The sequence below is a fragment of the Lutibacter sp. A64 genome (genome assembly GCF_022429565.1).
Taxonomy (GTDB): domain Bacteria; phylum Bacteroidota; class Bacteroidia; order Flavobacteriales; family Flavobacteriaceae; genus Lutibacter.
On record NZ_CP092487.1, the window covers coordinates 715,001 to 772,671 of the forward strand.

A 57,671-nucleotide genomic window follows, 5' to 3' on the forward strand; every position below is an offset into this window, starting at 1 on the left:
TTCTGGTTTTACTGCTGGTTTTGGTTTAAAAATGAATAAACTAAAATTTAATTATGCATTTACAAAATACCACCCAGCTTCTAACGTTAGTACATTTAGTCTTCTTATAAATTTAAATTAAATAAAATTGAATAAAATTACTATAGCCATTGATGGTTTTTCTTCTACGGGTAAAAGTACTATTGCTAAACAATTAGCTAAAATTTTAGCTTATAGTTATGTAGATTCAGGTGCGATGTATAGGGCTGTTACCTTGTATGCGATGCATCATAATTATATTTCTGAATCTGAATTTAAACCAGAATTACTTATTAATGATTTAAATAAGATTAATTTAAAATTCATATTTAATGAGTCTGTTGGTTATGGAGAAATGTATTTGAATGGAAAAAACGTTGAGCATGAAATTAGAACTTTAGAAGTTTCTAAATTGGTTAGTAAAGTTGCAGAAATTTCTGAAGTACGAAAAAAACTTGTAGAACAACAACAATTAATGGGAAAAGATAAAGGAGTTATAATGGATGGAAGAGATATTGGAACTGTTGTTTTTCCTAATGCCGAATTAAAGTTATTTATGAATGCTTCAGCAGAAAAAAGAGCTATTAGACGCTATAATGAGCTAATTAAACGAGGAGATAGTGTTTCATTTGAAGAAATACTTAAAAATGTTGAATATAGAGATCATATTGATTCTACACGCGAAGATTCACCATTAATTAAGGCTACAAATGCTATTGAAATTGATAATTCTAATTTAACGTTAGAAGAGCAGTTTGATAAAATTTATTTAATTGTTCAAGAAAAACTAAAAAGTCTTTAAGGTATATTTAAATATTTATGAGTTTGTAAAGAAATTTTCCATTTAGGATATTTCATAACAAAATCTACTATTAAAGGCATCATTTTTTCTCTTTTACTCCATTCAGGTTGTAAATAGAGCTCGCAAGTGTTCTTAACTTTTGCAGCTTGTTCTTCAGCAAATTTAAAATCGTGATTGTTAGAAACAATAACTTTTAACTCATGAGCTTCTTTATAAATGCCTTCTAGAGGAAGTTTTGTTTTTTTAGGAGATAAACAAATCCAATCCCAATTTCCAGATAATGGATACGCTCCAGAAGTTTCTATATGTGTTTTAATGCTTAGCGATTGTAATTTTGAGGTAATATAGTCTAAACTCCACATAAGTGGTTCTCCACCAGTAACAACAACTGTATTTGCGTGTTTTTTAGCATTTTCAATAATAGAGTCAGTACTTGTTGGTGGGTGTAAACTTGCATTCCAACTCTCTTTAACATCGCACCAATGACAGCCAACATCGCAACCACCAATTCTTATAAAGTAAGCGGCTTTTCCTGTATGAAAACCTTCACCTTGAATTGTATAAAATTGTTCCATTAAAGGTAACATTTTACCGGAATTTATTTGTTGTTGTATTTCTTCATTTATCATGCTGCAAATATAGACATAAACACGAACAATAAATAAATAGAATATAATTTCTATTGAAATTTTTAATTTGAGTTTTAAATCTTATTTTTATCGAAATTTTTAAGATGGATAGAAAAGAAGCTTTTTTTAATCATATTACAGAAGGATATGCTACCAAAGGAGATTATATTACGTTTGGTTCAGCAATACTAGATGGTGAAACAATTAAAGATGCCTTTGTAAAAGTACCATTAAAAACATTAAATAGACACGGACTTATTGCCGGAGCAACCGGAACAGGTAAAACAAAGTCGTTACAAGTAATGGCTGAAAATTTATCAGAAAAAGGAATTCCTGTACTTTTAATGGATATTAAAGGAGATTTAAGTGGGTTGGCAATGCCAAGTCCTGGGCATAAAAAAATTGATGAAAGACATGCTGCTATTGGATTGCCTTTTGAGTCTAAAAGATTTCCTGTAGAAATATTATCAATTTCAGAACAAGATGGTGTTAAATTAAGAGCAACCATTTCAGAGTTTGGGCCTGTTTTATTATCGAGAATTTTGGATTTAACAGAAACTCAAAGTGGAATTGTTTCAATTATTTTTAAATATTGTGACGATAATAAGTTACCTTTATTAGATTTAAAAGATTTTAAAAAAATATTGCAATATGTTACTGCTGAAGGTAAAGAAGAAATTCAGGCTGAATATGGTAGAATTTCAACAGCAAGTACAGGAGCAATTTTAAGAAAAATTGTTGAAATTGAGCAGCAAGGAGGTGATTTGTTTTTTGGTGAACGTTCTTTTGATGTAAAAGATTTAGTAAGAACAGATACTGAAGGGAATGGAATGATTTCAATATTGCGTTTAACAGATATACAAGATAAACCAAAATTGTTTTCTACTTTTATGCTGCAATTATTAGCTGAAGTATATTCTACATTTCCAGAGCAAGGAGATAGTGGAAAACCTGAATTGGTAATATTTATAGACGAAGCCCATTTAATTTTTAAAGAAGCTTCAAAAGCATTATTATCTCAAATAGAAAGTATTGTAAAATTAATACGTTCTAAAGGTATTGGTTTGTTTTTTGTTACACAAAATCCAAAAGATGTACCAGAAGAAGTTTTGGCACAGTTAGGTTTAAAAGTTCAGCATGCATTAAGAGCATTTACAGCTAAAGATAGAAAAGCTATTAAATTAGCTTCAGAAAATTATCCGGATTCTGATTATTATGATGTTGATGAAACTTTAACCCAATTAGGTATTGGAGAAGCTTTTGTTTCTGTTTTAAATGAAAAAGGAATCCCTACTCCGCTAGCAGCTACATTAATGCGTGCCCCAATGAGTAGAATGGATGTATTAACTGATGCTGAATTGAAACAATTAATAGATACTTCAAGGCTATATTATAAGTATAATGAGACAATTGATAGAGAAAGTGCTTATGAAATTTTAAATGAGAAAATTGAAGCTATTAATAAGAAAGAAGCTGTTGAAGAACAAAAGAAAAAAGCATCTAAATTATCAAAATCAACAAGTAAAAGTACACGAATGAACCCTATATTAAAAGTAGTTACAAGTGCTACTTTTATAAGAGGAGTTTTAGGAATATTAAAACGCGTTATATAATCTAACCCATTAGAGAATTTAACGTTATATAAATTATATAAAATTGTAATTAAATTATGTCATTGTTAAAAAATTGTTTTATAGTATTAATTTCATTAGTATTTATTCAATGTGGGAAAAAAAATGAGTTTCTAATTGAAAAAGGAAATGTAGGTTCTTTAAATAGGCAAACTACTATTTTAGAATTAAGGACAATTTTTGAGAATGATTCTATTGCTTCTAATTCTCCGGAAGAAATTGAATCTTCAGATGATAAAATATTTTCACTTGATAAAGAAGAATATGTTATTTTTTCAAAAGAAGGGAAAAAAATATTAGAAATTGTTCCATCCAATCAAAATGATTCTTTATCAAAAATAAGAAGTATTCAAATTTTTGATCCAAGATATTTAACGGAAAAAGGAATTTCATTAAAATCTACATTTAAAGATATAAATGAAAATTATATAATAGATAAAGTTGAAACCACTTTAACATCTGCAACATTATTTATAGATGAATTGAATGCAACTATTTCAATTGATAAAAAAGAATTGGGATTAAGTACTTTTAGTAGAGAAGAAGTTTCTATTGATCAAATTCCAGATATTGCAAAAATTAAATACTTTACTATTTGGTTTAATTAGGCTAAATAATAGGTTTTATTCATTTTAGCAACTGTACAATTCCAATTTAAATCTGTTTTTAATTTTACTTTTAAAGCTTGACTTTGGTGTGGTTCACCATGATTTATAAAAGTTAAATTTGGAGCTGTTTTAAAATGTTTTAACCAATCTAATAATTCAGATTGATCTGCATGACCAGAAAATGCATTTATTTTTAATATTTCAGCATTTATTTTATAGTATTTACCAAAAAATTTAATTTCAGAGTCACCAGATAATAGCGCTTTTCCTCTGGTTCCTTCGGCTTGAAATCCTACAATTAAAATACTATTTTTTTTATCTTCAATATATTTATCTAAATAATGTAAAACTCTTCCACCAGTAAGCATTCCACTACCAGCTAATACAATTTTAGGTGCATTATCATTTACTACAGCTTTTGAAGCACTAACATCACTAATTAATTGAACCGTTTGTAACATACTTTTTATATCACTTTCGGTTAAATTATGAATGTTTTTATGTTTAAAATAAACTTCAGTAGCGTTAACTCCCATTGGGCTATCTAAATAAATTGGAATGTTTGGTAGTTTTTTTTCACGTTTTAAAATACTTAATAAGTATATAATTTCTTGAGCTCTTTCAACAGAAAATGTTGGAATTATTAAAATTCCTTTTTTTGAATATGTATGTTCTATATATTTAAGAAGATTATCTATAATTGAAACTTTTTTATGTATTCTATTTCCATAAGTAGATTCAACAACTAAATAGTCTGCTTTTTCAATATATTCAAATTGTGGTAATATAATGGGAGATTTTCTTCCTAAATCACCTGAAAAAGCAATTATTTTTTTATTTACTTTTATTAAAATAATAGCACTTCCTAAAATATGCCCGCTATTTAGAAATTTAAATTGAATTTCATCATCAAGGTTATGCCACTTATTTAATTCGAAAGTTTTAAGGTGTGAAATAGTAGCTTTTGCATCTTCTATATCATATAAAGGTTTGGCAGGTTTATGTTTTGTATAATTGTATTTATTTTGCCGTTTAGCATCTTCTTCTTGAATTTTTCCACTATCTAATAAAATTATTTTGGTTAAATCTTTAGTTGCTTCAGTACAATAAATAGCACCTTTATAACCATTTTTTATTAAAACTGGTAAATATCCAGAATGGTCTAAATGTGCATGCGTAAGAAAAACAATGTCTAATTCATTTAAATCTACGGGGAATTTATCCCAGTTTTTAAGACGTAATTCTTTTAAACCTTGAAATAAACCACAATCAATTAATATTTTTTTGTAATTAATTTCTAGTAAAATTTTTGATCCAGTAACTGTTTCAGCTCCTCCTAAAAATGTAATTTTCATTTTTTTAGATTTAAAAATTTATACTATAAATAGCTATGAAATCGCTCTTACTAATTTACAATTTTTATTGTAATTTTTGTATTTTTAATCGATAATAAAATAAAAAATAGTGTGCTATATTAGCAAAAAACTAAAAATGTTAAATAAAATTTATTTAAATGAAAAAATATAACATACAAAAAGCGCCTTTTATAGTACCAACAACAGACGGTAAATTAATTGAAGAACATTTTGGCCTAGCTAGTATTGTTTCAGAATTAAGTATTGCCAGAATGATTGCTCCAGCAAAATGGAGTGAGCCTTTTCAAACTCCCAAATTTGATGAATATACCTATATTATTAAAGGAAAAAAACAATTTAATATAGATGGAGAGGTGCTTGTTTTAGAAGCTGGTCAATCTATTAAAATTTTAAAAGGAACAAGAGTTCAATATTCAAATCCTTTTGATGAAGCTTGTGAATATATTGCAGTTTGTCTACCAGCATTTTCAATGGACTTGGTAAACCGAGAGCAATAAAAAAAGGTTTCAAATATTTGAAACCTTTTTAAGATTGTAATTAGTTAGTTTTTACGCTTACACGCTAATAATGTATTTTTCATTAGCATTGCAATTGTCATTGGACCAACACCACCTGGAACAGGTGTTATAAAAGCAGATTTAGGACTAACGCTTTCAAAATGAACATCGCCAGCTAAACGGTAACCGCGTTTTTTTGAAGCATCTTTAACACGTGTAATACCAACATCAATAATTGTAACACCGTCTTTAACCATATCGCCAGTTAAAAATTCTGGAATACCCAAAGCAGCAACAATTATATCAGCTTGAAGGCAAAGTTCTTTTAGGTTTTTTGTTCTACTGTGAGCAACAGTAACTGTAGCATTTCCAGCTGGTCTTTTTTGACTCATTAATATACTCATTGGACGACCTACAATGTGGCTTCTACCAATAACTACCACATGTTTCCCAGAAGTTTCTACTTTATAACGTTCTAATAATTCTAATATACCAAAAGGAGTTGCAGGTAAAAATGAAGGTAAATCTAAAGTCATTTTACCAACATTTGTTGGATGAAAACCATCAACATCTTTATCTGGATTTACAGCCATTAAAACTTTTTGTTCATCAATATGTTTTGGCAATGGTAATTGTACTATAAAACCATCAATATCATCGTTATTGTTAAGAGCGTCAATTTCTTGTAATAATGTTGCTTCAGAAGTTTTTTCAGGTAAATCAATTAAAGTAGAATTAAAGCCAACAAGTTCACAAGCCTTTACTTTGGCATTTACATACGTCATACTAGCACCGTCTGTTCCTACTAAAATAGCTGCTAAATGAGGTGTTTTTTGACCTTTAGCTTTTAATTCTTTTACAGATTCAGCTATTTCAATTTTTAAATCTGCAGATGTTTTTTTTCCATCGAGTAAAATCATTATGTACTTTTTAAAATATTTATAAAAAAAGGCAAACATTTTATGTTCACCTTAGCAATTATTTCCCCATTCCTTTCATCATTTGCATCATTTGTCTGCCGCCGCCACCTTGCATCATTTTCATCATTTTACTCATTTGAGTAAATTGTTTTAGCAATTGATTTACTTCTTGTATACTAGTTCCAGAGCCTTTTGCAATACGTTTTTTTCTTGAAGCATTTATAGTTTTTGGTTCTGTTCTTTCACCAGGTGTCATAGAGTGAATAATAGCTTCAATTCCTTTAAAAGCATCATCATCAATATCTACATCTTTCATCATTTTTCCAGCACCAGGTATCATTCCCATCAAATCTTTCATGTTACCCATTTTCTTGATTTGCTGAATTTGTTTCAAGAAGTCATCAAAACCAAACTGATCTTTGGCAATTTTCTTTTGAATTTTTCTTGCTTCTTCTTCATCGTATTGTTCTTGGGCGCGTTCTACTAAAGAAACAACATCTCCCATTCCCAAAATTCTATCTGCCATACGATCTGGATAGAAAACATCAATGGCTTCCATTTTTTCACCAGTACCAATAAATTTAATAGGTTTATTAACAACAGTTTTTATAGATAAAGCAGCCCCACCACGTGTATCACCATCTAATTTTGTAAGAACAACACCTTCAAAATTTAAAATATCATTAAAAGCTTTTGCAGTATTTACGGCATCTTGCCCAGTCATAGAATCTACCACAAATAAAGTTTCTTGTGGATTTACAGCTTTATGAATGTTAGAAATTTCAGTCATCATAGCTTCATCAACAGCTAAACGACCAGCGGTATCTATAATTACAACATTTTTACCAGTTTCTTTTGCATGTTTAAGTGCATTTAAAGAAATTTCAACAGGGTTTTGATTACCAACTTCGGCATAAACTTCAACTCCAATTTGTTCTCCAACAACTTGTAATTGATTTATAGCGGCTGGTCTGTAAACATCACACCCAACTAATAAAACATTTTTAGTTTTTTTAGTTTTTAAGTAATTTGCCAATTTTCCAGAGAAAGTAGTTTTACCAGAACCTTGTAAACCAGACATTAGAATAACGGTTGGTGTACCTGAAAGGTTAATTCCTACAGTTTCTCCACCCATTAATTCAGTTAACTCATCTTTAACAAGTTTAACCATTAATTGCCCTGGGTTTAAAGATGTTAGTACATCTTGTCCTAAAGCTTTTTCTTTAACAGTATTTGTAAAGTTTTTGGCTATTTTAAAGTTAACATCTGCATCTAAAAGTGCTCTTCTTACTTCTTTTAAAGTTTCGGCAACATTTACTTCTGTAATTTTTCCATGACCTTTTAGTACATGAAGGGCTTTATCTAATTTATCACTTAAATTATTAAACATATTCTTGCATCAATTTTTTAGAATTGCAAAGATAACAAAAATCAATAAAAATCAATTTTTATAAAGCTCATTTTATGTTTTGTAAAGGATATTATTAAATTCTAGTAATCATATTAATTTTAAGATCTTTTTAAATTAAAACTGAATACTATAATTGTTTGGACAACTAAATGTAAAAAGTAGTTTTAAACATTAAATTTAAAGTAAAAGGTAACAATAATCACGTAAACGAAATAGTAATATTAATTACGTTCTGTTTTAAAAAAAAGTTAAAAATTTGTACAAACATAATAATATAAAATGAAAAAAATAATAGTAATTGGAGGCTTGTCAGCTGGACCGTCAGCAGCTGCGAAAGCAAGAAGAGAAGATGAGACTGCAGAGATAGTTTTATTTGAAAAAGGAGCAAATATTAGTTATGCTACTTGTGGAATGCCTTATGCTTTTTCTGGTGTTATTGAAGATAGAAGTAATTTAATTGTAGTTGAACCAGAATTACTAAGAACTCGTTTTAATATTGATGTTCGTTTAAATGAAGAAATTGTAAAAATAGATACTACTAATAAAGTTGTGTATTCAAAAAAAGGAGATTATAGTTACGATACCTTGGTTTTTGCTACGGGTGCAAAATCTATTGTACCTCCAATAAAAAATATTGAAAAAGCTACTAATTGGTCTACTTGTAGAAGTATGATTGATTTTGATAAAATTACCAAAGAAGGTTTAGCTTCAGACTCAAAACATATTACTGTAGTTGGAGCTGGATTAATTGGTATTGAAGTTGCTGAAAACTTGAAAGATGCTGGAAAAGAAGTTACATTAATTGAAGGTGACAATCAAGTTTTAAATATGTGGCAACAAAAATTCGGGAATTTTGCTGAAACAGTTTTAAAAGAAAAAGGAATTGAGGTGTTAACGTCTAGTTTGGTTTCAGAATTTAAATTAGATGAAAATTGGAAAATTGATGAAATTAAAATGAAAGACGGTAACACCGTTAAAACAGATTTTGTTATTTTAAGTGTTGGTATTAAGCCAAATACAGATTTATTGCTTGAAAACGGAGCCGAACATATTGGCAACGGAGCTTTAAAAGTAAATGAACGTATGGAAACATCTATAAAAGATGTTTTTGCTGCAGGTGATAATGTTGCAATCAAAAATTTGCAAACTGGTAATTATGATTATTTCCCATTAGGAACGCACTCTAACAAAGCGGGTAGAGCAGCAGGTGCAAATGCGGTTGGACAAGATATTCAATTTAAAGGAGCGTATAAAACGGCTATAGTAAAAGTGTTTGATTATACATTAGCTCGTACGGGGATGAATCCAAAAGCTTTACAAGCACTAAAAATACCTTTTAAAACTGTACTTACAATTGCTGGTGCAACTCCGGGGTATTATCCAAATCAAAAAGATTTAATTACAGAAATTTATTATAATTCAGAAACCGAAGAAATCTTAGGAGCAGAATTATTTGGCGAAGTTGGAGTAGATAAGCGTGTAGATGTTTTAAGTACTGCAATTTATGCAAAATTAAAAATTACAGATTTAGCACAGTTAGATTTAGCGTATGCTCCACCGTTTTCTCCAGCAAAAGATCCAGTTGTAGTTACTTGTTTTGTTACAGAAAATATTTTGAACAATAAAAGTACACAAGTTTCTGTTGAAGAATTAAGCAATTTTTTAAGTGAGGATAAATTAAAAGAATATACGTTAATAGATGTTAGGACGGTTGAAGAATACGAAAATGGAACTATTCCAAACGCATTAAATTTTCCTTTAGATGAAATTAGAAATAATATTGGAAAAATAAAAATATTAAATAAACCAATCATTATTTTTTGTCAAAGAGGATTAAGAGGTTATTTAGCTGAGCTTATTCTAAATCACAATAATATTAAAAACATTGTTAATGTTGCTGGTGGATTTAAACTTTGGAAAATGTATAGTGATAAAATTGAAATTCCTAAAAATATTTTGTCAGAATTGAACTAAAATAACTTTCTATATATTTAAAAAAGCTGTTTGAAAGGTCTAAACCTTAATCAAACAGCTTTTTTTAGTGTATTTTTTAAGACTTATTTATCCGCCTTTACAAATTTTATTGAAGAAGTATTTACGCAATAACGTTGCCCGGTAGTTTCTTTAGGACCATCATCAAAAACATGACCAATATGTCCGTCGCAAGCAGCACAAATAATTTCAGTTCTTATCATACCATGGCTTGTATCTTTAATAGAGACAATAGTTCCATCAATAGCATCATCAAAAGAAGGCCAACCACAATGCGATTCGTATTTACTGTTAGATTCAAAAAGTTGTAAATTACAAGCTGCGCAATGGTAGGTTCCTTTTTCAAAGTGTGAAGTTAAACCCTCTTCACTTGGTCTATCTGTACCTTTTTCTCGTAACACATAATACTCTTGAGGTGTTAGTTCTTTTTTCCATTGTTCTTCAGTTTTTTTAATTTTCTTAATCATAATTTTTTCTTTTTTTTCTTGAGAATAATTAGTAGTAATACAACAAGTTACTGTAACTAAAAATAACAATAGTTTTTTCATTTTAAGTATTTCTTTTTATAAATTTTAGAATAGTGTCTATAACAAAATCATCTTTTAATATACGGGTATGTCCTAATCTTTTTGTTATTAAAAGTTCACCTTGTTCTGTATTTCGACGAATATTATGTGCACAACTTACAGGAACTTCTCTATCTTCTTCATCGTGTATTATTAAAGTAGGAATTTTAACCTCTTTTGCGGCTAAACTTGCAGAATAATTATCAACATCTTCACCAAATTTTTTTAAAAAATAGCCTTTCATTTTAGGGACTATTTTTTGCTTCAGTTCTATTTTACTTACAAATACATTAAAAATATCTGTAATAATATCACCAGCACCAATAATTATTGCTTTTTTAACAGTTAAACCTTGTTTAATATTATTTAAAACGGTCATTCCACCTAAAGAATGCCCTATGGCATATTCAAAAGGGCCATATTTTTTTTCAATATAATTTGAAGCAGTAATAAATTCGGTCATCATAGTTGATTTACCTTCAGATTCTCCATGTGCAGGAGCATCAAAACTGATAGTCATAAAGCCATTTTCCAATAATTTATCAGCAATTTTATACATTTGAGTACCTCTACCAGACCAACCGTGTACCAATAAAACTTTTCTTTTTGAATAGCCGTAAGTGTACACCATTATTTTTTTATTTAATTCAGGAATTAAAATCATTTTCTTTTTTGCACTTTTAGCCATAGTTTGCTCACGCTCTGGTGTTTTATACGTTATTGGTGTTGTAAATAGCTTTATAGCATACTTAGTAGCAAGTGAAGGAGCAATAGATTGCAATATTTTTCCAGGTATTATTACAGACCTTGGAATTTTTGGAATATTTTTTGCTTTAGTTGGAGTATTAGGTTTATTTTGCTTCATGAATGTTTCAAATTTGTTGGTAAAGATAGAATTTGTTACTTTAAGCAAAAAATAACAATTAAAAAAGATGAAAAATGAAAAAAATTATTTCCTTAACCTTAGTATTACTTTTTGTAATAAGTTGTAGTACAGTTCCTATAACTGGAAGAAAGCGTGTTAATTTTGTTAGCGATGCTGAAATATTGCCTTCAAGTTTTGCTCAATATGAAGGTTTTTTACAAGAAAATAAAATTTCTACTGATTTAGCATTGACAAATGAAGTACAATCTGTAGGAGCTAGAATATCAAAAGCTGTAGATAAATTTATGAGAGCTAATAATATGGTTAGCGAAGCTGATAGCTACCGTTGGGAATTTAATTTAATAGAAGACGAAACGGTAAATGCTTGGTGTATGCCAGGAGGAAAAGTGGTATTTTATACAGGAATTATACCAATTTGTGCTAATACAGATGGAATTGCGGCAGTTATGGGGCACGAAGTGGCTCATGCTTTTGCAAAACACGGACAAGAACGTATGACTAGTGCTTACGGGCAACAATTAGGAGGCATTGCAGTAGCGATTGGAACTAATAATAAAGATCCAAAAACACAACAATTGTGGAATACAATTTATGGTGTTGGCTCACAAGTAGGAATGCTAGCTTATAGTAGAACGCATGAAACTGAAGCCGATAAGTTAGGAATGGTATTTATGATTATGGCTGGATACAATCCTGAAGAAGCAATTAATGTATGGATTAGAATGAGTGAACGCGCTGAGAGTGGTAGTGCACCTCCAGAATTTTTAAGTACGCACCCGTCTAACGAATCTAGAATTGCAAATTTGAGAGCTTATTTACCAACTGCTGTAGAGTTGGCAAAACAGTACAGTATAGATTAATTTGTTAATAATTAATTGAAATAAATATTTATAGTATATTGTAAGCCGTTTCTAATCTAGGAGCGGTTTTTTTATTAAAAATAATATATGTTACAAAAAGGTGATAAAAAGCTTATAAATGCTTGGGCGTTTTACGATTGGGCAAATTCGGTATATTCTTTAGTAATTAGTACTGCTGTTTTTCCAATTTATTACAGTAGTTTAACAGAGTCTTTTGCAAATGTTGAAAGAGAAATTACTTTTTTAGGCACACAATGGAATCCAACTACCTTGTACGATTATACATTAGCTTTTTCATTTTTAATTGTAGCATTTATTTCACCAATTTTATCTGGTATTGCCGATTATACAGGCAATAAATTAAAATTTTTAAAAGCATTTTGTTTATTAGGATCACTATCTGTTATGAGCTTGTTCTTTTTTAAAGATGAAGCAAGTTTATGGGTAGGTATTGTATTTACAATATTAGCAAGTATTGGTTTTTGGGGAAGTATTGTTTTTTATAATGCTTATTTACCTGAAGTTGCACATCCCGAACAGCAAGATGATGTAAGTGCAAAAGGATTTATTTTTGGATATTCAGGCTCTATTTTATTATTGTTATTAAGTTTGGTAATGATTAATAAACCTGAATTATTTGGATTGCCAAACGCAGGTTTTGCATCTCGATTAACTTTTTTAATAGTTGGTGTTTGGTGGTTTGGTTTTGCTCAAATAACCTATGCTAAACTTCCAAATAATGTGTATAATAGAAAGCCTAAAAAAGATTTTATTTGGAAAGGTTTACACGAATTAAAAGTAGTAGCTAAGGAGTTAAAACAACATCCAGAATTAAAATTGTTTTTAAGCTCATTTTTTATGTATAGTGTAGGTGTACAAACAATTATTTTAATGGCTGGTATTTTTGGTAGCAAAGAATTAGGATTACCTACCTTAGATCTAATTGCAGTTATTCTAGTGGTACAAATTGTTGGTATTGTTGGCGCTTTTGTGTTTTCTAGATTATCAGACAAAATTGGGAATATTTCAACTTTAAAAGTCACTGTTTTAATATGGACAATTGTTTGTTTTATTGCTTTTTTGTTAGATAAATCTCAAGAAAATATTAATTTATATTTTTATGGATTAGGAGCTCTTATCGGATTAGTAATGGGAGCTATACAATCTTTATCAAGATCAACATATTCTAAATTATTACCAGATACAACAGACCATGCAACTTATTTTAGTTTTTACGATGTTACTGAGAAAATAGCCATTGTTTTTGGTATGCTTATATTTGGGTTATTGGTTTCTTTAACAGGTTCAATGCAATGGAGCGTACTGTTTTTAGCAGTTTTCTTTTTAATTTCGTTTGTTTTACTTTTCTTTATAAGAAAAACAAAATATGTTCAATAAATAGCTGTTGTTTATATAATTAAGCCATTATTTATTAAAAATAAGGTGTAAGTATTAGTAGTTACATCTATTTGTAACACTTGTTCAGGTATCATTAATATATTATTGTATATGAAATTTTATCAAAAAAATATAAATTTAAAACCATTTAAAAGAGGGTTTCATTTAATTACTTCCGATATTATAAAAGCATTTCCAGAGTTGAAACAAATTTCAATAGGACAATTACAAGTTTTTATTAAACACACTTCTGCAAGTTTAACTATAAATGAAAATGCGGATCCAACCGTTAGAACTGATTTTGAAAGTCATTTTAATAAAATGGTTCCAGAAAATATGCCTTATTACATTCATACGTATGAAGGAGCTGATGATATGCCAGCACATATAAAAAATTCTTTATTAGGTTGTTCAATTCAGATTCCGATAACCAATGGAAAGTTGAATTTAGGTATTTGGCAAGGAATTTATTTGTGTGAACATAGAGATAATGGCGGAAGCAGAAACTTGGTTTTAACAGCTTTTGGAAACCAATAGTTTTAATGCGTTGTTATTGGGTTTATATCCGATATTCATTGTTTTAGTGTATTAAAATCAATATATCTTAAAAGGAACTCTATTAAGTTTTGGACTGGCTATTTGTATTGCATTAGCCTATAGTTATATGTTGAAAATTGTTTGAAAAGTTGCCTAATCTTCTATATTTAAATATTTTTTAGCTCTTGAAATTGCCATAGTTATATTGGTAACAATATATTTTCTTTCAATAACCGAATAGATATCATTTTTTCTAAAATCAGCTCTTAATTCAGGGCTAATACCTGATAATATTATTAAAATATCTTCTTCTTTAAAAGTTTTAATAATTTCTTTTAAACTTTGAAAACCTGTAGCATCAATCATAGGAACATAGCGCATTCTCAAAATAATAACTTTGTAATCCTTGTTAAAGGCAGTAATTGTTTCTTGAAATTGCCTTGCGGCACCAAAAAATAAAGGACCATTTATTTCGTAAAGCAGTACCTCTTTAGGTAAGTCAGATAATTCTTCATCAAAAAGATGTTCACCTGTTCTATTTTCAGAAGTAATATTTTTAATATGAATAGATTCACTCATTCTTTTCATAAACATAAGACTAGCAAGTACAATTCCAATTTCAATAGCTATAATTAAATCAAAAATAACAGTTAAAAAGAACGTGGTTAGTAAAATAATAACATCCGTTTTATTTCCTTTTAAAATGGATTTAAATTGTCTCCATTCGCTCATATGATAAGCTACAACAATTAAAATACCTGCTAAACACGACATTGGAATTAGTTTTGCATAAGGAGCAAATAATAACATAATTGCGAGCAATGCTAAAGCATGTACAATACCTGCAATTGGAGTTCTACCACCATTTTTTACGTTAGTAGCAGTTCTGGCAATAGCACCAGTTGCTGGAATTCCACCAAAAAGAGCTCCAAAAGCATTTGCAGCTCCCTGAGCTATTAATTCCATATTTGAACGATGTTTACCACCAATCATAGAGTCTGAAACTACAGCTGAAAGTAACGATTCTATACTTCCTAAAATGGCAATTGCAAATGCCGGTTGTATAAGGGCTTTTATAATTTCAAAATCTACTTTTGGAATTGAAGGCATACTTATGCTACTTGGAATTTCACCATAATTACTTTCAATAGTTGCAACAGGAATATTAAAATATTGTACTACAAGTGTGGCAAGTAAAATAGCTATAATAGAACCCGGTATTTTAGGTATTAATTTTTGAAAATAGAGTGTAATTAAAATAGTTACTGTAGCTATTACAATTGCATACCAATTAATATTGTTAAAATTATTAAAATAAGCGATCCATTTATCTATAAAATCAGCCGGAACATTTGAAATATTAAGTCCTAAAAAATCATTTATTTGAGATGAAAAAATAATAAGTGCAATTCCACTTGTAAAACCCACAATGAGTGAGTAAGGAATAAATTTTAAGTAATTTCCTAATTTAGCAAAGCCCATTATAATAATAATAAAACCTGCCATAAAAGTTGCAATTGTAAGTCCGTTTACACCATATTCTTGAACAATACCATAAACAATTACAATAAAAGCACCAGTTGGCCCGCCTATTTGAACCCTACTACCTCCAAAAATTGAAATTATAAGTCCGGCAATAACTGCTGTTATTATACCTTTTTCTGGAGAAACACCTGAAGCTATTGCAAATGCAATTGCTAAAGGAAGTGCTACAATACCAACAATTAAACCTGATAGAATGTCTTTTATTAAAGTCTCTTTAGATATTCCTTGTTTTAAAAGTGAAAACAATTTTGGAATAAAATCTTTTTGCATTTCGATAAATAATTAAAATGCAAATTTAATAATTTTACACAGCTAATAGTATAAAATTAGCAATACTTTTTTTAAATGAGCGATTTCTTTTATGTTTTCTTTAATTTTTTTTTGAACATAAATTATATTAATAAATAATAAAATTATTGTTTTAAAAGGTGCTAATCTGCTAATATTCAATACAGATTATAGGTTGTTAGTTTTTATTTTTTAAAAATATTTTTATTGAATAGTGTATAAATCAATAGAATATTTGTCTAATTATTATTTAATCTGGTTATAAATAGTTAATTAAGTGTTAATAATTGAATTTTAACAAATGAATTATCAATGGTTTTAAAGCGTATTTTTGACATTTAATTTTAATTAACCATAAATAGTATTCAACAATGAAAAAATTAACCTTTCTTTTTGCAATTTTAGTAACAACAATTGTTACTTCACAAAACTTTCAACTGCATAACGATTTTGAAAGAGGACACCTTACTACTACTTTTGAACTTTTTAAAATGGACAAATATGGTAATACTTTTACGTTTGTAGATTTTGATTACGATTCTGCAACAGGTACAAGTAATGCATATTATGAAATTGCCCGTGTGCTTAAAACTGAAAAAATGCCAGTTGGTTTACATGTTGAATACAATGCGGGACATACAAATAGTTTTACAATTCCAGAAGCTTGGATTTTTGGGGCTAATTATAGTAAAGGAAATGCTAAGTGGGGATTTTCTACATACGCAGGTTATAAAGCATTTACTGGAGCTGATGGAGAAGGGAATTTTCAGGTAACAGGAACTTGGTATTGGAATGTAATAGCTGATAGATTAACATTTACAGGATTTGCAGATTTATGGACAGAAAATGGTTTGTCTGATAATACTGTGTTTTTAGCAGAACCACAATTATGGTATCATTTAAATAAAACATTTTCTGTAGGAGGGGAATTAGAGATTTCATCAAATTTTGCTGGTGGGAGTGATGCAATAAAAGGAAGACCAACTTTAGCTATTAAATGGAATATATAAACTATAATTATGTTAGATAAATTTTTTAAAATAACAGAAAATAAATCAACTTTAAAAACAGAAATTATTGCTGGAATTACCACGTTTATGACAATGGTATATATTTTGGCTGTAAATCCTGGAATTTTAAGTGAAGCAGGAATGGATAAAGATGCAGTTTTTACTGCAACCGCATTGTCTGCAGTTATTGCAACTTTAGTAATGGCTTTGGTTGCTAAATTACCTTTTGCCTTAGCGCCAGGTATGGGATTAAATGCGTTTTTTGCATTTACAGTAGTACTTGGAATGGGCTATTCTTGGGAGTTTGCCTTAACAGCAGTATTTTTAGAAGGTATTATTTTTATAATATTAACCGTATTTAACATTCGAGAGTTAATAGTTAATTCTATTCCTTTAAATTTAAAACATGCAGTTTCAGTTGGTATTGGGTTATTTATTGCTTTTATAGGTTTAAAAGGTACAGGTTTAGTAGTTGATAATCCAGCAACTTTAGTAAGTTTAGGAGATATGAAAAATCCTGCTGTTTTAGTAGGTATGGCTGGTGTTTTAATTATTGGTGTTTTATTAACTAGAAAAATAAAAGGAGCTATTTTAATTGGAATTTTAGCTTCAACTATTTTAGGTTTATTTGTTGGCGTTACTGTAATTCCAGAAAACTTTACATTTGTTAGTTTGCCTCCATCTATTGAGCCAATATTTTTCAAATTTGATTTTTCACAAATATTTACAATAGATATGTTAATTGTATTATTTACATTCTTGTTTGTAGATATGTTTGATACTGTTGGAACGTTAATAGGTGTGTCTTCAAAATCTGGAATGTTAGATAAAGACGGAAATGTACCAAGAGTTAAACAAGCATTATTTGCAGACTCCATAGGTACTTTTATAGGAGCAATTTTAGGAACTTCAACAGTAACTACTTATGTGGAAAGTGCAGCAGGTGTTGCTGAAGGAGGAAAAACAGGAATGACTGCTTTAACAGTTGCAGGTATGTTTGCTCTTTCATTGTTTTTTGCACCATTGTTTATGATAATTCCAGACGCAGCAACGGCTCCAGCTTTAATAATTGTAGGGTTGTTTATGATTTCTCCAATAATGAAAATTGATTTAAAAGATTTTACAGAAGCAATTCCAGCATTTTTTACAATTATAATGATGCCTTTAACATATAGTATTGCTGAAGGTATAGTATTTGGGATGTTGTCTTATGTTTTATTAAAATTACTTACAGGAAAATATAAAGAAATAACACCTATTATGATTGTTATAGCTGTGCTATTTATTGTCAAGTTTTTTGTTTAAGGAAATATAATTATACAAAAAAAGCTGTTTAAAAATCTTTGAAAAATCGTCATTCTAGACTTGTTTCAGAATCTTTTTCTGATGATTTTTTAATTTTTAAACAGCTTTTTAATTTTTAGAAATTAAAAATAATTAACTATTTTTTTCAATTGAAAGGTGGTAAATACCTCTAATATCTTTTAATATTTTGTCGAAATCTATTTCTAAATCTACTAATTTACCCGAATGAATATCCCAAACCCAACCGTGAACAGCAACACGATTTTCTAGAATAGCTTTTTGTACATCAGAAGTTTTTAAAACATTTACACATTGTTCTTGAACATTTAATTCAACCAGTCTATTGTATTTTTTTGTTTCATCTGTAATTAAATCTAATTCGGTATGGTGTAGTCTATAAACATCTCTAATGTTTCTTAACCAAGGATTTAAAATACCTAAATCTTCAGATTGCATAGCTGCTTTAACACCTCCACAAGAATAATGCCCACAAACTACAACGTGTTTTACTTTTAAATGGCTAACGGCATAATTTATTACAGACATTGCGCTTAAGTCTGTATTAGGAACCATATTTGCAATATTTCTATGTACAAAAACTTCTCCTGGGCGCATTCCCATTAGATCTTCTGCGGTTACTCTGCTATCTGAACAGCCGATATATAATATTTCAGGACTTTGACCTTTTGCTAAATTTGTAAAATAATCTTCATCATTTTTAAGTCTTTTAGCAATCCATTTTTTGTTGTTCGAAAAAATTTTTGAGATATCCAATATTAAAAGTTTTAATTAATTATTGTTTTTTACTAGCCTAAAATTCATTTTAAATTTTGTGCAATATAGAGTTATTGTTTTAAATTATTAGATTTTTTTTGTATGTCTTCTTCATTAACTACCCAGGTTCCAACTCTTTCATTATTTTTATAATTCCCTGAAGAAATTATTTTTCCGTTACCAGCGTAGTATATTGCAGGTCCATTTAGGTTTCCATTTATATAATTTAAATCCTCTAGCAATACACCATTATCTGCATAGCGTTTTATATTTCCATTTAATTTACCTGAAGTATAATTTAGAAGTTCAGATATTTTTCCTGTTCTATAATAGCTTTTATAGCTGCCTTCTAACTCATTATTTTTGTAGTTTTCTTCAATCATTAAGGTTTTTCCATTTGGATAATAATACAACCAAGTTCCAATTCTTTTTTTACCATCCATAGTGCCAGTGCTTTTTAAAATTCCTTTAACGGTATAAAAATTAACGGTAGCGAGTGAACTGTTTGGTTTAAATGTTTTAATAATTGTAGGTTGTGTAGCATTTGTAATATCATAATATTTAAATACGCCAACTTCTTTTCCGGCTTTAAAAGTACCTTGGTATCTGATGTTGTTATTAGGATAATATTTTTTCCAAATACCATCTCTTTTTCCGTTTAAATCGAATTTATTTATTTTTTCTTGCGCATTAGTAGAAACGTTATAAAGAAAAAATAAGCAGGTTATTAAAACGTAATAAACTTTAACTCTCATTATTTTATTCAGCTTTAAGTGTATTTACCCAATCTAAAAGTATTTTATATTGATCTGCAGAAACTACAGCATCTTTATGCATCCATAAATAACTATTTAAAGGCATTTTTTTAGATTTTAATTCCTTTTTTAAATCTTTAATAATGTGCTCTTTTTGATGTTTGTTATAGGTAGCCCATTCAGAAAAATTTAAATGTTTTTTACCATCATTAACATGTGATGCTAAATACCAAGAAATTGGAGCAATTTCACTATACCAAGGATAATTTGTATTGTTTGAATGGCAATCGGCACACGATATTTTAATTATTTCTTGAACATCTTCTGGAACTGTAAGTACAGTAGTAATATCATTTATTACTTCATTAGAAATATTTTTTTTAGGTCTTATAAATTGAATTACAACTACAACTACAAGAATTATTAAAAGTGTTTTTTTCATTTTTTTTCATTTAAAAAATAAAGGTATTGTTTTCTTTTCATAAATTTAGCACAAAACTAAATTATGGCAATTTCAAATTTTTGGTTTTACACAATAATGATTGTTGTGATACTACATATAATCGTAGGATTTGTGTATTTATTGTATAAGTTATCTCCTAAAAAGAAAGATAAAGAATCTGAAAAGTAACTAATTATATGTGAGTTTAAAATTTATAAATAATTTAATTTGACAAAAAACTTTTTATTACAACAGTTAAATAATTTAGGACCTGCTTTAAGAGTAAATAGGTTGCAAGTAAGTAATTTAGTTTTAGAAAATCCTGAATTACTTAAATTCTTAATAGAAATTGTTTTTGAAGTAGATAATAAGTTATCGGTTAAAGCAGCTTGGGTTTTAGAATATGTGCTTACCGAAAAATTAGATTGGATAGCTCCGTATTTAGAAGAATTTACATTAAATATTGGAAAACTTTATTTTGGAAGCGCTGTGCGCCCAGCAGCTAAAATATGTGGGTTTATAGCAAAAGCTTATACATCTAAAAATAATTCAATTGTTAAAGAAACTCTAACAAAAAAACAGATTGATAGAATTATTGAGGCCGGTTTCGATTGGATGATTAGCCAACATAAAGTTGCGGTAAAAGCTTACACTATGACGACTTTGTTTTTACTAGGAAAAAACTACGATTGGGTACACCCAGAACTACAATTAATATTACAGCAAAATATAACTAAAGAAAGTGCAGCATATAAAGCTAGAGGAAAGATTACTTTAGGCTTGATAAACAAGCAATAAAATTTCAAAATGTAGCTTTATTTCATTAATTTTGCATTTTTCAACACAAAACTAAAAGATGGCATTAACAAGTTTAAACGCAATATCTCCAATAGATGGAAGATATAGAAGTAAAGTAGCAAATTTAGCACCTTTTTTTTCGGAAGAAGCGCTGATAAAATATAGAGTTAAAGTAGAAATTGAGTATTTTATAGCATTGTGCGAAATTCCTTTGCCACAATTAGCTGATTTTAATAGTGAACTTTTTGAACAATTAAGAAGTATTTATATAGATTTTACTTCAGAAGATGCACAAAAAATAAAAGATATTGAAAGTATTACAAATCACGATGTAAAAGCTGTTGAATATTTTATTAAGGAAAAATTTGATGCGTTAAATCTTCACAAATATAAAGAGTTTATACATTTTGGATTAACATCGCAAGATATTAATAATACAGCTACTCCATTATCAATTAATGATGCATTTGATATAGTTTACTACCCAGAACTTGCAATTCTTTTAGAAAAACTAAGACAATTAGCAGTAGCTTGGGAAGATGTACCAATGTTAGCACGTACACACGGTCAACCAGCTTCACCTACACGTTTAGGAAAGGAAATACTAGTATTTGTAGAACGTATAGAGCAACAAATAAAGCAATTACAAAATGTACCTTATGCAGCTAAATTTGGTGGAGCAACAGGTAATTTTAACGCACATAAAGTTGCTTATCCAACAATAGATTGGAAAGCATTTGGTACTCATTTTGTTGAAAAAGTTTTGGGGTTACACCATTCTTTTCCAACTACACAAATAGAACATTACGATCATTTAGCTGGTATTTTTGATGCTCAAAAGCGTATAAATACTATTTTAATTGATTTTAATAGAGATATTTGGACATACATTTCTATGGATTATTTTAAGCAAAAAATTAAAAAAGGAGAAGTAGGTTCATCGGCAATGCCTCATAAAGTAAACCCTATAGATTTTGAAAATTCTGAAGGTAACTTAGGAATTGCAAATGCACTTTTTGAACATTTATCTGCAAAACTTCCAATTTCTCGTTTACAACGTGATTTAACAGACTCTACAGTTTTAAGAAATGTAGGAGTTCCATTTGCTCATACAATTATTGCCTTCACTTCTACGTTAAAAGGATTGAACAAGTTATTAATTAATAAAGAAAAATTTGCGCAAGATTTAGAAAATCATTGGGCTGTTGTTGCAGAAGCAATTCAAACAATATTAAGAAGAGAAGCATACCAAAATCCGTATGAAGCTTTAAAAGGTTTAACAAGAACAAATGAAAAAATTACACAAAAATCTATGGCAGATTTTATTGATGGTTTAGATGTTTCTAATGAAATTAAAACTGAATTAAAAGCTATAACACCAAGTAATTATACAGGTATATAAATACATTTTAATGAAAAAAATTGCACTATTAATATTTTTAACAGCTATAATTAGCTGTAATACTGAACCTTTAAAAGCAGACCGTTTTAAATCTGGAACTTTTGAAATTCCAGCGGGAAAAGGGTATGAAAAAACAATTATTATAAGGCAAGATTCTTTACAAATTGAAAAATATGAAGATAGAGTAGACACCTTATCAATTTCTTGGAAAAACAATTTTAATTATACCTTAAAAATGTTGCATCCAAAAACAGCAATAGATGAAGATCCAATTCATGTAAAAATAACAAATGTTGAAGATGATTCGTACGAGTTTGAAGCTGTTATTGGGTATTCTAATTATGTTCAAAAAGGAGAGATTTTTAAAATATTAGAATAAATCATGGAAATATTTTTACAAGCAGATGCATGGATAGCTCTGCTGACTTTAACTTTTTTAGAAATTATTTTAGGTATTGATAATATTATTTTTATATCAATAACAGCAGGTAAATTACCAAAAGATAAAATTAAAAAAGCAACCAGGTTAGGACTTTTATTAGCGCTTATATTTAGAATATTTTTACTGTTAGGTGTTTCTTATCTTATTTCTATGAAAGCACCTTTCTTTACGTTCGATTTAAATTGGCTAAAAGGAGGTATAACAGGGCAAAGTGTAATTTTAATATTAGGAGGTATATTTTTACTGTATAAAAGTACAAAAGAAATTCACCATAAAGTAGAAGGCGTTGAAGACAAAGTAGAAGAAAAGACCGTAAAAAGTGTTGTTAAAAGCTCTTTTGGAAGTGTTATTTTTCAAATTGTTATGATTGATATGGTTTTCTCTTTCGACTCTGTTTTAACCGCTGTGGGTATGACTAATGGTGTACCTGGAGCATTAATAATAATGATTGCAGCTGTAGTAATTTCAATATTGATAATGATGATTTTTGCAACACCAGTTGGTGAATTTGTAAATAAAAACCCAACAATACAAATGTTAGCATTGTCATTTTTAATTTTAATAGGGTTTATGTTAATTACAGAAGGAGCTCATTTATCGCATTTAGAAGTTTTTAATAAACCAGTTGGTGCCATACCAAAAGGATACTTATATTTTGCAATTGCATTTTCATTAGGTGTTGAAGCCCTAAATATGAAAGTTCGAAAAAAATAATTAAATTTTACCATTAATTAACAAACTCCAATTTAATTAAGCGATTTTTGTTATTACTTTTACATAAATTTTTAGAGTGTATTTGCTAATTTATTGATTTTATTAAAACAAATAATAGCAATTAAACGTTAAAATATAATAATATAAACACATGAAAGATTTAAAAACAACTAATATTTTATTGCTTTTATTGGTAATACCTATGGTATTTTACATTTTAAAAACAATGTCTTTCATTTTTATACCATTAATTTTTTCAATGTTTATAGCATTGTTGTTTTTACCTTTAATGCGATGGTTGTCTAAACGTAAAATACATAATTTTATAAGTATTTTTATAGTGTTATTAATATTTGTAGGTGTCTTTAAAATAGGAGGAGAGCTTATAAAAATAACAAGTAGAGAGATTTTAGCTACAGATAGTATGTTTTTTGAAAAAGCTGCTACAAAAATAAATCTTTTAGCAAAATCTTTTGAGGACTTTTTAGGAATTAACTATTTTGATGATGGAAACCTTATAAGCCATTTTATAAATAGTGATACTATTTCTAATAATTTTGGCTCTACTTTTGATTTTATTGGAAATACAGTTTCTATGACTTTAATGACGGCATTTTTTGTTGTATTATGGTTAGCAGAATCTATCAATTTTCAAAAATTTTTAAATAATACTATTTTAAAACAAAAATTTGCATCGGTAAAAACCTTTATGAAAATTGAAAAAGACTTAATAAAATTTGTGAAAGTTAAGTTTTTAGTAAGCGCACTTACCGGTCTTGGTTTTGGATTGGCATGCTATTTTTTTGATGTTAGTTTTCCTATATTTTGGGGACTATTTGCCTTTCTTATAAATTTTATTCAAATGATTGGTTCTGTTGTTTCTGTAATTTTATTAGCACTTTTTGCTTTTGTTGAATTAGATCCAACAAGTACTTTATTATTTTTTATAATTACAATTACTTTAGTTCAAGTAGTTTTTGGAAGTATTTTAGAACCAATATTTATGGGAAGATCATTCTCTATAAATATTATTACAATCTTAGTAATGTTAATGCTTTGGGGTTATATTTGGGGTGTACCTGGTTTAATTATGTCAATTCCAATAACGGTATTTTTAAAGATTATTTTCGAACAATTTCCTCAAACACAATTACTGGCTACCATAATTTCTGGTAACGATGTAAAAATTAAACTTCCTCGTATAAAAAAGGTTTAGTATTTAAATCTTTTTTAATCTATTAAATTCGTTTTTTACAAAATATTTATTGTAGTTAGCCAGTATAAATTTTAGAGTTTTTAAAACAATAAACTTTTCATTTTTATGTAAATAACCCGCTAATTTCTAGGGTTTTTAGTACTTTGGTAATAATCTTTAAAACTTTAGGTAATAAATGTTACAGATGTTTGTAATGTTTATTACTGCTTAGGTAATCAACCTCAATTACATTTGCACTAAACTAAAAAAGAAATTAAGATGCGAGGTACATTTATTTTATTCATTTCATTATTTCTATTAAACATTTCAATAGGTAATGCACAACAAGAAATTGAAATTTCTTTAAATGAAATATTAGAAAAAGTTGAAAGTAATAACCACACTGTTAAAATATCTGAACAAAATTTTAATGCAGCAAAGGCAGATTACAATCAAACTAATTCAATTTTATTGCCTAATATTTCAATTTCACATTCTGGTATTTCAACCAATAACCCTTTAATGGCGTTTGGTTCAAAACTAAATCAGGAAATTTTAACACAAGAAGATTTTAATCCTGAACTTTTAAATGACCCAGATGCTATTCAAAATTTTACTACTAAAATTGAAATACAACAACCAATTTTTAATGCAGATGGTATTTATATGCGTAAAGCAGCAAAAGCTAAAATGAATGCTTTTGAATTGCAAACAACTAGAACTATAGATGCTATAAAGCTAGAAGTAACCAAAGTATATATGCAATTACAAGTAGCGTATAAAGCTGTTGAAGTATTAGAAAAAGCAAAAGAAGCTGCATTAGAAAATAAGAAAATTGCAGAAAATAGTTTAAAACAAGGTTATTTACAACAATCGGATATTCTTTCGGTAGAAGTTCATGTTACTGAAGTAGAAAATCAATTATTAACAGCAAAAAGCGGTATTAAAAATGCTTCAGATTACCTTTTGTTTTTAATAGGTGATACTAGTGAAACACTATTAAAACCATCTGCAGATTTAACAGCTGATTTAAACTTAGAAGTATACAATCAAGAACTTTCAGAAAATAGAGCAGATATAGAAGCTATGGAAAAAAGTACAGAAGCTTATACAAATATGTACAAGGCCAATAAAATGTCGTATTTACCAAGTTTAAATGCTTTTGGAAGTTACGAATTGTACGATGATAAAATTTTTAATGCAAATGCTAACGGTTATTTAGTTGGTGCACAATTATCTTGGAATGTTTTTGAAGGTTTTAAACGTATTGGTAAAACACAAAAAAGTAAAGCAGAATTAGATAAGGCTGAAATTAGTTTAGAACAATACAAAAATAAAAGTCAATTAGAGTTTAACAAAGCAAAACGTCAGTTAAAAGATGCTGAAAACAGTATGAATTTAACAAGTTTAGCGGTTGAACAATCTAAAGAAGCGTTAAGAATTAGAACAAATAGATACGAGCAAGGATTGGAAAAAACTTCAGACGTATTAATTTCTGAAACAAAATATTTACAAAAGCAACTAGAATATTTACAAGCAGTTTATAATTACAATTTTACAAAATCATATGTAAATTTTTTAACAAAATAATCTAACTAAAATCACTATACTTAAAATACTACCATAATGAAAAATATATTTAAAATACTAACAATTATTACTTTAACAATAGTAATCAGTTGTGGAAAAGATAATGTAAAAGTTGTTGATAATAGAGTTGCAGTAAATGTAAAAGTAAGTACACCTTCATCAGAAGTTGGTACTTTTATAACTGCAAGTGGAAAAGTAGAGGCAACCCAAAATGCTAACTTAAGTACTCGTAATATGGGGTACGTAAATAAAGTACATGTAAACGTTGGAGATAAAGTTTCTAAAGGACAATTGTTATTAAGTATTAACAGTGCAGATATTTTAGCTCAAAAAGCTCAAGTAGGAGCTTCAATAGCGGAAGCTACAGCAGCATTTAAAAGTGCAGAGAAAGATTACAATCGTTTTAAGGTGTTGTTTAGTAGCAATAGTGCTTCGCAAAAAGAAATGGATGATATTACAGCTAATTATGAAATGGCAAAGGCACGTTTGGAAGCTACAAATCAAATGAAAAATCAAGTTAATGCTCAATTGTCATACTCAAATATAACGGCGCCTTTTAGCGGTGTTATTACGGGTAAATTTATAAATGCAGGAGATATGGCAAATCCTGGTATGCCTCTAATTAGCATTGAAAATCCGGGTAAATTTCAAGTAATTGCTATGGTTCCAGAATCTGAAATTACTTCAATAAAAAATGGTACTACAGTAGATGTTTTAATAAAATCTATCAATAAAATTTTAAAAGGAACAATTACTGAAGTTAGTTCTTCAACAAAAAATACTGGGGGACAGTATTTAGTAAAAATTGTGTTAGAAGAGACAGATGTTAAATTATTATCTGGAATGTTTGCTTCAGTACAATTTCCAACAGAAAAAACTGCAAGAGAAAATACACCAATTTTAATTCCTACATCTTCTATTATTGAACGTGGTGAATTAAGAGGCGTTTATGTTGTAAGTCAGTCTAATACCGCATTATTACGTTGGTTGCGTTTAGGAAAAGAGTTTGGCGATAAAACAGAAGTTTTATCTGGATTATCGGCAGAAGACAGATTTGTTTTAACGTCTGAAAGTAAAATAGTTAACGGTTCTAAACTTAACGTACAATAATTATGAAACGTTCTTGATTAACTAATTATTAAAATCGAAAATAATTAGTTAATCCTAGAAAGTTCCATCTAACTTATTTAAAAAATTAAAAAATACATAGATGAAAGAAGGATTAGCTGGCGGTATAGCCAAAGTATTTATGAATTCAAAATTAACTATTTTGTTAATGATTATGTTTATGGTCATTGGTGTATATAGTTCATTTTTAATTCCAAGAGAAGAAGAACCACAAATAGACGTGCCAATTGCAGATGTTTTTGTAAGTTATCCAGGTGCAAGTTCTGTTGAGGTTGAATCTAGAGTAGTAAAACCACTAGAAAAAATTGTTTCAAATATTAAAGGAATAGAATATGTGTATTCTACTTCAATGAATGAACAAGCAATGTTAATTGTACAATTTTATGTTGGTGAAGATATTGAACGTTCGTTTGTAAAGCTTTATAACGAAATTATGAAGCATATGGATCAAATGCCGCAAGGTGTTTCTATGCCATTAGTAAAAACAAGAGCAATAGATGATGTTCCAATGTTGGCTTTAACATTATGGAGTGAAACGTATGATGATTACCAATTAAAACAAGTTGCTAGCGAATTAACTAGTGAAATTGAAAAAATTAATGATGTTGCCATTACCAAAGCAATTGGTGGTAGAAATAGACAAGTGCGTGTTGTTTTAGATAAAGATAAAATGGCAGAAAGTGGCTTGGATATGTTAAGTGTTACTCAAAAAATTCAAGCAAATAACCAACAATTAACTTCGGGTAGTTTTGATAATAATAATACAGAATACCTGGTAAATACAGGAAATTTTTTAACAAATGTTGAAGATGTAGAAAATTTAGTGGTAGGTGTACAACAAAATATGCCTGTTTATTTAAAACAAATTGCAACTATAACAGACGGACCTGAAATTCCAAAAGAATATGTGTCTTTTGGTTATGGAAAAGCAAATGAATTATCTGAAACTTATGCTTCAGAATATCCTGCAGTTACTATTTCTATTGGGAAAAGAAAAGGTGCTGATGCTATGAAAATTTCAGAAAAAATATTAGATAAAGTAGAGCATTTAAGACAAGATTTATTGCCAGATGATGTTCATATGACAGTTACACGTAATTATGGTGAAACTGCATCTCATAAAGTTTCTGAACTTTTAATGCATTTAATTGGTTCTATTTTAGCCGTTACAATTGTAGTAATGTTAGCAATGGGCTGGCGTGGTGGTTTGGTAGTGTTTCTATCAGTACCAATTACATTTGCTATGACATTGTTTAGCTATTATATGTTAGATTATACCCTAAATAGAATTACACTATTTGCATTGGTATTTGTAACAGGTATTGTGGTAGATGATTCCATTATTATAGCCGAAAATATGCACAGGCATTTTAAAATGAAGCGATTACCATTTAAACAAGCCGCATTATACGCTATTAATGAAGTTGGTAACCCAACAATTTTAGCAACATTTACCGTAATTGCATCTGTATTACCGATGGCATTTGTATCTGGTTTAATGGGGCCTTATATGAGCCCAATGCCTATTGGAGCATCAATAGCAATGATAATTTCTTTATTTGTAGCTTTAACAATAACACCTTATTTAGGATTTTATATTTTAAGAGAAAAAGATAAACAAGAAGAAAAGAAAGAGCAAGGCGTAGAAACTACTTTTATATTTAAATTATATAACAAGTTAGAAAAACCATTGCTAGAAAATAAAAAGAAACGTTGGTTATTTTTAGGACTAACATCGTTATTATTACTAGCTTCAATGGCTTTATTTTATACCAAGGGAGTTGCCGTAAAAATGCTGCCTTTTGATAATAAGAATGAATTTCAAGTGGTAGTAGATATGCCAGAAGGTACAACTTTAGAAAATACATCAGCAGTAACAAGAGAAATTGCTAATTATTTATCTCAAAGACCTGAAGTTGATAATTATCAAAGTTTTGTAGGTACTTCTGCACCAATTACATTTAACGGTTTGGTACGTCATTACGATTTACGTGGAGGTTCTAATATGGCCGATATTCAAGTAAATTTAATTGATAAAGAAGAACGCTCAGAACAAAGTCATGATGTAGCAAAAAAATTAAGAGCCGATATTCAAGAAATTGGAAAACGCTTTAATGCAAATGTGAAATTGGTTGAGGTTCCACCAGGACCACCAGTAATGTCTACAATTGTTGCTGAAGTTTATGGACCAGATTATAAAGAGCAGATTAATATTGCAAAACAGTTGAAAGGTATTGTTTCAACAACAAATGATATTGTTGATGTTGACGATATGATTGAAGCGGATCAAACAGAATTTAATTTTGTTATAGATAAAGAAAAAGCAATGTTAAATGGAGTTGCTCCTCAACAAATTGTAGCCACTTTAAAAATGGCGCTTTCAGAACAACCAATTTCAGCATTGTATAATGAAACAGCAAACGATCAAGTTGGTTTGGTATTAGCTTTAGATGAAAAAGAAAAGTCTTCAATAAACGATATAAAACAACTAAAAGTTATTTCGCAAATGGGAGTTGCAATTCCTGTTGGTGATTTAATAAAGGTTGAAGAAAAAGTAAGAGAGAAATCAATTTACCGTAAAAATCAGAAACGAGTAGTGTATGTAATTGCTGATATGGCTGGAAAATTAGAAAGTCCTGTATATGGAATCTTAAATATGAGTGATAGGTTAGATGAAATTGAAGTTCCTACCGGATATACTTTAAATGAAGAATTTAATCAACAACCAGTACATGAAGATAATTATACAGTAAAATGGGATGGAGAATGGCAAATTACATATGAAGTATTTAGAGATTTAGGAGCTGCTTTTGCTGTTGCAATATTTGTAATTTATCTACTAATTGTAGGTTGGTTCCAAAACTTTAAAGCGCCATTGGTAATGTTGGTAGCAATTCCGCTTTCTATGGTTGGTATTATAGTTGGCCACTGGCTAATGGGAGCGTTCTTTACTGCAACTTCTATGATTGGAATGATTGCTTTAGCAGGAATTATGGTGCGAAACTCAGTATTATTAATAGACTTTATAGAGCTGCGTTTACAAGACGGTATTCCGTTAAAACAAGCAGTAATTGAGGCAGGAGCTGTAAGAACAACACCAATATTATTAACAGCTGGAACCGTGGTAATAGGAGCATTTGTAATTTTATTTGATCCAATTTTCCAAGGATTAGCAATCTCATTAATGGGAGGTACAATTACAGCAACGGTTTTAACTTTATTAGTAGTGCCGTTAGTATATTATATGACAGAGAAACATAAATATCCAGAAAAATAATAGAAACTCGTTTATCTAAATTTATTTTAGGTTCTTATAAAAATTACTTCAATTTCACTGGGTAACCAAAATTTAGTGGAATTGAAGTATTGTTTAAGAATAACGAGGTATTCAAATAGAAAATAACCAGTATAATTCACTATAAACCAAATTAAATATGAAACTACTTATAATAACAAGCGTATCACAATTTGAAAAAGATGTGTCTAAAATTTTTGAAAAAGCAGAAATATTAGTGTATAGTACTTCTGATATTCAAGGACAAAAATTTTTCCCTTCTAAAACTATTCAAAATAATTGGTTTTCTGCGCAAAGAGATTCACATGATTCTAAATTATATTTTGCATTTACAACCGAAGATAAAGTAGAAGCAATTTTTAAAGGAGTAGAAGCATTTAATGCAGAAAAATCAAAATCTAATCCAATTAAAGCAATTGTATTAGAAATAGAAAAATATATTAACTAAAAAATTAAAAAAATGAAATCAAGATTAATGAATATTATTCCTGGAGCTTTTATATTAATTAGTTTAGCTCTTGCCGTTTATGTAAATGAAAATTGGCTTTGGTTTACCGCATTTGTAGGTGCAAATTTATTTCAACGTGGATTTACAAAATGGTGCTTACTAGAAATTATTTTAGGTAAATTAGGGGTTAAAGATTAATTACTTTACTATTTTTGCCGAAAATAAAGGCAATTAAAAGAAAATTTAAACATATAATTTCAAGTGTTTTACTTGTTGCTGTACTGCTACCATTTGCAGTACAGTTCATTCATTCTTTTAAAAAACACGAACACTCGGTTTGTAACGCTCAAAATAAAGTTCATTTTGACATACATGAAATTGATTGTTCGGTTTTTCATTTTATAATAAATACCAATGCTGTTAATTTTGAATCTGAAATTACTTTCTTAGATAACGATTTTGACTTCGAAAAAAATTATTCAGAAAAACTGAGAATTAAAACAGTTGAGCTTTATTTTAAATCTTCCAGAGCACCTCCCTTTTTATTGGTTTAACAGTTTAAATATAGAGTGTTTTAGTTGTAATTGACTGAAACATAATTTAATATCAATAAGAAAATACAGATTACATGAAAATATTTTTAGGAATTCTATTTGTAGGATTATCTTTTGTTGCACAAGCACAACATACTATTTCTGGTACTATAACCGATACAAACAACCAACCACTCTTAGGAGTTGAAGTGTTTGTAGAAGAACTCCATAAAGGAACTTCAACAGATGAAAATGGTTATTTTGAATTAAATAATTTACCTAATAATACAATAAAATTAACCATCGTTTTTTTAGGTTATAAAACTCAAATTAAAACAGTTGAACTTAATATTGCAACAACAGAGTTAACATTTATTTTAGAAGAAAGTGTATTTAAAATGGATGAAGTAATTATTTCAACGCCATTTAATAAGTTACAAAGTGAAAATGTAATGAAAGTTGAAAAGGCTACCATTGCACAATTACAAAATAAAGGAATGTTGACTTTAAGTGAAGGAATTAGTTCTTTACCTGGTGTGTCTACAATAGCTACAGGAACCGGAATTGGAAAGCCTGTTATTAGAGGTTTACGAGGTAATAGAGTACTTGTTTATAGCCAGGGTTTACGATTAGAAAATCAGCAATTTGGAGACGAACATGGTTTGGGGGTTGATGCATCAAGTATTGAAAGTTTAGAGGTTATAAAAGGTCCAGCATCTTTATTATATGGGTCAGATGCTTTGGGTGGTGTTTTATATTTTAATCCTATAAAATTTGCACCAATAAACAGTTTTAATATTTCTGGAGGTCAAACTTTTTATTCAAATACAGCAGGAAGTAGTACTTTATTTAGTGCTAAACAATCGTATAATAAATGGAAGTTTTTAGTAAACGGATCGCATAATACTCATAGCGATTATAAAACTGCAAATGATGAACGTGTAACAAATACACGATTTAATGAAACCAATTTTAATACAGCAATTGGATATAATAGTGAGCGTATTTCTAGCATAGTTCGTTTTTTATACAACAGAAGTATTATTGGTATTCCTGAAGAAATTGGAGTACAGTCTACTTCAAAAGAAAAAATGCTTCCTTACCAAGATTTAACAACTAAAATGTTGAGTTTAAACAATACTATTTTCTTGAATAATTCAAAAATTTCAACAGTATTTGGTTATACCGAAAATTTACGAAATGAATTTGAAGAACACGACCATGATGAACATTTAGAACAAGATGACCACGATAACGAAGCTCATGTAGAAGAGGAAGATCACGAAAGTGAAGAAGCTGCTTTACAACTAAAATTAGATACTTATAGTTACGATATTAAATGGCATTTGCCAAAATTTAATTCAATTGAAACAGTTATTGGAGTGCAAGGAATGCATCAAAAAAATAAGAATTTTGGTGAAGAAATTTTAATTCCAGATGCTACAACTAATGATGTTGGTGTTTTTGTAACTGCAATGTATCAAATAAGTAATAGCAGTTTTCAAGGAGGATTTCGTTTTGATACTAGAAATATTTCAACAGCTTACCATGAAGTTTTGCATGAAGATGAAATCCATATTTTTGAAGCTATTGATAAAACATTTGATAATATTTCGGCTTCAATAGGGTATAAAACACTTTTATTTAATACAGTAATTAGTAGATTTAACGTTGCTTCAGGTTTTAAAGCTCCAAATTTGGCCGAATTAACTTCAAATGGAGTTCACCATGGTTCTAATAGATTTGAACTTGGGAATACTAAGTTAAAACAAGAACAAAACCTTCAATCGGATATTTCTTTTGAATATAAAACAGATCATTTTGAATTGGTTGCAAATGGTTTTTACAATCATATTAACGATTATATTTTTATTTCTCCAACAGGTGAGGTAGAAGATGGTAACGATGTTTATAGTTATACGCAAGAAAATGCAAAATTATATGGAGGAGAATTTGGATTGCATTTACATCCACATCCTTTAGATTGGTTGCATTTAAATAGTAATTTTGAATTGGTTGTTGGAAAACAAGATAATGGAGATTACTTACCGTTAATACCAGCCAATAAACTTACAAATACTATAAGAGCAGAGTTTAATAATACAAATACATTACAAAATGGATTTGCATCTATTACTCTTGAAAATACTTTTAAACAAACTAATATAAGTGAATTTGAGACCAAGAGTAATGCTTATAACCTGATAAATGTTGGTGTTGGAGGCACTGTTAAATTTAATAAACTATATTTTGATGTTAACTTAAATGTAAATAATGTTTTTAATGAATCGTATATTTCTCATTTATCTCGTTTAAAATCAGATGGCATTCTAAACATTGGAAGAAATTTTATTACAAGTATAAAATTTAAATTTTAGTCAAAATAAATTCTAAGAAATTAAAATTAGGTGTTTAGAAATTTATTTTCTAAGCACTCTATTTTGCTATTTTAATTAATTATAAATAACCAATTATAGTTAAATGTTTTGTTTGTAAATATGTTAAAATTAGTGTTTTAGATTTTGAATACAGGTTTAAAAATTCCTTTTTAATAATTATTAACATTTTGTTTTTATAACATTTTATAATGGTAATAAAATTGTTTTGATTTTATAAGTAAATTAGCTCAATTAAATTTTTAGCATTCCAAAGTAATGTTTATTTCTACATTGAAACTATCTGAAAGTCAAATTAGTACTAATTTTTATGCTGAATATATCAGCTATTATTAAATAATTTAAGACTTATAAACCCAATAAATTTTAATAAATGAAACAAAATCAAACTTTAACAAACACTTCAAGTCCAATAAAGAGAGTAATTATTGGAATTCAATTTTTATTTGTTGCCTTTGGAGCAACAGTATTAGTGCCACTTTTAATAAATATAGATCCTTCAGTAGCTTTATTTACAGCAGGTGTTGGAACACTAATATTCCATTTAATTACCAAAGGAAAAGTTCCTGTTTTTTTAGGAAGTAGTTTTGCTTTTATAGCACCCATAATAGCTGCAACAAAATTATACGGATATTCAGGAACATTAGGAGGAATTATTGCGGTAGGTATAGTTTATTCAATAGTTTCAGCCATAATAAAATTATGGGGATTGCGGGTTATTGAAAAAATATTTCCAGCAGTAGTTGTTGGACCCGTTATTATGATTATAGGATTATCTTTGGCTTCAACTGGAGTAGATATGGCTAAATCTAATTGGCCAATTGCACTTGTTGTTTTAGCTACAGCAATAATTATAGTAACTTTTACAAAAGGATTGATAAAATTAATTCCAATATTTATAGGAATTGTTGTCGGTTATATAATATCAATATTTACAGGTTTGGTAGATTTTTCACCAGTAAATGAAGCAGCTTGGTTTGCCTTTCCTAAATTTACAACACCAGAGTTTAATTGGGGAGCAATTTTATATATGATTCCAGTAGCAATTGCACCTATTATTGAACATATAGGAGATATGTATGCAATAGGAGGTGTAGCAGATAAAGAGTTTGTTAAAGAACCAGGCTTGCATAGAACATTATTAGGTGATGGTGTTGCTACTGCATTTGCAGGTTTTTTAGGAGGACCACCAAATACAACATATTCTGAAGTTACAGGAGCTGTTGCACTAACCAAAATAACGGATCCAAGGGTATTAAGAATTGCTGCTGTTACTGCAATTGTATTTTCAGTTATTGGTAAAATTAGTGCCATTTTAAAAACAATACCTACAGCTGTTTTAGGCGGAATTATGTTATTGCTTTTTGGTATGATAGCAAGTATTGGAATTAGAACGTTAATAGATGCTAAAACCGATTTTTCTATTACCAGAAACCAAGTAATTGTTTCTATTATTTTAACCGTTGGAATTGGTGGTGCTCAAATTGGTTTTGGAAATTTTTCTTTAGCAGGTATCGGTCTAGCTTCTGTAGTTGGTGTTATTTTAAATTTAGTCTTACCTAAGCATTCTGAACCTATAAAGGGTAGTCATGTAGAAGAATAAATTTATAAAAATAAAAAAGCCTGTTTGATTGGTTTTTAAACTTTTCAAACAGTCTTTTTATCTAATTAAATAATTAAAGAATATTAATTTAAATTAGGTAAAACCACTTTGTCAATAACGTGGATAACTCCATTAGCAGTTTGTACATTTGTAACTATAATATTACTTACTCTACCATTGGTATCGGTTAACGTAGCGCCACCAGAGATGTTTGCAGTAATATCACTACCTAAAGTGGTTACAGTCATATTATCAGTAAGCATTTCGGCAGTTACATTTGCACCACCTACAACATGATGGTTTAAAGTTGCGGTTAAAGTGGCTCCATCAATATCAGCTAGGCTATCAGCACCAAGTTCCGTTAATAAAGCACTAAAAGCAGCATCAGTTGGGGCGAAAACAGTGAAAGGAGCAGGGTCAGTTCCATTTGCAGTAGATAATACAGATACAAAATTAGGTTGATCATCTCTAGTTAAAGCAACTACTAAGTTGGTAAAACTATTATTAGAAGTTGCCATAGTGACAATAGTTGGTAATCCAATAACGGCATCTACTAAGTGAATAACACCGTTGTCTACATTATTATCAGCGCCAGTTACAGTAGCAGTTCCGTTAATTTTAACACCATTAGTTATGTCAATATACATACTCATATTAGCGTTGTTTGGAGTTGCAGTAGAAAGTGAACTAATATAACCAGTAGCTAAATCACTAGATTGTACATTTCCTGCAATAACGTGGTTTAGTAGTATTTGTGTTAAAACATCAACAGGTACATCATCTAAAGAGTTGAAACCTGTACTTGATATGAATTCGTCAAAAGCTGTATTATTAGGTGCAAAAACAGTAAAGATTTCATCACCACTTAAAGCTTCTACCAAATCAGTTTTTTGTAAAGCGGCTAAAAGGCTACTATAATTATCTATATTTTCAACTAGAAAGTCTGTAATAGTATTTGTTTCAGGAGTTTTTATTGTATCATCGTCATCATCACAAGATAAAATGCTAAGAGATAATAATATTATCGATAAAAATACGGTAAGAATGTAAGGTGATTTTTTCATGGTTTAATATTTTTTAGTTTCGACTAAGATATAAAAAATAAATAAATGTTCAACAAAACATAGTTAAAGTTGAACAAAATAAAATCTACTATTCTTTATTTCAAATCACTCGCACTGTGTTTGGATGTATTTAATACCTTGAAAATAAAGTTATTATGTTTTTAGAAGTGATTTATTTTGTTTAATATTGTTTGTGAAAACTTTAACAAAATATTGATACCTATAATAGTTTGTTTATTTATATAAGTTTATTTTAAAACAAAAACCCTTATTTATACACCCAAAAAATAAATATAAAATACTAAAAATAATGATGTTAAATAAAATTAAGTATATTTGTAAAATATAATAAATTAAAAATTTTAATAATGAGTAAAGGCACAGTAAAATTCTTCAATGAAACTAAAGGTTTTGGATTCATCAAAGAAGAAGACTCAAACAATGAACATTTTGTACACATTTCTGGTTTAATCGATGAGATTCGTGAAGGTGATGAGGTAGAATTCGATTTACAAGAAGGTAGAAAAGGAATGAACGCAGTAAACGTAAAAGTTATTTAATATAATTATTATCGATTATTTATTGTAAAGCCTATCAATTTTTTGATAGGCTTTTTTTTTATGAAAATTACTCATTAAAATTAACTTTTTGTTACTAAAAGTTATCAGTATCTTTGCATTCTAAATTTTTTAAAATGAAACGTGTAATAGTTGGTCTTTCTGGTGGTGTAGATAGTAGTGTAGCAGCATATTTGTTAAAGGAACAAGGCTATGAAGTTATTGGTTTGTTTATGAAAAACTGGCACGATGACTCGGTAACCATATCAAATGAATGCCCTTGGTTAGAAGATAGTAATGATGCTATGCTTGTAGCTGATAAATTAGGAATTCCATTTCAAGTTGTAGATTTAAGCGAACAATATAAAGAACGTATTGTAGATTATATGTTTAAAGAATACGAAATGGGACGTACGCCAAATCCAGATGTACTGTGTAACCGAGAAATAAAATTTGATGTTTTTATGAAAATTGCAATGGATTTAGGAGCTGATTATGTAGCTACTGGTCATTATTGTAGAAAAGGAACAGAGAAAATTTTAGGAGAAAAAGTTTATAAATTATTATCTGGTAAAGATACAAACAAAGATCAGTCTTATTTTTTATGTCAATTATCACAAGAACAACTTGCTAAAGCAATGTTTCCGATAGGTGAATTAACAAAGCCAGAAGTTAGAAAAATTGCAGCTGAACAAGATTTAATAACTGCAGATAAAAAAGATTCTCAAGGTTTATGTTTTATTGGAAAAGTGCGATTACCAGAATTTTTACAGCAAAAATTAGAACCAAAAGAAGGTGTTATTGTTCAAATACCAGAAGATTCAACTATTTATAATAGAGAAATTCCTAATTTTAATTCAAAAGAAGAAGAATTGGCATTTTTCTCAAAAAAATATGAATACAAAGTTTCAGATGGTAAAATTGTAGGTAAACATCAAGGTGCTCATTATTTTACAAAAGGACAACGTAAAGGATTGGCAGTTGGTGGTACTAAAGAACCTTTATTTGTTATAGATACAGATGTAGTTGAAAATGTTATTTATGCAGGTGAAGGAAAAAGTCATAAAGGCTTATACCGAAATGTTTTATTTGTTTCTAATGAAGAGTTGCATTGGGTTAGAAAAGATCTAGCATTAGAAAATGGAGCATCTGCTCAGGTATTGGCAAGAATTAGATACCGTCAAAAATTAGAAAAAGCAACGTTATATAAAGTAGCAAAAGGTTTATATGTAGCGTTTGAAAATATGCAATCGGCAATTACTGAAGGTCAGTTTGTGGCTTGGTATAAAAATGATGAATTGCAAGGTTCTGGTGTAATAGCTTAATTGTAAGTTATTAATTTGTACTTTTAGAGTCTATATTTAAAAAAAATTAAGTGAAAAATAGACTATTCATATTTATTTTCTTTTTCTCAATATCAAATTTATCTGCGCAAATTGAAGATGCGTGGGTTTATTTTAAAGATAAACCGAGTAAAACTTCATATTTTGAAAATCCACTAAATATGTTAAGCCAACGTGCTTTAGATAGACGAACGCGTTATAATATAGTATTAGATATTAAAGATGTTCCAATTGAATCAACGTATATAACTACAATTGCTAATACTTTTGGAATAACGGTATTGGCAAAATCTAAATGGTTAAATGCTATTCATATACAAGGTGAAAAATTAAATATAGATGCCTTATTAAATTTAGAATTAGAAGGTTTTGTTTTTATAGATTTTATTGAATTTGCTAATAAAAGCTTAAACAGTTCAAAGTCAAATAATATTTCAAAACGCGTTTCAAAAGTTAAAAATAAACAGTTAGAAACAACTACAGATTTCGCTTATGGTACTGCTGAAAATCAATTAGTAATGTTAGGAGGAGAAACATTGCATAAAAATAATTTTACTGGATTGGGAATGCATATAGCAGTTATAGATGCAGGTTTTCCAAAGGTTGATACCTTACTTGCATTTAAAAGAATTAGAGATAACGGACAAATTTTAGGGGGTTATGATTTTGTAGATAGAACATCATATTTTTACGGAGGTAATTCGCACGGAACTTCAGTTTTATCTACAATGGCTGGTTATTTAGAAAATGGAGTAGGTGGGGCAATTACCAATTTTGTAGGAACTGCTCCAGATGCAAGTTATTATTTATTTAGAACCGAAAATTCTTCTGTTGAGGTTCGATTAGAAGAAAGTTTATGGGTTGAAGCTGCTGAAAAAGCTGATAGTTTAGGTGTTGATATTATTAATACTTCTTTAGGGTATTCTGTTTTTTTTGACAATCCAGACCATAATTATGATTATAGTGCTATGGATGGTAAAACTACATTTATTACTAGAGGTGCTGAAATAGCTTTTTCTCGTGGAATCTTATTGGTAACTTCTGCTGGTAATGAAGGAAATGATACATCTTGGCCTTATATAAATGCGCCTGCAGATGCACCTTCTATTTTAACAGTTGGTGCCGTTAATGCTTCAGGAACTATTGCTTCTTTTAGTTCTTTTGGGCCAACTTCAGATGATAGAATTAAACCAGATGTTTGTGCGCAAGGGCAAGCTACCTCAATAATTAATACTTCTGGAAATGTAGTTACAGGTAATGGAACCTCTTATTCATCACCAGTTTTAGCGGGAGTTGTTGCGTGTTTGTGGCAAGCTTTTCCAGAGAAAACAAATGCAGAAATTACGCAATTAATAAAAGAGTCTGCACATTTATACCCTAACGCTACTAAGCAAGAAGGTTATGGAATTCCAAATTTTTCTACAATATTTGAAAGTAGTTACGATTTTGATGGTGATGGAGTTATGAACGATTTAGATATATGTCCAAACACACCAGAAGGAGCAGAGGTTAATAGTCAAGGTTGTCTAGTTTTACCGGCTGATAATTTTAAAATAGAAGCTATTAGCGAAACTTGTCCGGGAGCAGCTAACGGACAGCTAAAAATTATTTCAGAAACTTCTTATAATTATTTAGTAACTGTTAATGGTGCAAATTATTCATTTACAGATGAAAATACTATAGAATTAACTAATTTGCCAGTTGGTTTATACGAGGCTTGTATTACTCTTGAAGAACAAAATTATAAACAGTGTTATAATATAACTATTGAAGAAAGTGCAACTATTTCAGGAAAAGTGGTGGTTGCTTCAAAAACTGCCATTGTAGAAATAGATAAAGGAACAGCTCCATTTACTGTTTATTTAAACGGAAAAGAAACAATGGAAACATTGGACACTAATTTTGAATTAGAAATTAAACAAGGCGATTTAATTGAAGTAAGATCAAGTAAAACTTGTGAAGGAGTTTTTTCAAAAGAAATAGAAGCTATAAATTTGTTAAGTATTTATCCAAATCCTGTTACAAATATTGTTAATTTTAATTTTCCTGAAGATTTAAATGAATTAAATAGTTCTATTTATACTGTTTTTGGAAGTACTATTTTAGAAAGTAATATAGTAAAATCGAATCCAACGATGGTTATTTCACATTTGCCTAAAGGAATTTATTTTTTACAAGTTAACTATAATAATGAAGTCAAAATATTTAAAATTATTAAAGACTAAATGAAAAATATAATTACAGAATTATTCAAAATAAAATATCCAATTATTCAAGCAGGAATGGTTTGGAATAGTGGTTGGAAATTAGCTTCTGCAGTAAGTAATGCAGGAGGTTTGGGGTTAATTGGTGCAGGTTCTATGTATCCAGATGTTTTAAGAGAACATATTCAAAAGTGTAAAAAAGCTACCACAAAGCCATTTGGAATAAATGTGCCTATGCTATATCCTAATATTGAAGAAATTATGAAAATAATTGTAGAAGAAGGTGTTAAGGTGGTTTTTACTTCAGCAGGAAATCCAAAAACGTGGACACCTTTTTTAAAAGAAAATGGAATTACAGTTGTACATGTTGTGAGTAGTGTAAAATTTGCATTAAAATCTGAACAAGCAGGTGTTGATGCTGTTGTTGTTGAAGGTTTTGAAGCTGGTGGACATAATGGAAGGGAAGAAACAACAACATTTACTTTAATTCCTATGGTAAAAGAAAAATTATCAATTCCAGTAATTGCTGCAGGAGGAATCGCTTCAGGTAGAGGTATGTTGGCGGCTATGATTTTAGGAGCAGATGGTGTTCAAATAGGAAGTCGTTTTGCAGCAAGTAATGAGTCTTCAGCGCATATTAATTTTAAAAATGAAGTTGTAAAAACCCAAGATGGTGGCACTCAATTAACCTTAAAAGAATTGGCTCCTACTAGAATGATCAAAAATAAGTTTTATAATGAACTTCAAGAATTGTATCAACAAAAACCGACTGTAGAGCAACTAAAAGATAAGTTGGGTAGGGCAAGAGCTAAAAAAGGAATGTTTGAAGGTGATTTAGAAAATGGAGAATTAGAAATTGGTCAGATCGCAGGTTTAATTCACGAAATAAAACCAGCAGCAGCAATTGTAAAAGAAATTATGGAAGAATTTAATTTGGTAAAAAAGAGTTTTTGTTGAGAACAAAAATAAATTACCAATTGACCTAAATTGAACTTGTTATAAAATTCTGCATTAACACTTTAATTTTATTCAGTAATTAATTCAGAATAATTTATTTTTTAATGTTTTTTATCAGCGTGGTTTTTAGCTTGTTTTGGAGGCATTGGTCCTCGTAAATGAATAATCAATCCGTTTAAAAAGTTGCGTAAAAATTGATCGCCACATTCCATATATTTGGGGTGGTCTTCACTTCTAAAAATGGCACCTAGTTCACTTTTGCTAACTTTAAAGTCAACTAGTTCACAAATTTTTATAATATCAGTATCGCGCAATTTATGAGCTACACGTAATTTTTTGAATATGTCGTTATTAGATAATCCCATTTGGCAAAGTTACTTTTTTTAAAATTATAAATACAAGTAAAATCTCAATTAAACGTTATTCTTTTTAAGTTCTAATTGCATTTTTTTTTGCATTTGTTTTACGGTTTGTGTGCTATTATCGTGGCTCCAGCCAGGAGGTCCAAAAGTGTACATAAATTTATGATACCAGTTTTTAGATTTTTTAGTGTCGTTCCAAATATCTTTGTATTCGTGTGTTAAAATCACCCACGGATTGTATGAGTCAGGAGCGTGCGTTACACCATATTCAACTTTAATGTTTTCATCGAACTCTTTCCAAGTTCCAAAAATTTTATCAAAAATATTTAAAAAACCACCGTGATTTTTATCCATATACTCTAAATTTCTAGCATGGTGTACTTGGTGCATTGTATGTGTATTGAAAATCTTTTCTAGAAATCCCATTTTTGGAATGTAAACAGAATGTAATTGAAATTGCCAAAGCGCTTCAATACCTAGACAAACCACAACCATTTCTGGTCTAAAACCTAACGCAGGAATCCACATATAAAAAAAAGGTTTGTATAAAATGGTGAACCATCCGTTACGTACAGCTGTTCCTAAGTTAAAATTATCTGATGAATGATGCACAATATGAGCAGCCCATAAAAAACGTACCATGTGATTTTGTCTATGAAACCAATAATATGAAAAGTCGTCTAATAATTGACAAGCAATCCAAATATACCAAGCATATCCAAAAGATTCCCAGCCCATTATATTGGTTCTTACACCATTAATTTCAGGATTAAATATTTCAAAAACAATATTAAAAATTACAATTGCAGAAATAGTTTTAATTAGTGGTGAAATTACTGCAGAACCAACACCCATAAAAAGGCTAGCTCCTAAATCTTTCCATTTGTATAAATCTTTCTTATCGTGGGTTTTGCTATAAGTTAGTTCAAGTAAAATTAGTGCTAAAAAGCAAGGTACTCCATACACTAATGGGTTGGTGAAATCCATTTATTGGTTTTAAATTATTAAAAAGTGAAATATAGGTATATTTTATGAAACCTATAAGTTTACAAGGTTTATTTGTAATTATATAAAATATAACTATTGTTGTTTATTAGAATCACTTTATTAAAAAGAGTCAATAAACAGATGTTGTTTTAATTATTAACAGGAATTTTAATTTCGTATAATTTGCGAGATTTATTATTTAATTTGTTTTCGCGTAACCAAGAATTATGATATTTTAAAATTTTGTAATTAATACCTAAATTTTTAGAAAATTCAGCAATATTGGTAATGGCAGTATCAACTTTAATAATTTTAGTTTCTTCTAAAGCATATAAATCTTCTTCGTCAAAAATAAAACCATATTTATTTGGGTTAGATAGTATTTCTTTTACAGCAACTATTCTAGGTAAATATCTACTTGTTTCAGAAACTAGAAGTAAATCGTAATAATCATCAACTTTTTGAGCTTTAAGTCTTCTAGCGATTCCTGCATTTCCAGCATTGTATGCAGCAGCAGCTAATGTCCAACTGCCAAATCTTTTTTTAGAAGCATTTAAATAGTCACAAGCAACTTGTGTTGCTTTTTCTAGGTGGTAGCGCTCATCTACATTAGAGTTTACTTCAAGTCCTTTTTCTTTAGCTGTAGAACTCATAATTTGCCAAAAACCTTTTGCTCCGGCCGGAGAAGTTACATCTTGTAAACCACTTTCAATTACTGCTAAGTATTTAAAATCATCAGGAATTCCATTTTTTGCAAGTATAGGTTCTATAATAGGAAAATATTTATTTGCTCTTTTAAACAAAAGCAGACCGTTAGATTGCCAATAGGTATTTACTAATAATTCACGATCTATGCGTTCTCTAATATCTCCTTTTTCAATAGGTACATGTTCTCCTGCAAATTCTAAGTTAGAAGGTATTTTTAGCGCTCTAATTTTATAGCTTTCACTGGTATTAGAGTTGTTGTTTATGGATTCTTCATTATTTGAAGATTCTGTAGCTATTTTAGATGTGTTTTCTGTTGCAAAAATTAATAAAGAACTTACCATAATAATGGCGACTAATCCTAAAATTTTAATTGTATTTTTCATGGGTATATTTTTAATTTCTTATGTTTTGTATTTGCTATAATTTGTAAAATAATAGGGGTTAAATTTTTACTGTGGATAATTTACAAATATATTTGAATTTACAAAGTGAATGAAACTATTTTAACAAAAATAATACGATTTTAACTAAAATTGAAGTAAATAATAGAATTTAATTGTTTTTGATTGAAAAATATACATAAAAACTCTTAGCTATAGAACTATAGTAGTATGTTTCTATGTTTTAAAATTAATATTTATTTTAATCATTAAATCCTTGAAATTATAGAATTGATAGCCTAAGAAACATAATGCTATTGTTAGCTGTAATAAAACCGTAAAAAATAAAATAAATAGCTACTAATTTATATAGTTTTATAGTATTTTAGGGGAATGAAAAGTTTAATATCTACATGTCTCTTTTTTGTTATTTTTAGTTTTTCCCTATTGGTATCTTGTACTTCAAAAGAAGAATTAAAATCTTCAAATAATATTGCTGTGGATTCTATAGGTATTTTCATGAAAAAGATGAAAAATGATACTCTAGACTTAAAAACTCGATTAAATGCAGCAAATAAATCTTTGAAATGGGTATCTGAAACAAAAGATAGCTCATACAAAAAAGATATTCTAGCTTATAAAATTTATTTGTTTATAAATGTTAGGCAATATGACAGTGCTGTTCATATTTCAAAAGAGTTATTGCATAAATCAATAGAGGAAAAGGATTCAACATCCATTGGGTTAAATTATACTAGAATTGCATATTACTTTAACAGAAATCAACAAAAAGATAGTGCATATTACTATTATAATTTAATTAAAAATGAGTATTTAAGATACATAGATAGTATTACAATAGGTAATAACTTTTTAGAAATGGCCATTATTGAGCGTACTTATGGAGATTATAGTGCAAGTGATTATTCAGGCTCTTTAGCTTTGAATTATTATGGCGACAAAAGCCCAAATACCTCAGCAAGTGTTTATAATAATTGGGCAATTTCTTCAAAATCACAAGGGGCACTAGAGGATGCATTAATTTTTTATAAAAAAGCGATCGATTTAACCACTTCAAAACAACAAAAAATACTTATAGCAAATAACTTAGCTGTTACCTACAGAGAAATAGGAGATTATAATTCTTCCATAAAAATTTTAGATAGTTTACTAAAAGATACTATAACTCTTTTTAGAACAAAAGCTAGGGTTATTGACAATTTAGCATATACCAAATGGTTGGCGAAAAAGGAAGAAAATGTATTACCTGCACTAGAAAAAGCTTTAGAAATGCGATTGCAAGAAAATGATTTATGGGGATTAATAGCAAGCTATGCTCACCTTTCAGCATATTATAAAAAATTAAGTCCTAAGATTTCATTGTCTTATGCTTCTAAATTGTATGATGTGGCAATTCGTCAAAAAAGTATCCCAGACCAATTAGATGCACTACAAAAATTTATAGAATTAGAAGATTCAGAAAAAGCAAAGGAGTATTATAGTACTTATGTGCATTTAAACGATAGTTTGCAAAAGACAAAGCTATTAGCCAAAAATCAATTTGCAAAAGTTAAATATGAAAGTGATAAAAATCAAAAAGAGAACTTACAATTAAAAATTGCGCAAGAAGCGAGTAAATTACAATTAGAAAAAGAGAAAACCAGAAATATAATTGGAGTTGTTTCAAGTGGTGCAGTTGTTCTTGGTTTATTAGGTTTTTTATATTATCGTAAACAAAAACACAAACAAGAAAAAAGAATAGAAGTTTATAATACGGAAACTCGAATTGCAAAAAAAATTCATGATGAAGTAGCAAATAATGTTGTAAATATTATGAATAAAGTTCAATATACTTCAGCATCTAAAGAAGTACTTTTAGATGATTTGGAAAATGTATATATGTTAACTCGAAATATTTCACATCAAAACAATATTATTGAAACAGGAGATAAGTTTGTAAATTCTTTAAAATCCATGCTTTCTAGTTTTAATAATAATAGAACTACTGTTATTATAAAAAAAATTAATGAGGCAGCATTAGAATTAGTATCAAACGATAAACAAATAGAAATTTATAGAGTTTTACAGGAGTTAATGGTAAATATGCAAAAACATAGTGAAGCTACTTTAGTTGCAATTTCATTTAAAAATGATGATAAAAACTATGCTATTAATTATTCAGATAATGGAAAAGGAGTTGATAAAGTAGACTTAAATTTAAAAAATGGTCTTAAAAATGTGGAAACCCGTATTAAATCTATAAATGGTATTATTAATTTTGAAACATCCTTAAATAAAGGGTTTAAAGTTTTTATAAGTTTTAAAAGATAAATAACATGTTTAAAAAGGTTCTAATAGTTGAGGACATGGACTTTATTAATAGTGGAATAAAGTCTGAATTATTAAAATTAGATATTCAAGAAATTCAATATGTTCAGTATTGTGATGAAGCATTATTAAAATTAAAAAGTGCAAAATTAAACAATAATCCTTTTGATTTATTAATTAGTGATTTGTCTTTTGATAATGATTCAGTAGAGCAAAAAATAACATCAGGAGATGAGCTTATAAAAGTAGTTAGAAATGAATTTCCAACTTTAAAAATTGCCGTTTTTTCTGTAGAAGATAAACCCTTTAGAGTACAAACATTGTTTAATGAATACGGTGTTAATGCGTATGTTTGGAAAAGTAGAGAAGGCTTACGAGAGCTTAAAAAAGCAATTCAATTAATTTTTAGTTCTAATAAATCTTATATTTCACCACATGTTTCTAGCGCATTATATAAAAATAATACTGTTGAAATATCTGACTACGATTTATTTTTAATAGAATGTATTTCAAAAGGATATTTGCAAGAAGAGATAAGTGTTAAATTAAAAGAAAAAGAATGGACGCCTACAAGTGTAAGTAGTATTGAGAAAAGATTAAAATTTTTGAAAGAACATTTTAATGCAAATAATCCAGCACACTTGGTTTCTATAACTAAAGATTTAGGGCTGATTTAATAAAAATCTTAAATAAAACAAACAGCCTTACGGATTTCCGTAAGGCTGTTTGTTTTTTAGGTATTAAATTTGAGGAGTTAATAATATAAAGATTAAGAACTAAAATAAGTTAAAGTAGAATTGAAGGAGAATTGCTAAAAGATAAATCAACCAAATAGTATACAAAATTTAAAAATAGTTTTTAATTGATTTTAGACCTTGCGGGAAGCCGTAAGGTTTATTTTTTTGGTATAAATTAAAAAATAAGCATAAAAAAACTTCGAGCAATTAAACTCGAAGTTTTATATTTTTAAAAAAATAGTTTTAATTATTCTTTTTAGACAAACTATACGATACACTTAAAATTAATTGTTCAGGTCTAGAATCTAATTTAAACGTTTCACCAGCATCAGTCCACTCTGCTTCATTTTCACTTAAACCTCTTTCGTATCTTACATCTAAGCCAAATCTTCCTATTTCTAAAGAAGCACCAATATTAACGCCAACAGAATATTCATTTTCAACATCGCTAATACTTACACCTTCCAAATCATTGTCTAAAATATATTGAAAAGCAGGGCCAGCAAAAATATTTAACGGTCCAATAAGTTTGAAACCAACTAAAACAGGTACATCTATTTTTGAGATATTATAATCTTCAGTAAAACCAGTATTTAATTCGTACTCACTTGTTGTTTTTGTATATACTAATTCTGGACGAATATAAATAGATCCTAAATCTAATTTACCATAAAACCCGACATTGAATCCAGCTTTTCCTTTTCCATCATTTTTATAGATATCTGTAACTTCTGAAGAGAACTCTTCAAGATCTCCATTAGTATTGTAACTTAATCCTCCTTTAATACCAAAATCATTTTGGGCATTCATTAGCATTATTGAAGTGAAAAATAAAATTGAAAATACGATTGATCTTTTTTTCATGTTTATGGTTTTTGGGTTATTATAACAATTAAAACGAATAAAAGATGTTATTATTTTCTTTTTATAACTTTTTCAACGGCATTAACAATTGCAATATCATTTAATTTATACTTTTCCATTAATTGTGCAGGAGTTCCAGATTCACCAAAACTATCGTTAACGGCAACAAATTCTTGTGGTACTAAGTTATTTTGAACTAATAATCTAGAGACACTTTCGCCTAAACCTCCAATAATATTGTGTTCTTCAGCAGTTACAATACAACCAGTTTTTGCTACAGATTTTAAAATAGCTTCGTCATCTAAAGGTTTAATTGTATGAATATTAATAACTTCAGCTCTAATTCCTTTTGCCTCTAATTGCTCAGATGCTTGTAAAGCTTCCCAAACTAAATGACCAGTTGCTACAATGGTAACATCTGTTCCTTCTGTTAATTGAATTGCTTTTCCTACAACAAATTCTTCATTTTTTGGCATAAAAACTGGTACAACTGGACGACCAAAACGTAAATAAACAGGACCGTCATAATCTGCAATAGCAATAGTTGCTGCTTTTGTTTGGTTATAATCGCAAGTATTAATTACAGTCATTCCAGGTAACATTTTCATTAATCCAATGTCTTCTAAAACTTGGTGCGTAGCTCCGTCTTCACCTAAAGTTAAACCAGCGTGAGAAGCACATATTTTTACATTTTTCCCAGAATACGCAACAGATTGGCGAATTTGATCGTAAACTCTACCAGTAGAAAAGTTAGCAAAAGTACCTGTAAAAGGAATTTTACCACCAATTGTTAAACCAGCAGCAATACCAATCATATTTGCTTCTGCAATTCCGATTTGGAAAAATCTTTCAGGATGATTTTCAATAAATTTTTCCATTTTTAATGAACCTATTAAATCGGCACAAAGCGCAACTACATTTTCATTTTTATCTCCTAATTCAGCTAATCCAGCTCCAAAACCTGATCTAGTATCTTTTTTTTCGGTGTAAGTGTATTTTTTCATTTGTATATTTTATTCGTTTTAAAGGTAACACTTCGACTAATCTAAGTGTAGGCATGCTATTTGCTATTTGTATAAGTTATAGCATATTGGTTTCATTATATTTATTAAAAATCGCTCAAAAATAATGATTATTTATGGTATTGACTTATATTTTCATTAATTCTTCATATAATTTATGAACAGGTAATCCCATTACATTAAAATAACTGCCTTCTATCTTAGAAATGCCTATTAAACCTATCCATTCTTGAATTCCATATGCGCCGGCTTTATCAAACGGTTTGTATTTTTTAACATAATATTCAATTTCATTTAAAGACAATTTTTTAAAATAAACATTAGTTTCATCAGAAATAACAATTTCATTATTTTTTGTTTTAATACAAAACGAAGAATAAACTGTGTGTTTTTTACCCGATAAGTCTTGTAACATTTTAATAGCTTCTGAAGCATTTTTAGGCTTTTCTAATGCTTTATTATTGTGCCAAACTATTGTATCGGCAGTAATAATAATATCATTTTCTAAAATTTCATTTTCAAAAGAAGCTGCTTTTAATTTGCATAAATAATTTGTTATTTCTGCCCCTTTTAAATTAGTGTTGTAGGTTTCTTCAACTTCTTTAACTTTTATTGTAAAATGTATGCCGAGTTCTTTTAGTAATTCATGGCGTCTAGGTGAACCAGAAGCCAGTATAATATTTTTATAGTTTAATTTGTTTTGTAACATTTTAATGAGTTATTGAAAAGATTATTAAGCTAGTGAAAGCTAAAAATACAGTTGCTTTTAAGAGTGTGTTTATTTTTTTAAAGTCGTTTTTCTTTTCTACAGAAAATAACTTTAGAATAGAAAATAATAAAGGTAAAAAAACAACAATTAGTACATAAAGCATAGTGAATTTATAAATCTCGCTATAATTAAGTAGTATAATAAGTACTATGCAAATGGGGAAATTACTGAATAGAAGCACACTGTTTTTTGTTCTTTTGATACCTAATATAATTGGTAGAGTTTTCATTTTTAAAGCATAATCTCCATTTGTAGTTTCAATATCTTTAATTAGTTCTCTAATTAAATGAATACAAAATGTAAAAATACTTAGTAGTACAATTGTATTTAAAATTATTTTTTGATTTTCGTTGTTTATTGAAAAATCGAGTTCGAAAATAGCTAAAATAATACTATTGAATGCTATTAAAAAAGCTGCAATTAAGTTTCCAATTAAAGGTTTGTATTTAAATTTTTTTGCGTAAAAATAGTGCAGTAGAGGAATCCCAATAAATATAAATGAAAGTGTAGGTTTTTCAATTTTTAAACAAAAAATAATACCAAAGGTAATACCAAGTGCGTTTGTTGTTTTATACCACTGAAGTGCTTTTTCTTTGGAGATAATTTTAGAAACTATAAGTTTTTTAGGAGTATTTATTTTATCTGAAATTATTGATTCTATTGCTTTAATACTGTAACCAGCAGCTGTAATTAGTACAATTGAAGTTAATAATATAATAAAAGAAAATGTAGATAGTGTACCTTCAATTAAAAATGAAGGGAACAGTAGAAACTTAGTTAATAGAAAAATATAAATTATTAGCAGTAAATTTTTCCAACGTATTAATTTAAAGTAAACTGCATTCTTCATTAATTTAATTAAAATTCTTCTTTATTCTAGCTAAATCTCTTTTATTATCACGATCTTTTATTACTTCGCGTTTGTCGTAGTTTTTCTTTCCTTTGCACAGTGCAATTTCAAGTTTTGCCCAACCTTTTTCAGTTAAAAATAAACGCAGAGGGATTATTGTTAAACCTACATTTTGAACTTCTTTTTGCAGTTTTCTAAGCTCTTGTTTATTTAATAATAGTTTACGTTCGCTTTTTGGGCTATGATTATAGGCATGGCCGTATAAATATTCTTCAATAAACATATTAATAGCAAAGAGTTCACCTTTTTCATTAAACTCGCAAAAACTTTCTGTTATGCGGGCTTTACTTTCGCGAATAGATTTTATTTCAGTACCAGTTAATTGAATTCCGGCAATGTATTTATCTAAAATCTCGTATTCAAAACGAGCTTTTTTATTTTTTATGTTAATTTTCTTCTGCATAAGACTGCAAATATACTATAAATTGAATCTAAAACATATAATTATTGTCTGTTGAAATGCCTGTTGTTATATTTCAATATTCAGTAAAACAGTACTTTTATTATTTTCTGAAATTGTTACAATATAAAGGTTGGCATTATTGCGATCTTCCATTTCTGGATATTTTTCTTCACCTATTATTTTATTTACAAATTCTGGAGTTGTATTGCTGTGTCCAACAATTAAAACTGTTTTTCCTTTAGTTAAGGTTTTAAATTCTTCATTGTATAAATCACTAGGATTGTAAAATTGAATTTCTAAACCTTTACTTTTTGCTGTTGGTAAAGCTGTTTGAATTGTTCTTTTATAATTTGTAGAAAAAATGTAATCAAATTCTATGTTTTTAAAAGTTTTACTCCAATTTAGGGCTCTGTCAACTCCTTTTTCTTTAAGGTTCGGATTTTTATCCGATTTTACTAAACGATTTTTCTCAGCATGTCTAATTAAATAATAAGTTGTTGTTGCTGTTTCTTGAGCTTGAGCTTCAAAATTATTTAAGAAAAGGCCCGTAATAAGTAGTAGTATTATATTCTTCATAAGTGAAATTATTCTATAACGAAGGTACATAAAAATGAAAAAAGAAACCTACGAGTTTTATTATATTCTCGTAGGTTTGTGTAATTAATTAGTTTTCAAACTATTTATTTCTAAACACTATTTTATCATCAAAAGCATCTAGTAAAATATGACTATCTGCAGTTACTTTTCCAGATAAGATTTCTTTTGATAATTCATTTAAAATATCCTTTTGAATCACCCTTTTTACAGGTCTTGCACCAAATTGTGGATCGAATCCTTTATTTGCAAGTGCATCAACCAAATCTTCGGTATATTCAATATGAATATCTTGTGCTTTTAACATTTTTATTAAACCATTTAATTGCAGTTTTACTATTTGATGAATTTCTTCTAGATTTAACGGTGTAAACATAATAGTTTCATCAATTCTGTTTAAAAATTCAGGTCTAATAGTTTGTCTTAGTAAACTAATAACTTCAATTTTAGTTACTTCAGTTACAAGATCTCTATTTTTCATATCCATTTTTTCAAACTTTTCTTGAATAATATGAGCACCCATATTTGAGGTCATAATAATAATGGTATTTTTAAAATCTGCAACTCTACCTTTATTATCTGTTAATCTTCCTTCATCTAATACTTGCAATAAAATATTGAAAGTATCTGGATGCGCTTTTTCAATTTCATCTAATAAAATTACAGAATATGGTTTACGTCTAACAGCTTCTGTTAATTGTCCACCTTCATCATAACCAACATATCCTGGAGGTGCACCAACCAATCTGCTAACTGCATGGCGTTCTTGATATTCACTCATATCAATACGAGTTAACGAGTTTTCATCATCAAATAAATAGATAGCCAATGCTTTTGCAAGTTCTGTTTTACCAACACCAGTTGTACCTAAAAAAAGGAAGGAACCCAATGGTTTTTTAGTGTCTTGTAAGCCAGCTCTAGAGCGTCTAACTGCATCTGAAACCGCCGCTATGGCTTCTTCTTGTCCAACCACTCTTTTATGTAGTTCTTCTTCTAAATGCAATAATTTTTCACGATCGCTTTGTAGCATTTTTGTAACAGGAATTCCTGTCCATTTAGCTACAACTTCTGCAATATCATCTCTAGTTACTTCTTCATTAATTAATGCTGAATCTTGATTTTTAGCTATTTCTTTTTGAAGTTTTTCAAGTTTTTCTTGAGCATCTTTTATTTTTCCATACCTAATTTCAGCTACTTTACCGTAATCACCCTCACGTTCGGCGCGTTCAGCTTCTAATTTAAAGTTTTCAATAGCTTCTTTATTGCTTTGTACGCTATCTACCAATTCTTTTTCGCCTACCCATTTAGCATTTATTTCGTTTCTTTTTTCTTTTAAATTGGCAATTTCTTTTTTAAGTGAAGCTAATTTTTTTTCATCTTTTTCACGTTTAATAGCTTCAATTTCAATTTCTAATTGCATAATTTTACGATCCAAAACATCTAATTCTTCAGGTTTCGAATTTATTTCCATACGTAATTTTGCAGCAGCTTCATCCATTAAATCAATGGCTTTATCTGGTAAAAATCTATTTGAAATATAGCGTTGTGATAGTTCTACTGCAGCAATTATAGCCTCATCTTTTATTTGTACTTTATGGTGATTTTCGTATTTTTCTTTAATTCCACGTAAAATAGAAATAGCACTTTCAGTATCTGGTTCATCTACAATTACCTTTTGAAATCTACGCTCTAAAGCTTTATCTTTTTCAAAATATTTTTGATATTCATCTAAAGTAGTTGCTCCAATTGCTCTTAGTTCTCCACGAGCCAATGCAGGTTTTAAAATATTTGCGGCATCCATAGCGCCCTGTCCACCACCAGCACCAACTAAAGTGTGAATTTCATCAATAAACAGCACAATTTCACCTTCAGCAGATGTTACTTCTTTTATAACAGATTTTAAGCGTTCTTCAAATTCACCTTTGTATTTTGCACCTGCAATAAGCGCTCCCATATCTAAAGAATAAATTTGTTTTCCTTTTAAATTTTCTGGAATATCGCCTTTAATTATTCTATGCGCTAAACCTTCTGCAATGGCGGTTTTACCAGTTCCGGGTTCACCAACCAGCATAGGATTGTTTTTTGTTCTACGTGATAAAATTTGAAGAATTCTACGAATTTCTTCATCTCTACCAATTACCGGATCCAATTTTCCATCTTTTGCTAACTGATTCAAATTTTTAGCATATTTATTTAAAGAATTATAGGTTTCTTCTGCACTTTGCGATGTAACTTTACTTCCTTTACGTAATTCTGCAATTGCAGCATGCATTCCTTTATCTGTTATACCTTGATCTTTTAATATTTGAGATGTTGTATCTTTTGTATTTAAAATTGCCAATAATAAATGCTCAATTGAAACAAATTCATCTTTTAAATCGTTCGCTTCATTGGTAGCAGTATTCAACATTTTTGAAGCATTTCTAGATAAGGTAGTGTCGCCACCACCTGTTACTTTAGAATAGCTTTCTATGGTTTTATCTACTAAACTTTTTAGTAAGTCTATATTTACTCCTAATTTTTTAAATATAAAAGGAGTTACATTTTCATCAACTTCAAAAATACCTTTTAAAATATGTGAATTTTCAATTTGTTGATGACTTAAATTTTGTGCAATTAGCTGAGCTCTTTGGATAGCTTCTTGCGATTTTATAGTAAATTTATTAAAGTTCATAACGTTTTATATTTTTTGTATTTATATTTGTTGTTTCAAAAAATATTCCAATTGAAGTTAAGGCTCTAAATAAGTCATTTTGTCTTATTTTAAAGGGTTTAGCGACAGTTTGTCTACTTTAAGAGTAACTAAATACCTTATTAAAGGTACTAAAAAAATAAAATGAATATGGGAATTTTCGGTAATATTTTTGAATCAAATAATGAAACTAATTTTAATTGGATTCCGCTTACAGAAACAAATCAGTTGCAAGATATTGTTGAGCTATCTAAAGATAAGTTGGTAGTTGTTTTTAAGCATAGTACACGTTGCGGAATAAGTACAGGGGTGTTATCGAAATTTGAAAAATTAACAGATTCTACTATAGAAACTGTTGCTTTTTATTATTTAGATTTATTAAAATATAGAACTATTTCAAACGAAATTGCACAAAAGTTTAATGTATACCATCAATCGCCTCAAGCTATTTTTTTAAAAGATGGAGTAGTGGTGAACCATGCATCGCATTATGATATTATTTCAAAAGGTATAGAAATGTTTTGATATGATATATTAATAGAAATGTAGTTGATTAAAACTAAAAATTAAAAAACCTCTATACTTTAGAGGTTTTATTAATTAAATATTTTAGGTATTGTATTTAATGTTTTATTGGAGGTAAAATTTTACCTGTACATTTTCCAAAGCCAATTCTACAATTTTTATTTTCACAATAACCGCGTAAAATTAAATTATCGCCATCGTTTAAAAAGGTACGTGTAGTTCCGTCTTTTAAAGTAATGGGTTTTTCTCCATTCCAAGTAAGTTCTAATAAAGAACCAAAACTGTCTTCTGTAGGTCCAGAGATGGTTCCGCTACCCATTAAATCTCCCGCTCTAACATTACAACCATTTATAGTATGATGCGCTAATTGTTGCGCCATTGTCCAGTATAAATATTTAAAGTTAGAATTGCTTAAGGTATTTAAATCTCCGTTTTCGGTTTCTAAAGTTACTTCTAACTTTATATCAAAACTATTGTTAGTGTTTTTTGCTTGTAAATATGGTAAAGGTTCAATTTTTTGTTTTGGACTTTCGCATCTAAATGGTTCTAGAGCATCTAAAGTAACAATCCAAGGTGAAATTGTTGAAGCAAAGTTTTTAGATAAAAATGGTCCTAAAGGAGCGTTTTCCCACTTTTGAATATCGCGCGCACTCCAATCGTTTAGTAGTACCATTCCAAAAATATTTTCTTCGGCTTCATTTATATTAATAGGTTTACCTAAATCGTTGGCAGAAGTTGTAATAAACGCAATTTCAAGTTCCATATCTAATTTTTTAGAAGGTCCAAATACAGGAGTTGAAGCATTGTCTAATAATGTTTGCCCGTAAGGTCTTCTTATATTAGTTCCAGAAACTACAACTGATGAAGAACGCCCGTGATAACCAACAGGTATATGAAGCCAATTTGGTATTAAAGCTTCGTCTTTTCTTTTAAATATTTTTCCAACATTTGTAGCATGTTCTTTACTAGAATAAAAATCTGTATAATCACCAACATCAATTGGCATTAACATTTCAACTTCGTTAACGTCAAAGATTATTACATCTCTATGTTTTTTATTATCACGTAAACTTGAATTTTCAGCATCAAAAACTTCAGCAATTCTATTTCTAACCAAACGCCAAGTTTTTCGTCCGTCAGCAATAAAATCGTTTAAAGAATCTTGCATAAAAATATCGTCGGTTAAAGGGATTCCGTTAAAATATCCTAGTTGATGAAATGCGCCTAAATCAATAGCATATTCACCTATTCTAGTACCAATTGTTATAATATCATCTTTTGTAATAAAAACCCCAAAAGGGATATTTTGAATTGGAAAATCACATCCATCAACAACTGGTAACCAAGTTTTTCTGTTTTGATTGTTGGCAATTATTTCCATATTTATATATTTTATGTGTAGTTTAATTAAATTTTCTTATCAAATATATATGTTTCTACTTAAAAGAAAAATGAAATTACTATTTTTGCGATTATTTTAACTTTTAAACAAGTATAGGCATGCAACGTGACCAAATTATTTTCGATTTAATAGAAGACGAAAGAGTAAGACAAACTAACGGATTAGAATTAATTGCTTCAGAAAACTTTGTAAGTGAACAAGTTATGGAGGCGCAAGGTTCAATTTTAACTAATAAATATGCTGAAGGATATCCTAATAAACGTTATTATGGAGGGTGTGAAGTTGTAGATGTTATTGAACAAATTGCAATAGATAGAGCAAAAGAATTATTCGGTGCAGAATATGTAAATGTACAACCTCACTCAGGTTCTCAAGCAAATACAGCAGTTTACGCAGCTTGTTTAAAACCAGGAGATACTATTTTAGGATTCGATTTGTCACATGGTGGACATTTAACGCACGGTTCTCCAGTAAATTTTTCTGGTAAATTATACAATCCAGTATTTTATGGTGTTGATAAAGCAACCGGAACAATAGATTACAATCATTTAGAAAAACAAGCAAAAGAACATAAACCAAAATTAATTATTGCTGGTGCTTCTGCTTATTCTAGAGATATAAATTTTAAAAAATTTAGAGAAATTGCCGATGAAGTTGGTGCAATTTTAATGGCAGATATCTCACATCCTGCAGGTTTAATTGCTAAAGGAATTTTAAATGATCCAATTCCTCATTGTCATATTGTAACTACAACTACGCATAAAACGTTGCGTGGACCAAGAGGTGGAATGATTATGATTGGTAAAGATTTTGAAAACCCATTTGGTCAAAAATTAAAAAGTGGAAAATTAAAAATGATGTCTACTTTAATTAATTCTTCGGTTTTCCCAGGAAATCAAGGTGGACCATTAGAACACGTTATAGCAGCAAAAGCAGTTGCATTTGGTGAAGCTTTAACAGACGAGTTTTTACACTATCAAATTCAAGTGAAAAAAAATGCAGCTGCAATGGCAGCTAATTTTGTAGCTAAAGGATATGAGATTATTTCTGGAGGTACAGACAATCACTG

Annotated in this window: 54 protein-coding genes (2 of these 54 running past the window's edge); 32 read left to right on the top strand and 22 right to left on the bottom strand. The window is 28.9% G+C overall.

Features of this window, described 5'->3' with window-relative positions:
• Positions 1-121 carry the 3' end of a type IX secretion system protein PorQ gene (porQ, locus tag MKD41_RS02780; protein WP_240243923.1) on the top strand. The gene continues 890 nt to the left of window position 1, outside the view, so only the last 121 of its 1,011 coding nucleotides appear in the window; its start codon lies beyond the left edge, outside the window; the stop codon is at positions 119-121.
• A 6-nt stretch (positions 122-127) separates the two neighbouring features.
• The gene (gene cmk, locus MKD41_RS02785; RefSeq protein WP_240243924.1) at positions 128-820 is read left to right on the top strand and encodes a (d)CMP kinase; all 693 of its coding nucleotides are present in this window, start codon (positions 128-130) and stop codon (positions 818-820) included.
• Here cmk and MKD41_RS02790 read toward each other — a convergent pair.
• On the bottom strand, positions 817-1,449 hold the full coding sequence (locus tag MKD41_RS02790) for a 7-carboxy-7-deazaguanine synthase QueE (protein WP_240243925.1): 633 nt from the start codon (positions 1,447-1,449) through the stop codon (positions 817-819). The two genes, cmk and MKD41_RS02790, sit on opposite strands and share 4 nt — an antisense overlap.
• Positions 1,450-1,553: 104 nt before the next feature.
• Between MKD41_RS02790 and MKD41_RS02795 the strand changes: the two genes are divergently transcribed.
• Complete coding sequence (locus MKD41_RS02795; RefSeq protein ID WP_240243926.1) at positions 1,554-3,062, top strand: helicase HerA-like domain-containing protein; 1,509 nt, start codon at positions 1,554-1,556, stop codon at positions 3,060-3,062.
• A 56-nt stretch (positions 3,063-3,118) separates the two neighbouring features.
• A complete protein-coding gene (locus MKD41_RS02800) occupies positions 3,119-3,688 on the top strand; it encodes a hypothetical protein (RefSeq protein WP_240243927.1) in 570 nt (189 codons plus the stop codon).
• Here MKD41_RS02800 and MKD41_RS02805 read toward each other — a convergent pair.
• Complete coding sequence (locus MKD41_RS02805; protein ID WP_240243928.1) at positions 3,685-5,043, bottom strand: MBL fold metallo-hydrolase RNA specificity domain-containing protein; 1,359 nt, start codon at positions 5,041-5,043, stop codon at positions 3,685-3,687. The genes MKD41_RS02800 and MKD41_RS02805 overlap by 4 nt on opposite strands.
• Positions 5,044-5,201: 158 nt before the next feature.
• On the opposite strand from MKD41_RS02805, the gene MKD41_RS02810 reads away from it, so the two are divergent.
• Positions 5,202-5,561, top strand: a complete 360-nt coding sequence (locus MKD41_RS02810) for a cupin domain-containing protein (RefSeq protein ID WP_240243929.1) — start codon at positions 5,202-5,204, stop codon at positions 5,559-5,561.
• Between the two features lie 44 nt (positions 5,562-5,605).
• Here MKD41_RS02810 and MKD41_RS02815 read toward each other — a convergent pair whose 3' ends face one another.
• On the bottom strand, positions 5,606-6,481 hold the full coding sequence (locus MKD41_RS02815; protein ID WP_240243930.1) for a bifunctional 5,10-methylenetetrahydrofolate dehydrogenase/5,10-methenyltetrahydrofolate cyclohydrolase: 876 nt from the start codon (positions 6,479-6,481) through the stop codon (positions 5,606-5,608).
• A 58-nt stretch (positions 6,482-6,539) separates the two neighbouring features.
• The gene (gene ffh / locus MKD41_RS02820; protein ID WP_240243931.1) at positions 6,540-7,871 is read right to left on the bottom strand and encodes a signal recognition particle protein; all 1,332 of its coding nucleotides are present in this window, start codon (positions 7,869-7,871) and stop codon (positions 6,540-6,542) included.
• Between the two features lie 300 nt (positions 7,872-8,171).
• Here ffh and MKD41_RS02825 point away from each other — a divergent pair, with 300 nt between their 5' ends.
• On the top strand, positions 8,172-9,866 hold the full coding sequence (locus tag MKD41_RS02825) for an FAD-dependent oxidoreductase (RefSeq protein ID WP_240243932.1): 1,695 nt from the start codon (positions 8,172-8,174) through the stop codon (positions 9,864-9,866).
• A gap of 83 nt (positions 9,867-9,949) precedes the next feature.
• On the opposite strand, the gene msrB is transcribed toward MKD41_RS02825, so the two are convergent.
• On the bottom strand, positions 9,950-10,432 hold the full coding sequence (gene msrB, locus MKD41_RS02830) for a peptide-methionine (R)-S-oxide reductase MsrB (RefSeq protein WP_240243933.1): 483 nt from the start codon (positions 10,430-10,432) through the stop codon (positions 9,950-9,952).
• 1 nt (position 10,433) lies between these two features.
• Positions 10,434-11,315, bottom strand: coding sequence for an alpha/beta hydrolase (locus tag MKD41_RS02835; RefSeq protein ID WP_240243934.1), 882 nt, complete (start codon positions 11,313-11,315; stop codon positions 10,434-10,436).
• 74 nt (positions 11,316-11,389) lie between these two features.
• On the opposite strand from MKD41_RS02835, the gene MKD41_RS02840 reads away from it, so the two are divergent.
• From MKD41_RS02840 to MKD41_RS02850, 3 genes are all read left to right on the top strand, one after another.
• The gene (locus MKD41_RS02840; protein ID WP_240243935.1) at positions 11,390-12,196 is read left to right on the top strand and encodes a M48 family metallopeptidase; all 807 of its coding nucleotides are present in this window, start codon (positions 11,390-11,392) and stop codon (positions 12,194-12,196) included.
• Between the two features lie 87 nt (positions 12,197-12,283).
• The gene (locus MKD41_RS02845) at positions 12,284-13,594 is read left to right on the top strand and encodes an MFS transporter (protein WP_240243936.1); all 1,311 of its coding nucleotides are present in this window, start codon (positions 12,284-12,286) and stop codon (positions 13,592-13,594) included.
• Positions 13,595-13,705: 111 nt separating this feature from the next.
• Positions 13,706-14,131 (top strand): secondary thiamine-phosphate synthase enzyme YjbQ, encoded by a 426-nt coding sequence (locus MKD41_RS02850; protein WP_240243937.1) that lies wholly within the window; start codon positions 13,706-13,708, stop codon positions 14,129-14,131.
• A gap of 153 nt (positions 14,132-14,284) precedes the next feature.
• On the opposite strand, the gene MKD41_RS02855 is transcribed toward MKD41_RS02850, so the two are convergent.
• Positions 14,285-15,946: a SulP family inorganic anion transporter gene (locus MKD41_RS02855; protein ID WP_240243938.1), complete on the bottom strand. Its 1,662-nt coding sequence runs from the start codon at positions 15,944-15,946 to the stop codon at positions 14,285-14,287.
• 389 nt (positions 15,947-16,335) lie between these two features.
• Between MKD41_RS02855 and MKD41_RS02860 the strand changes: the two genes are divergently transcribed.
• Together MKD41_RS02860 and MKD41_RS02865 are read left to right on the top strand one after the other, a co-directional pair.
• Positions 16,336-16,974, top strand: coding sequence for a DUF5020 family protein (locus MKD41_RS02860; protein WP_240243939.1), 639 nt, complete (start codon positions 16,336-16,338; stop codon positions 16,972-16,974).
• Between the two features lie 9 nt (positions 16,975-16,983).
• On the top strand, positions 16,984-18,279 hold the full coding sequence (locus MKD41_RS02865; RefSeq protein ID WP_240243940.1) for an NCS2 family permease: 1,296 nt from the start codon (positions 16,984-16,986) through the stop codon (positions 18,277-18,279).
• Positions 18,280-18,411: 132 nt separating this feature from the next.
• Here the strand turns inward: MKD41_RS02865 and MKD41_RS02870 are convergent, their stop codons facing one another.
• From MKD41_RS02870 to MKD41_RS02880, 3 genes are all read right to left on the bottom strand, one after another.
• Positions 18,412-19,053, bottom strand: coding sequence for a carbonic anhydrase (locus tag MKD41_RS02870; protein WP_240243941.1), 642 nt, complete (start codon positions 19,051-19,053; stop codon positions 18,412-18,414).
• Between the two features lie 71 nt (positions 19,054-19,124).
• Positions 19,125-19,808, bottom strand: coding sequence for a toxin-antitoxin system YwqK family antitoxin (locus MKD41_RS02875; RefSeq protein WP_240243942.1), 684 nt, complete (start codon positions 19,806-19,808; stop codon positions 19,125-19,127).
• Between the two features lie 4 nt (positions 19,809-19,812).
• On the bottom strand, positions 19,813-20,250 hold the full coding sequence (locus MKD41_RS02880; protein WP_240243943.1) for a heme-binding domain-containing protein: 438 nt from the start codon (positions 20,248-20,250) through the stop codon (positions 19,813-19,815).
• A 228-nt stretch (positions 20,251-20,478) separates the two neighbouring features.
• Between MKD41_RS02880 and MKD41_RS02885 the strand changes: the two genes are divergently transcribed.
• The 13 genes from MKD41_RS02885 to MKD41_RS02945 all read left to right on the top strand — a co-directional run bounded on the left by MKD41_RS02885 (position 20,479) and on the right by MKD41_RS02945 (position 35,794).
• Positions 20,479-21,048, top strand: a complete 570-nt coding sequence (locus tag MKD41_RS02885; RefSeq protein ID WP_240243944.1) for an adenylosuccinate lyase — start codon at positions 20,479-20,481, stop codon at positions 21,046-21,048.
• 58 nt (positions 21,049-21,106) lie between these two features.
• On the top strand, positions 21,107-22,450 hold the full coding sequence (purB, locus tag MKD41_RS02890) for an adenylosuccinate lyase (protein WP_240243945.1): 1,344 nt from the start codon (positions 21,107-21,109) through the stop codon (positions 22,448-22,450).
• A 10-nt stretch (positions 22,451-22,460) separates the two neighbouring features.
• Positions 22,461-22,829: a hypothetical protein gene (locus MKD41_RS02895; RefSeq protein WP_240243946.1), complete on the top strand. Its 369-nt coding sequence runs from the start codon at positions 22,461-22,463 to the stop codon at positions 22,827-22,829.
• 3 nt (positions 22,830-22,832) lie between these two features.
• Complete coding sequence (locus tag MKD41_RS02900; RefSeq protein WP_240243947.1) at positions 22,833-23,606, top strand: TerC family protein; 774 nt, start codon at positions 22,833-22,835, stop codon at positions 23,604-23,606.
• 151 nt (positions 23,607-23,757) lie between these two features.
• Positions 23,758-24,822 (top strand): AI-2E family transporter, encoded by a 1,065-nt coding sequence (locus MKD41_RS02905; RefSeq protein WP_240243948.1) that lies wholly within the window; start codon positions 23,758-23,760, stop codon positions 24,820-24,822.
• 258 nt (positions 24,823-25,080) lie between these two features.
• On the top strand, positions 25,081-26,391 hold the full coding sequence (locus tag MKD41_RS02910; RefSeq protein ID WP_240243949.1) for a TolC family protein: 1,311 nt from the start codon (positions 25,081-25,083) through the stop codon (positions 26,389-26,391).
• A 36-nt stretch (positions 26,392-26,427) separates the two neighbouring features.
• A complete protein-coding gene (locus MKD41_RS02915) occupies positions 26,428-27,501 on the top strand; it encodes an efflux RND transporter periplasmic adaptor subunit (RefSeq protein ID WP_240243950.1) in 1,074 nt (357 codons plus the stop codon).
• A 100-nt stretch (positions 27,502-27,601) separates the two neighbouring features.
• Positions 27,602-30,796 (top strand): efflux RND transporter permease subunit, encoded by a 3,195-nt coding sequence (locus MKD41_RS02920; RefSeq protein WP_240243951.1) that lies wholly within the window; start codon positions 27,602-27,604, stop codon positions 30,794-30,796.
• A gap of 157 nt (positions 30,797-30,953) precedes the next feature.
• Positions 30,954-31,262, top strand: a complete 309-nt coding sequence (locus MKD41_RS02925) for a hypothetical protein (protein WP_240243952.1) — start codon at positions 30,954-30,956, stop codon at positions 31,260-31,262.
• Positions 31,263-31,274: 12 nt separating this feature from the next.
• Positions 31,275-31,460 carry a YgaP family membrane protein gene (locus MKD41_RS02930; RefSeq protein WP_240243953.1) on the top strand — a complete coding sequence of 62 codons (186 nt, stop codon included), beginning with the start codon at positions 31,275-31,277 and terminating at the stop codon, positions 31,458-31,460.
• A 14-nt stretch (positions 31,461-31,474) separates the two neighbouring features.
• Positions 31,475-31,816 carry a hypothetical protein gene (locus MKD41_RS02935; RefSeq protein ID WP_240243954.1) on the top strand — a complete coding sequence of 114 codons (342 nt, stop codon included), beginning with the start codon at positions 31,475-31,477 and terminating at the stop codon, positions 31,814-31,816.
• Positions 31,817-31,890: 74 nt separating this feature from the next.
• On the top strand, positions 31,891-34,173 hold the full coding sequence (locus MKD41_RS02940) for a TonB-dependent receptor (protein ID WP_240243955.1): 2,283 nt from the start codon (positions 31,891-31,893) through the stop codon (positions 34,171-34,173).
• A gap of 391 nt (positions 34,174-34,564) precedes the next feature.
• Positions 34,565-35,794 (top strand): uracil-xanthine permease family protein, encoded by a 1,230-nt coding sequence (locus MKD41_RS02945; protein WP_240243956.1) that lies wholly within the window; start codon positions 34,565-34,567, stop codon positions 35,792-35,794.
• An 83-nt stretch (positions 35,795-35,877) separates the two neighbouring features.
• Here MKD41_RS02945 and MKD41_RS02950 read toward each other — a convergent pair whose 3' ends face one another.
• Positions 35,878-36,858: a fasciclin domain-containing protein gene (locus tag MKD41_RS02950; RefSeq protein WP_240243957.1), complete on the bottom strand. Its 981-nt coding sequence runs from the start codon at positions 36,856-36,858 to the stop codon at positions 35,878-35,880.
• 368 nt (positions 36,859-37,226) lie between these two features.
• Between MKD41_RS02950 and MKD41_RS02955 the strand changes: the two genes are divergently transcribed.
• From MKD41_RS02955 to MKD41_RS02970, 4 genes are all read left to right on the top strand, one after another.
• Positions 37,227-37,418: a cold-shock protein gene (locus MKD41_RS02955; RefSeq protein WP_240243958.1), complete on the top strand. Its 192-nt coding sequence runs from the start codon at positions 37,227-37,229 to the stop codon at positions 37,416-37,418.
• A 134-nt stretch (positions 37,419-37,552) separates the two neighbouring features.
• Positions 37,553-38,740, top strand: coding sequence for a tRNA 2-thiouridine(34) synthase MnmA (mnmA, locus tag MKD41_RS02960; RefSeq protein ID WP_240243959.1), 1,188 nt, complete (start codon positions 37,553-37,555; stop codon positions 38,738-38,740).
• Positions 38,741-38,790: 50 nt separating this feature from the next.
• Positions 38,791-40,983 carry a S8 family serine peptidase gene (locus tag MKD41_RS02965; protein WP_240243960.1) on the top strand — a complete coding sequence of 731 codons (2,193 nt, stop codon included), beginning with the start codon at positions 38,791-38,793 and terminating at the stop codon, positions 40,981-40,983.
• On the top strand, positions 40,984-41,919 hold the full coding sequence (locus tag MKD41_RS02970) for an NAD(P)H-dependent flavin oxidoreductase (protein WP_240243961.1): 936 nt from the start codon (positions 40,984-40,986) through the stop codon (positions 41,917-41,919).
• Between the two features lie 101 nt (positions 41,920-42,020).
• On the opposite strand, the gene MKD41_RS02975 is transcribed toward MKD41_RS02970, so the two are convergent.
• From MKD41_RS02975 to MKD41_RS02985, 3 genes are all read right to left on the bottom strand, one after another.
• Positions 42,021-42,284 carry a DUF1456 family protein gene (locus tag MKD41_RS02975; RefSeq protein WP_240243962.1) on the bottom strand — a complete coding sequence of 88 codons (264 nt, stop codon included), beginning with the start codon at positions 42,282-42,284 and terminating at the stop codon, positions 42,021-42,023.
• 48 nt (positions 42,285-42,332) lie between these two features.
• Entirely contained in the window at positions 42,333-43,268 is a 936-nt protein-coding gene (locus MKD41_RS02980) for a sterol desaturase family protein (protein ID WP_240243963.1), read from the bottom strand.
• Positions 43,269-43,417: 149 nt separating this feature from the next.
• Positions 43,418-44,359 carry a lytic transglycosylase domain-containing protein gene (locus tag MKD41_RS02985; RefSeq protein ID WP_240243964.1) on the bottom strand — a complete coding sequence of 314 codons (942 nt, stop codon included), beginning with the start codon at positions 44,357-44,359 and terminating at the stop codon, positions 43,418-43,420.
• A 390-nt stretch (positions 44,360-44,749) separates the two neighbouring features.
• Here MKD41_RS02985 and MKD41_RS02990 point away from each other — a divergent pair, with 390 nt between their 5' ends.
• Together MKD41_RS02990 and MKD41_RS02995 are read left to right on the top strand one after the other, a co-directional pair.
• Complete coding sequence (locus tag MKD41_RS02990; RefSeq protein WP_240243965.1) at positions 44,750-46,687, top strand: ATP-binding protein; 1,938 nt, start codon at positions 44,750-44,752, stop codon at positions 46,685-46,687.
• A 35-nt stretch (positions 46,688-46,722) separates the two neighbouring features.
• Complete coding sequence (locus MKD41_RS02995; protein ID WP_240243966.1) at positions 46,723-47,361, top strand: response regulator; 639 nt, start codon at positions 46,723-46,725, stop codon at positions 47,359-47,361.
• 303 nt (positions 47,362-47,664) lie between these two features.
• On the opposite strand, the gene MKD41_RS03000 is transcribed toward MKD41_RS02995, so the two are convergent.
• The 7 genes from MKD41_RS03000 to clpB form a co-directional block, all read right to left on the bottom strand.
• Positions 47,665-48,285 carry a porin family protein gene (locus MKD41_RS03000; RefSeq protein WP_240243967.1) on the bottom strand — a complete coding sequence of 207 codons (621 nt, stop codon included), beginning with the start codon at positions 48,283-48,285 and terminating at the stop codon, positions 47,665-47,667.
• Between the two features lie 50 nt (positions 48,286-48,335).
• Positions 48,336-49,289: a transketolase family protein gene (locus MKD41_RS03005; RefSeq protein WP_240243968.1), complete on the bottom strand. Its 954-nt coding sequence runs from the start codon at positions 49,287-49,289 to the stop codon at positions 48,336-48,338.
• A 145-nt stretch (positions 49,290-49,434) separates the two neighbouring features.
• Positions 49,435-50,016 carry a Maf family nucleotide pyrophosphatase gene (locus MKD41_RS03010; protein ID WP_240243969.1) on the bottom strand — a complete coding sequence of 194 codons (582 nt, stop codon included), beginning with the start codon at positions 50,014-50,016 and terminating at the stop codon, positions 49,435-49,437.
• Between the two features lies 1 nt (position 50,017).
• Positions 50,018-50,926, bottom strand: coding sequence for a UbiA family prenyltransferase (locus tag MKD41_RS03015; protein WP_240243970.1), 909 nt, complete (start codon positions 50,924-50,926; stop codon positions 50,018-50,020).
• Between the two features lie 4 nt (positions 50,927-50,930).
• Complete coding sequence (gene smpB / locus MKD41_RS03020; protein WP_240243971.1) at positions 50,931-51,389, bottom strand: SsrA-binding protein SmpB; 459 nt, start codon at positions 51,387-51,389, stop codon at positions 50,931-50,933.
• 66 nt (positions 51,390-51,455) lie between these two features.
• Positions 51,456-51,965 carry a SixA phosphatase family protein gene (locus MKD41_RS03025; RefSeq protein WP_240243972.1) on the bottom strand — a complete coding sequence of 170 codons (510 nt, stop codon included), beginning with the start codon at positions 51,963-51,965 and terminating at the stop codon, positions 51,456-51,458.
• Between the two features lie 100 nt (positions 51,966-52,065).
• Positions 52,066-54,657, bottom strand: coding sequence for an ATP-dependent chaperone ClpB (gene clpB / locus MKD41_RS03030; protein ID WP_240243973.1), 2,592 nt, complete (start codon positions 54,655-54,657; stop codon positions 52,066-52,068).
• A 162-nt stretch (positions 54,658-54,819) separates the two neighbouring features.
• Here clpB and ytxJ point away from each other — a divergent pair, with 162 nt between their 5' ends.
• Positions 54,820-55,200, top strand: a complete 381-nt coding sequence (ytxJ, locus tag MKD41_RS03035) for a bacillithiol system redox-active protein YtxJ (RefSeq protein WP_371824280.1) — start codon at positions 54,820-54,822, stop codon at positions 55,198-55,200.
• A 97-nt stretch (positions 55,201-55,297) separates the two neighbouring features.
• Here the strand turns inward: ytxJ and fahA are convergent, their stop codons facing one another.
• Positions 55,298-56,581 carry a fumarylacetoacetase gene (fahA, locus tag MKD41_RS03040; protein WP_240243974.1) on the bottom strand — a complete coding sequence of 428 codons (1,284 nt, stop codon included), beginning with the start codon at positions 56,579-56,581 and terminating at the stop codon, positions 55,298-55,300.
• 119 nt (positions 56,582-56,700) lie between these two features.
• On the opposite strand from fahA, the gene glyA reads away from it, so the two are divergent.
• On the top strand, positions 56,701-57,671 hold the 5' portion of the coding sequence (gene glyA, locus MKD41_RS03045) for a serine hydroxymethyltransferase (RefSeq protein WP_240243975.1). It continues 304 nt past the right edge of the window; only the first 971 of its 1,275 coding nucleotides appear in the window; its start codon is at positions 56,701-56,703; its stop codon lies beyond the right edge, outside the window.

Excerpts from the sequence above, each read along its gene's own strand:
- MKD41_RS02790 (WP_240243925.1), bottom strand. The coding sequence starts at position 1,449 with ATGATAAATGAAGAAATACAACAACAAATAAATTCCGGTAAAATGTTA.
- MKD41_RS02795 (WP_240243926.1), top strand. The coding sequence starts at position 1,554 with ATGGATAGAAAAGAAGCTTTTTTTAATCATATTACAGAAGGATATGCT.
- MKD41_RS02800 (WP_240243927.1), top strand. The coding sequence starts at position 3,119 with ATGTCATTGTTAAAAAATTGTTTTATAGTATTAATTTCATTAGTATTT.
- MKD41_RS02805 (WP_240243928.1), bottom strand. The coding sequence starts at position 5,043 with ATGAAAATTACATTTTTAGGAGGAGCTGAAACAGTTACTGGATCAAAA.
- MKD41_RS02810 (WP_240243929.1), top strand. The coding sequence starts at position 5,202 with ATGAAAAAATATAACATACAAAAAGCGCCTTTTATAGTACCAACAACA.
- MKD41_RS02815 (WP_240243930.1), bottom strand. The coding sequence starts at position 6,481 with ATGATTTTACTCGATGGAAAAAAAACATCTGCAGATTTAAAAATTGAA.
- ffh (WP_240243931.1), bottom strand. The coding sequence starts at position 7,871 with ATGTTTAATAATTTAAGTGATAAATTAGATAAAGCCCTTCATGTACTA.
- MKD41_RS02825 (WP_240243932.1), top strand. The coding sequence starts at position 8,172 with ATGAAAAAAATAATAGTAATTGGAGGCTTGTCAGCTGGACCGTCAGCA.
- msrB (WP_240243933.1), bottom strand. The coding sequence starts at position 10,432 with ATGAAAAAACTATTGTTATTTTTAGTTACAGTAACTTGTTGTATTACT.
- MKD41_RS02835 (WP_240243934.1), bottom strand. The coding sequence starts at position 11,315 with ATGAAGCAAAATAAACCTAATACTCCAACTAAAGCAAAAAATATTCCA.
- MKD41_RS02840 (WP_240243935.1), top strand. The coding sequence starts at position 11,390 with ATGAAAAAAATTATTTCCTTAACCTTAGTATTACTTTTTGTAATAAGT.
- MKD41_RS02845 (WP_240243936.1), top strand. The coding sequence starts at position 12,284 with ATGTTACAAAAAGGTGATAAAAAGCTTATAAATGCTTGGGCGTTTTAC.
- MKD41_RS02850 (WP_240243937.1), top strand. The coding sequence starts at position 13,706 with ATGAAATTTTATCAAAAAAATATAAATTTAAAACCATTTAAAAGAGGG.
- MKD41_RS02855 (WP_240243938.1), bottom strand. The coding sequence starts at position 15,946 with ATGCAAAAAGATTTTATTCCAAAATTGTTTTCACTTTTAAAACAAGGA.
- MKD41_RS02860 (WP_240243939.1), top strand. The coding sequence starts at position 16,336 with ATGAAAAAATTAACCTTTCTTTTTGCAATTTTAGTAACAACAATTGTT.
- MKD41_RS02865 (WP_240243940.1), top strand. The coding sequence starts at position 16,984 with ATGTTAGATAAATTTTTTAAAATAACAGAAAATAAATCAACTTTAAAA.
- MKD41_RS02875 (WP_240243942.1), bottom strand. The coding sequence starts at position 19,808 with ATGAGAGTTAAAGTTTATTACGTTTTAATAACCTGCTTATTTTTTCTT.
- MKD41_RS02880 (WP_240243943.1), bottom strand. The coding sequence starts at position 20,250 with ATGAAAAAAACACTTTTAATAATTCTTGTAGTTGTAGTTGTAATTCAA.
- purB (WP_240243945.1), top strand. The coding sequence starts at position 21,107 with ATGGCATTAACAAGTTTAAACGCAATATCTCCAATAGATGGAAGATAT.
- MKD41_RS02895 (WP_240243946.1), top strand. The coding sequence starts at position 22,461 with ATGAAAAAAATTGCACTATTAATATTTTTAACAGCTATAATTAGCTGT.
- MKD41_RS02900 (WP_240243947.1), top strand. The coding sequence starts at position 22,833 with ATGGAAATATTTTTACAAGCAGATGCATGGATAGCTCTGCTGACTTTA.
- MKD41_RS02905 (WP_240243948.1), top strand. The coding sequence starts at position 23,758 with ATGAAAGATTTAAAAACAACTAATATTTTATTGCTTTTATTGGTAATA.
- MKD41_RS02910 (WP_240243949.1), top strand. The coding sequence starts at position 25,081 with ATGCGAGGTACATTTATTTTATTCATTTCATTATTTCTATTAAACATT.
- MKD41_RS02915 (WP_240243950.1), top strand. The coding sequence starts at position 26,428 with ATGAAAAATATATTTAAAATACTAACAATTATTACTTTAACAATAGTA.
- MKD41_RS02920 (WP_240243951.1), top strand. The coding sequence starts at position 27,602 with ATGAAAGAAGGATTAGCTGGCGGTATAGCCAAAGTATTTATGAATTCA.
- MKD41_RS02925 (WP_240243952.1), top strand. The coding sequence starts at position 30,954 with ATGAAACTACTTATAATAACAAGCGTATCACAATTTGAAAAAGATGTG.
- MKD41_RS02930 (WP_240243953.1), top strand. The coding sequence starts at position 31,275 with ATGAAATCAAGATTAATGAATATTATTCCTGGAGCTTTTATATTAATT.
- MKD41_RS02940 (WP_240243955.1), top strand. The coding sequence starts at position 31,891 with ATGAAAATATTTTTAGGAATTCTATTTGTAGGATTATCTTTTGTTGCA.
- MKD41_RS02945 (WP_240243956.1), top strand. The coding sequence starts at position 34,565 with ATGAAACAAAATCAAACTTTAACAAACACTTCAAGTCCAATAAAGAGA.
- MKD41_RS02950 (WP_240243957.1), bottom strand. The coding sequence starts at position 36,858 with ATGAAAAAATCACCTTACATTCTTACCGTATTTTTATCGATAATATTA.
- MKD41_RS02955 (WP_240243958.1), top strand. The coding sequence starts at position 37,227 with ATGAGTAAAGGCACAGTAAAATTCTTCAATGAAACTAAAGGTTTTGGA.
- mnmA (WP_240243959.1), top strand. The coding sequence starts at position 37,553 with ATGAAACGTGTAATAGTTGGTCTTTCTGGTGGTGTAGATAGTAGTGTA.
- MKD41_RS02970 (WP_240243961.1), top strand. The coding sequence starts at position 40,984 with ATGAAAAATATAATTACAGAATTATTCAAAATAAAATATCCAATTATT.
- MKD41_RS02975 (WP_240243962.1), bottom strand. The coding sequence starts at position 42,284 with ATGGGATTATCTAATAACGACATATTCAAAAAATTACGTGTAGCTCAT.
- MKD41_RS02980 (WP_240243963.1), bottom strand. The coding sequence starts at position 43,268 with ATGGATTTCACCAACCCATTAGTGTATGGAGTACCTTGCTTTTTAGCA.
- MKD41_RS02985 (WP_240243964.1), bottom strand. The coding sequence starts at position 44,359 with ATGAAAAATACAATTAAAATTTTAGGATTAGTCGCCATTATTATGGTA.
- MKD41_RS02990 (WP_240243965.1), top strand. The coding sequence starts at position 44,750 with ATGAAAAGTTTAATATCTACATGTCTCTTTTTTGTTATTTTTAGTTTT.
- MKD41_RS02995 (WP_240243966.1), top strand. The coding sequence starts at position 46,723 with ATGGACTTTATTAATAGTGGAATAAAGTCTGAATTATTAAAATTAGAT.
- MKD41_RS03000 (WP_240243967.1), bottom strand. The coding sequence starts at position 48,285 with ATGAAAAAAAGATCAATCGTATTTTCAATTTTATTTTTCACTTCAATA.
- MKD41_RS03005 (WP_240243968.1), bottom strand. The coding sequence starts at position 49,289 with ATGAAAAAATACACTTACACCGAAAAAAAAGATACTAGATCAGGTTTT.
- MKD41_RS03010 (WP_240243969.1), bottom strand. The coding sequence starts at position 50,016 with ATGTTACAAAACAAATTAAACTATAAAAATATTATACTGGCTTCTGGT.
- MKD41_RS03015 (WP_240243970.1), bottom strand. The coding sequence starts at position 50,926 with ATGAAGAATGCAGTTTACTTTAAATTAATACGTTGGAAAAATTTACTG.
- smpB (WP_240243971.1), bottom strand. The coding sequence starts at position 51,389 with ATGCAGAAGAAAATTAACATAAAAAATAAAAAAGCTCGTTTTGAATAC.
- MKD41_RS03025 (WP_240243972.1), bottom strand. The coding sequence starts at position 51,965 with ATGAAGAATATAATACTACTACTTATTACGGGCCTTTTCTTAAATAAT.
- clpB (WP_240243973.1), bottom strand. The coding sequence starts at position 54,657 with ATGAACTTTAATAAATTTACTATAAAATCGCAAGAAGCTATCCAAAGA.
- ytxJ (WP_371824280.1), top strand. The coding sequence starts at position 54,820 with ATGAATATGGGAATTTTCGGTAATATTTTTGAATCAAATAATGAAACT.
- fahA (WP_240243974.1), bottom strand. The coding sequence starts at position 56,581 with ATGGAAATAATTGCCAACAATCAAAACAGAAAAACTTGGTTACCAGTT.